The 56912-nt window shown below is 74.7% G+C and carries 50 protein-coding genes; 27 read left to right on the top strand and 23 right to left on the bottom strand.

The genetic code is table 11. The features are described from left to right. Positions 1–155: 155 nt before the first annotated feature. Positions 156–725 (bottom strand): TetR/AcrR family transcriptional regulator, encoded by a 570-nt coding sequence (locus AC1WTP_RS22660; protein WP_481651279.1) that lies wholly within the window; start codon positions 723–725, stop codon positions 156–158. A gap of 60 nt (positions 726–785) precedes the next feature. Here AC1WTP_RS22660 and AC1WTP_RS22655 point away from each other — a divergent pair, with 60 nt between their 5' ends. The 6 genes from AC1WTP_RS22655 (at position 786) to AC1WTP_RS22630 (ending at position 4640) form a co-directional block, all read left to right on the top strand. After that, on the top strand, positions 786–1271 hold the full coding sequence (locus tag AC1WTP_RS22655) for an FBP domain-containing protein (RefSeq protein WP_481651278.1): 486 nt from the start codon (positions 786–788) through the stop codon (positions 1269–1271). Between the two features lie 191 nt (positions 1272–1462). Continuing rightward, a complete protein-coding gene (locus AC1WTP_RS22650; protein ID WP_481651277.1) occupies positions 1463–1837 on the top strand; it encodes a VOC family protein in 375 nt (124 codons plus the stop codon). Between the two features lie 221 nt (positions 1838–2058). Continuing rightward, the gene (locus AC1WTP_RS22645; RefSeq protein WP_481651276.1) at positions 2059–2271 is read left to right on the top strand and encodes a hypothetical protein; all 213 of its coding nucleotides are present in this window, start codon (positions 2059–2061) and stop codon (positions 2269–2271) included. Between the two features lie 117 nt (positions 2272–2388). Then, positions 2389–3255 (top strand): GyrI-like domain-containing protein, encoded by an 867-nt coding sequence (locus AC1WTP_RS22640; protein WP_481651275.1) that lies wholly within the window; start codon positions 2389–2391, stop codon positions 3253–3255. Between the two features lie 78 nt (positions 3256–3333). Beyond that, positions 3334–3663 carry a PadR family transcriptional regulator gene (locus AC1WTP_RS22635; protein ID WP_481651274.1) on the top strand — a complete coding sequence of 110 codons (330 nt, stop codon included), beginning with the start codon at positions 3334–3336 and terminating at the stop codon, positions 3661–3663. Then, on the top strand, positions 3657–4640 hold the full coding sequence (locus AC1WTP_RS22630) for a cation diffusion facilitator family transporter (RefSeq protein ID WP_481651273.1): 984 nt from the start codon (positions 3657–3659) through the stop codon (positions 4638–4640). Before AC1WTP_RS22635 ends, AC1WTP_RS22630 begins: the two co-directional genes overlap by 7 nt. Positions 4641–4653: 13 nt before the next feature. On the opposite strand, the gene AC1WTP_RS22625 is transcribed toward AC1WTP_RS22630, so the two are convergent. The 3 genes from AC1WTP_RS22625 to AC1WTP_RS22615 all read right to left on the bottom strand — a co-directional run bounded on the left by AC1WTP_RS22625 (position 4654) and on the right by AC1WTP_RS22615 (position 7356). Further along, entirely contained in the window at positions 4654–5445 is a 792-nt protein-coding gene (locus AC1WTP_RS22625) for a nucleotidyltransferase domain-containing protein (RefSeq protein ID WP_481651272.1), read from the bottom strand. Between the two features lie 47 nt (positions 5446–5492). Next, positions 5493–5987, bottom strand: coding sequence for an NUDIX hydrolase (locus AC1WTP_RS22620; protein WP_481651271.1), 495 nt, complete (start codon positions 5985–5987; stop codon positions 5493–5495). Positions 5988–6357: 370 nt separating this feature from the next. Then, positions 6358–7356, bottom strand: coding sequence for a hypothetical protein (locus AC1WTP_RS22615; protein WP_481651270.1), 999 nt, complete (start codon positions 7354–7356; stop codon positions 6358–6360). A 96-nt stretch (positions 7357–7452) separates the two neighbouring features. Here AC1WTP_RS22615 and AC1WTP_RS22610 point away from each other — a divergent pair, with 96 nt between their 5' ends. Both AC1WTP_RS22610 and npdG read left to right on the top strand, forming a co-directional pair. Beyond that, positions 7453–8886 (top strand): RNB domain-containing ribonuclease, encoded by a 1434-nt coding sequence (locus AC1WTP_RS22610; protein WP_481651269.1) that lies wholly within the window; start codon positions 7453–7455, stop codon positions 8884–8886. 76 nt (positions 8887–8962) lie between these two features. Continuing rightward, a complete protein-coding gene (npdG, locus tag AC1WTP_RS22605) occupies positions 8963–9661 on the top strand; it encodes an NADPH-dependent F420 reductase (RefSeq protein WP_481651268.1) in 699 nt (232 codons plus the stop codon). A 130-nt stretch (positions 9662–9791) separates the two neighbouring features. On the opposite strand, the gene panB is transcribed toward npdG, so the two are convergent. Next, complete coding sequence (panB, locus tag AC1WTP_RS22600) at positions 9792–10637, bottom strand: 3-methyl-2-oxobutanoate hydroxymethyltransferase (protein WP_481651267.1); 846 nt, start codon at positions 10635–10637, stop codon at positions 9792–9794. A gap of 160 nt (positions 10638–10797) precedes the next feature. Continuing rightward, entirely contained in the window at positions 10798–12558 is a 1761-nt protein-coding gene (locus AC1WTP_RS22595; protein WP_481651266.1) for an NAD+ synthase, read from the bottom strand. Positions 12559–12832: 274 nt separating this feature from the next. On the opposite strand from AC1WTP_RS22595, the gene glnA (AC1WTP_RS22590) reads away from it, so the two are divergent. The 4 genes from glnA (AC1WTP_RS22590) (at position 12833) to AC1WTP_RS22575 (ending at position 15956) form a co-directional block, all read left to right on the top strand. After that, positions 12833–14182 (top strand): type I glutamate--ammonia ligase, encoded by a 1350-nt coding sequence (gene glnA / locus AC1WTP_RS22590; RefSeq protein WP_250792317.1) that lies wholly within the window; start codon positions 12833–12835, stop codon positions 14180–14182. A 102-nt stretch (positions 14183–14284) separates the two neighbouring features. Continuing rightward, the gene (locus AC1WTP_RS22585) at positions 14285–14710 is read left to right on the top strand and encodes a DUF350 domain-containing protein (protein WP_481651265.1); all 426 of its coding nucleotides are present in this window, start codon (positions 14285–14287) and stop codon (positions 14708–14710) included. A 35-nt stretch (positions 14711–14745) separates the two neighbouring features. Further along, positions 14746–15441, top strand: a complete 696-nt coding sequence (locus tag AC1WTP_RS22580; RefSeq protein ID WP_481651264.1) for a helix-turn-helix transcriptional regulator — start codon at positions 14746–14748, stop codon at positions 15439–15441. A gap of 140 nt (positions 15442–15581) precedes the next feature. Continuing rightward, positions 15582–15956, top strand: coding sequence for a VOC family protein (locus tag AC1WTP_RS22575; RefSeq protein WP_481651263.1), 375 nt, complete (start codon positions 15582–15584; stop codon positions 15954–15956). Between the two features lie 221 nt (positions 15957–16177). On the opposite strand, the gene AC1WTP_RS22570 is transcribed toward AC1WTP_RS22575, so the two are convergent. Then, the gene (locus tag AC1WTP_RS22570; protein ID WP_481651262.1) at positions 16178–16657 is read right to left on the bottom strand and encodes a hypothetical protein; all 480 of its coding nucleotides are present in this window, start codon (positions 16655–16657) and stop codon (positions 16178–16180) included. Between the two features lie 217 nt (positions 16658–16874). Here AC1WTP_RS22570 and AC1WTP_RS22565 point away from each other — a divergent pair, with 217 nt between their 5' ends. Then, positions 16875–17255 (top strand): Vgb family protein, encoded by a 381-nt coding sequence (locus tag AC1WTP_RS22565; protein WP_481651261.1) that lies wholly within the window; start codon positions 16875–16877, stop codon positions 17253–17255. Between the two features lie 90 nt (positions 17256–17345). On the opposite strand, the gene AC1WTP_RS22560 is transcribed toward AC1WTP_RS22565, so the two are convergent. Continuing rightward, complete coding sequence (locus tag AC1WTP_RS22560) at positions 17346–18221, bottom strand: S66 peptidase family protein (protein WP_481651333.1); 876 nt, start codon at positions 18219–18221, stop codon at positions 17346–17348. 147 nt (positions 18222–18368) lie between these two features. Between AC1WTP_RS22560 and AC1WTP_RS22555 the strand changes: the two genes are divergently transcribed. The 6 genes from AC1WTP_RS22555 (at position 18369) to mptB (AC1WTP_RS22530) (ending at position 28598) form a co-directional block, all read left to right on the top strand. After that, a complete protein-coding gene (locus tag AC1WTP_RS22555) occupies positions 18369–19133 on the top strand; it encodes a type 1 glutamine amidotransferase (RefSeq protein WP_481651260.1) in 765 nt (254 codons plus the stop codon). Continuing rightward, on the top strand, positions 19133–22297 hold the full coding sequence (locus AC1WTP_RS22550; RefSeq protein ID WP_481651259.1) for a bifunctional [glutamine synthetase] adenylyltransferase/[glutamine synthetase]-adenylyl-L-tyrosine phosphorylase: 3165 nt from the start codon (positions 19133–19135) through the stop codon (positions 22295–22297). The genes AC1WTP_RS22555 and AC1WTP_RS22550 overlap by 1 nt, the downstream gene beginning before the upstream one ends. Then, positions 22290–23939 carry a hypothetical protein gene (locus AC1WTP_RS22545; protein WP_481651258.1) on the top strand — a complete coding sequence of 550 codons (1650 nt, stop codon included), beginning with the start codon at positions 22290–22292 and terminating at the stop codon, positions 23937–23939. Before AC1WTP_RS22550 ends, AC1WTP_RS22545 begins: the two co-directional genes overlap by 8 nt. 203 nt (positions 23940–24142) lie before the next feature. Then, positions 24143–25546: a hypothetical protein gene (locus AC1WTP_RS22540; RefSeq protein ID WP_481651257.1), complete on the top strand. Its 1404-nt coding sequence runs from the start codon at positions 24143–24145 to the stop codon at positions 25544–25546. Between the two features lie 118 nt (positions 25547–25664). Continuing rightward, positions 25665–27068: a polyprenol phosphomannose-dependent alpha 1,6 mannosyltransferase MptB gene (mptB, locus tag AC1WTP_RS22535; RefSeq protein WP_481651256.1), complete on the top strand. Its 1404-nt coding sequence runs from the start codon at positions 25665–25667 to the stop codon at positions 27066–27068. Positions 27069–27083: 15 nt separating this feature from the next. Further along, complete coding sequence (mptB, locus tag AC1WTP_RS22530) at positions 27084–28598, top strand: polyprenol phosphomannose-dependent alpha 1,6 mannosyltransferase MptB (protein WP_481651255.1); 1515 nt, start codon at positions 27084–27086, stop codon at positions 28596–28598. A 261-nt stretch (positions 28599–28859) separates the two neighbouring features. Here the strand turns inward: mptB (AC1WTP_RS22530) and glnA (AC1WTP_RS22525) are convergent, their stop codons facing one another. Beyond that, positions 28860–30284 carry a type I glutamate--ammonia ligase gene (gene glnA / locus AC1WTP_RS22525; RefSeq protein WP_481651254.1) on the bottom strand — a complete coding sequence of 475 codons (1425 nt, stop codon included), beginning with the start codon at positions 30282–30284 and terminating at the stop codon, positions 28860–28862. A gap of 264 nt (positions 30285–30548) precedes the next feature. Between glnA (AC1WTP_RS22525) and AC1WTP_RS22520 the strand changes: the two genes are divergently transcribed. Beyond that, positions 30549–30950 carry an RDD family protein gene (locus AC1WTP_RS22520; RefSeq protein WP_481651253.1) on the top strand — a complete coding sequence of 134 codons (402 nt, stop codon included), beginning with the start codon at positions 30549–30551 and terminating at the stop codon, positions 30948–30950. A gap of 167 nt (positions 30951–31117) precedes the next feature. Here the strand turns inward: AC1WTP_RS22520 and AC1WTP_RS22515 are convergent, their stop codons facing one another. Continuing rightward, a complete protein-coding gene (locus AC1WTP_RS22515; RefSeq protein ID WP_447139207.1) occupies positions 31118–31807 on the bottom strand; it encodes a DUF4191 domain-containing protein in 690 nt (229 codons plus the stop codon). Between the two features lie 208 nt (positions 31808–32015). Here AC1WTP_RS22515 and AC1WTP_RS22510 point away from each other — a divergent pair, with 208 nt between their 5' ends. Together AC1WTP_RS22510 and AC1WTP_RS22505 are read left to right on the top strand one after the other, a co-directional pair. Then, positions 32016–32186 (top strand): hypothetical protein, encoded by a 171-nt coding sequence (locus AC1WTP_RS22510; protein ID WP_481651252.1) that lies wholly within the window; start codon positions 32016–32018, stop codon positions 32184–32186. 110 nt (positions 32187–32296) lie between these two features. Next, a complete protein-coding gene (locus tag AC1WTP_RS22505; protein WP_481651251.1) occupies positions 32297–35191 on the top strand; it encodes a helix-turn-helix transcriptional regulator in 2895 nt (964 codons plus the stop codon). 42 nt (positions 35192–35233) lie between these two features. On the opposite strand, the gene AC1WTP_RS22500 is transcribed toward AC1WTP_RS22505, so the two are convergent. Further along, complete coding sequence (locus tag AC1WTP_RS22500) at positions 35234–36874, bottom strand: hypothetical protein (protein ID WP_481651250.1); 1641 nt, start codon at positions 36872–36874, stop codon at positions 35234–35236. 52 nt (positions 36875–36926) lie between these two features. Then, positions 36927–37979, bottom strand: a complete 1053-nt coding sequence (lipA, locus tag AC1WTP_RS22495; protein WP_447139211.1) for a lipoyl synthase — start codon at positions 37977–37979, stop codon at positions 36927–36929. A gap of 355 nt (positions 37980–38334) precedes the next feature. Between lipA and aspS the strand changes: the two genes are divergently transcribed. Further along, a complete protein-coding gene (gene aspS, locus AC1WTP_RS22490) occupies positions 38335–39621 on the top strand; it encodes an aspartate--tRNA(Asn) ligase (protein ID WP_481651249.1) in 1287 nt (428 codons plus the stop codon). A gap of 34 nt (positions 39622–39655) precedes the next feature. Here the strand turns inward: aspS and nadE are convergent, their stop codons facing one another. The 4 genes from nadE to AC1WTP_RS22470 form a co-directional block, all read right to left on the bottom strand. After that, positions 39656–40480: an ammonia-dependent NAD(+) synthetase gene (nadE, locus tag AC1WTP_RS22485; RefSeq protein WP_481651248.1), complete on the bottom strand. Its 825-nt coding sequence runs from the start codon at positions 40478–40480 to the stop codon at positions 39656–39658. Positions 40481–40499: 19 nt separating this feature from the next. Continuing rightward, positions 40500–40892, bottom strand: coding sequence for a VOC family protein (locus tag AC1WTP_RS22480; RefSeq protein WP_481651247.1), 393 nt, complete (start codon positions 40890–40892; stop codon positions 40500–40502). A 9-nt stretch (positions 40893–40901) separates the two neighbouring features. Beyond that, entirely contained in the window at positions 40902–41540 is a 639-nt protein-coding gene (gene lipB, locus AC1WTP_RS22475; protein WP_481651246.1) for a lipoyl(octanoyl) transferase LipB, read from the bottom strand. A 62-nt stretch (positions 41541–41602) separates the two neighbouring features. Continuing rightward, the gene (locus AC1WTP_RS22470; RefSeq protein ID WP_481651245.1) at positions 41603–43423 is read right to left on the bottom strand and encodes a DUF6311 domain-containing protein; all 1821 of its coding nucleotides are present in this window, start codon (positions 43421–43423) and stop codon (positions 41603–41605) included. A 243-nt stretch (positions 43424–43666) separates the two neighbouring features. Between AC1WTP_RS22470 and AC1WTP_RS22465 the strand changes: the two genes are divergently transcribed. Further along, positions 43667–44860 (top strand): extracellular catalytic domain type 1 short-chain-length polyhydroxyalkanoate depolymerase, encoded by a 1194-nt coding sequence (locus AC1WTP_RS22465; protein ID WP_481651244.1) that lies wholly within the window; start codon positions 43667–43669, stop codon positions 44858–44860. Between the two features lie 49 nt (positions 44861–44909). On the opposite strand, the gene AC1WTP_RS22460 is transcribed toward AC1WTP_RS22465, so the two are convergent. Together AC1WTP_RS22460 and AC1WTP_RS22455 are read right to left on the bottom strand one after the other, a co-directional pair. Further along, positions 44910–45809, bottom strand: a complete 900-nt coding sequence (locus AC1WTP_RS22460) for a TIGR01777 family oxidoreductase (protein ID WP_481651243.1) — start codon at positions 45807–45809, stop codon at positions 44910–44912. A 58-nt stretch (positions 45810–45867) separates the two neighbouring features. Beyond that, positions 45868–46866 (bottom strand): aldo/keto reductase, encoded by a 999-nt coding sequence (locus AC1WTP_RS22455; RefSeq protein WP_481651242.1) that lies wholly within the window; start codon positions 46864–46866, stop codon positions 45868–45870. A 53-nt stretch (positions 46867–46919) separates the two neighbouring features. Here AC1WTP_RS22455 and AC1WTP_RS22450 point away from each other — a divergent pair, with 53 nt between their 5' ends. Beyond that, positions 46920–47372 carry a MerR family transcriptional regulator gene (locus AC1WTP_RS22450; RefSeq protein WP_481651241.1) on the top strand — a complete coding sequence of 151 codons (453 nt, stop codon included), beginning with the start codon at positions 46920–46922 and terminating at the stop codon, positions 47370–47372. Between the two features lie 48 nt (positions 47373–47420). Here the strand turns inward: AC1WTP_RS22450 and AC1WTP_RS22445 are convergent, their stop codons facing one another. From AC1WTP_RS22445 to lpdA, 4 genes are all read right to left on the bottom strand, one after another. Next, positions 47421–48341 carry a TIGR03621 family F420-dependent LLM class oxidoreductase gene (locus tag AC1WTP_RS22445; protein WP_481651240.1) on the bottom strand — a complete coding sequence of 307 codons (921 nt, stop codon included), beginning with the start codon at positions 48339–48341 and terminating at the stop codon, positions 47421–47423. A 74-nt stretch (positions 48342–48415) separates the two neighbouring features. Further along, positions 48416–49747 carry a low temperature requirement protein A gene (locus AC1WTP_RS22440; RefSeq protein WP_481651239.1) on the bottom strand — a complete coding sequence of 444 codons (1332 nt, stop codon included), beginning with the start codon at positions 49745–49747 and terminating at the stop codon, positions 48416–48418. A gap of 192 nt (positions 49748–49939) precedes the next feature. Continuing rightward, positions 49940–51784, bottom strand: a complete 1845-nt coding sequence (sucB, locus tag AC1WTP_RS22435; RefSeq protein WP_481651238.1) for a 2-oxoglutarate dehydrogenase, E2 component, dihydrolipoamide succinyltransferase — start codon at positions 51782–51784, stop codon at positions 49940–49942. A 73-nt stretch (positions 51785–51857) separates the two neighbouring features. Next, positions 51858–53249, bottom strand: coding sequence for a dihydrolipoyl dehydrogenase (lpdA, locus tag AC1WTP_RS22430; protein WP_481651237.1), 1392 nt, complete (start codon positions 53247–53249; stop codon positions 51858–51860). 180 nt (positions 53250–53429) lie between these two features. Between lpdA and AC1WTP_RS22425 the strand changes: the two genes are divergently transcribed. Next, a complete protein-coding gene (locus AC1WTP_RS22425) occupies positions 53430–53759 on the top strand; it encodes a hypothetical protein (protein ID WP_481651236.1) in 330 nt (109 codons plus the stop codon). Positions 53760–53910: 151 nt separating this feature from the next. On the opposite strand, the gene AC1WTP_RS22420 is transcribed toward AC1WTP_RS22425, so the two are convergent. Further along, on the bottom strand, positions 53911–55482 hold the full coding sequence (locus tag AC1WTP_RS22420; protein ID WP_481651235.1) for a leucyl aminopeptidase: 1572 nt from the start codon (positions 55480–55482) through the stop codon (positions 53911–53913). Positions 55483–55643: 161 nt separating this feature from the next. Here AC1WTP_RS22420 and gcvT point away from each other — a divergent pair, with 161 nt between their 5' ends. Further along, positions 55644–56774, top strand: a complete 1131-nt coding sequence (gene gcvT / locus AC1WTP_RS22415) for a glycine cleavage system aminomethyltransferase GcvT (RefSeq protein WP_481651234.1) — start codon at positions 55644–55646, stop codon at positions 56772–56774. The last annotated feature ends 138 nt before the right edge of the window (positions 56775–56912 follow it).

Raw genomic sequence — 56912 nt, 5'->3', positions numbered from 1 at the left:
ATGTCCCCATCCCCCGGACAGGTGCCCAGGACTGCGGCGCCCCGGGCGGGGTCAAGGGTGGCCGTAGGCCATCGACGTGCCGCCCTTGACGCCGGGCGGGTGGTGTAGCGGACCGGGCGCCGGGGGATGGGTCACGTGTCGTTCTTCGCCAGGCTTCACTGTGGCGGCCAGTTCCTGAGCAGGGCGTCGAGGGCGTCCAGGGACCGGGACCACGAGGCGTCCGCCGTCCGCGGATGGTGCCGGAAGCCCCCCGTCCGCTCCAGGGTCACGAATCCGTGGAACGTGCTGTGCATCATCCGTACCGCGTCCGTCTGATCGGGCTCGGACAGCCGGTAGCCGCGCAGGATCGCCCGCGTCATCTCCGCGTGCCGGGGGCCCGCGCTGGCGGCCGCCGTCTCCGGGTCGAACTCCTGCTGCATCGCGGCGTACCTGCCCGGATGCCGCTTCGCGTAGTCCCGGTAGGCGTTGGCGAAGGCCACCAGCGCGTCCTTGCCGGCGCGGCCGGCGAGCGCGGCGGCGACCCGGTCGGCGAGTTCCGCCAGGGCCAGCAGCGCCACCCTGATCCGCAGGTCCTGCGCGTTCTTGATGTGGGAGTACAGGCTCGCGTCCTTGACGCCGAAGCGGCGCGCGAGCGCCGAGACCGTGACGTTCTCGAAGCCGACCTCGTCGGCCAACTCCGCCGCCGCGAGGGTCAGGCGCTCGGCGGAGAGCCCCGCACGCGTCATGTGCCGCACCCCACACCTAGTCGTTTTAAGTGCTTGCCTAATGAGGTTAGGCTGGATCCTATGCTACCAAGGACCGAGTCCGCGATCCGCGCCTCCTTCGTCAACTGCACCAAGGGCGAGGCGAAGCGCCTGGCCGTGCCAAAGGACCTGGCGGAGCGCCCCTGGGACGACCTCGACTTCCTCGGGTGGCGCGACCCGTCCGCGGGAGAGCGTGCCTACCTGGTCGCCGAGTCCGGCGCGGGGCTGGTCGGGGTGGCCTTGCGGGTGGCACCCCAGACCGGCCGGGTCCGGCGGAGCATGTGCTCGTTCTGCCTGACCACGCACACCGGAGACGGCGTCTCGCTGATGACCGCGCGCAAGGCCGGGAAGGACGGTCGGCAGGGGAACTCCGTCGGCGTTTACATCTGCACCGACCTGGCCTGCTCGCTCTACCTGCGCGGCAAGAAGGACGCCGGACGGCGCATCGACGAGTCGATCACGCTGGCGGAGAAGATCGAGCGAACCACGGCCAGTGTCACCGCCTTCCTGCACAGGGTTGTCGGGTGACCGGGCGCCGGTGACCGGCGGATCAGGGCGGCCTCGGAGCTGGCCGTACGCTGCCGCAGCCCGACCTGCGCCGCTGGCGGGACTGGCGCGGGCAGCCGCTGCCCTGGTGGCACCGCCGGCTCTATGAGGACGACTAGGCCCGTTCGGAGCGGGACGGACAGGTTCCGGCCGCGCCACTACCCTTGCCTCGCATGCATCGAAGCCGCGTCTACGCCCTCCTCATCGACACCCCCGAAGCCGACCGCGCGACCGCCTTCTGGTCGGCTGCGCTCGGCGTGCCCACCGAGGTGGACCCGCAGTATCCGCAGTTCATCGGCCTGCACGGCGCCCTGCCCGGGATCGTCACCGCGGTGCAGGCGGTCGACGACGCACCTCGGTTCCACCTCGACTTCGAGACCGACGACGTCGACGCCGAGACCGCGCGCCTGGTCGCCCTCGGCGCGACCGAGGTGACCCGGTGGCAGGAGTGCCGGGTGCTGCGGGTGCCGGGCGGGCACCTGGTCTGCGTCCTGCCGGTGGAGAGCCCGCCGGAGGTCTTCGACGCGCAGGCCAGGACGTGGCCCTGACGCCGCACGCATCACCGTCCGCAGGCGATCGGCGCCGGGCGGCCGGCTCTACACTGCGGTCGTGTCCGACCCGGTACCCAGTCGTACGCACCGGCTGCTGCGGGCCGCGGTGCTGGATGTCGCCGTGCTGCTCCCCGCCGTCGCGCTGGCGACGGCCGTGCAGGACGCGACCGGCAGCGACCTGCTGCGGGTGCTGGCCGGGGGGCGTCCTGCCGGCGCTCGTGACGGCATGGCTGGCGCCGCTGGCCTCGTACCGTCGCCGGGACGCCCTGTTCTGCCTGACCGGCATCGGGGCGTACGTCTTCCTGGTCGTCGCCTGGCGGGTGGCGTACCTGCCCTACCGCGACTGGCCGCCGCGGCCGGAGGAGGTCCGCCGGGCGCGCTACCTGAGCGACCCGCGGCACGCCGGAATCTGGCGGCTGCCCGCCTCCTGACCGCGCCCCGCACCCCCAGGCGGCCCGCCACCGCCCCGACCGATCCGGGCACCAGATGTCGGGTCGGCACCGCCGCGCCCCGCCTAGCGTTGCTGCTCGAAAGGGAAGGAGACCGGGGTGCTGGAGCGGTTGAACCAGGCCATGGAGCACATCGAGCGCCACCTCGACCAGCGGATCGAGGTGGCCGAACTGGCACGGATCGCGGTGACGTCGGAGTACCACTTCCGGCGGCTCTTCTCCGCGCTCGCCGGCATGCCGCTGTCGGAGTACCTCCGCCGCCGGCGGCTGACGGTCGCGGGCGCCGAGGTGCTCGCGGGGGAGCGGACGCTGCTGGAGATCGCGGTCCGTTACGGCTACGGCTCCACCGAGGCGTTCGCCCGGGCGTTCCAGGCCGTGCACGGCGTGGGCCCCGGCGAGGCCCGGCGTACGGGGGCGGCGCTGCGCTCCCAGCCCCGGATGTCCTTCCGTCTCGTCGTGGAAGGGAGCAGCAGTATGCGATACCGGATCGTGCGCAAGGACGAGTTCCGACTGGTGGGCCGCAAGGCCCGGGTACCGCTGGTGCACGAGGGGATGAATCCCGCGATCGTCGCCTTCGTCAAGGGCATCGACCCGGAGACGGTACGCCGGATCGAGTCGCTGTCCGACCAGGAGCCGCAGGGCATCGTCAACGTCAGCGACAACCTGGCCGGCAGCCGGGCGGAGGGCACCGAGCTGGACTACTGGCACGGCGTGGTGACCGGCGCCGACGCGCCCGCCGACCTGGACGCGCTGACCGTGCCGGCGGGCGACTGGGCGGTCTTCGGGACCTCCGGGGAATTCCCGCAGGCGTTGCAGTACCTGTGGCGGGACGTGTTCACCCAGTGGTTCCCGTCCAACCCGTACCGGGCCCGGCCCGGGCCGGAGATCTCCCGCACCCGGCTCTCCGCCGACGGCAAGCAGGCGGACGCGGAGCTGTGGATCCCGGTGGAGCGGGTGACCGCCTGACCGGCTGACCGGTGGGGGCCCGACGGGCGGAAACCGCAGGGCCCCCACCCCTATATAGAGTTCCGATATAGTGCCGGCGTGCGGATCACGATTCCGGTGGCGCGGGTGCTCGCCGCGTTGCTGGCCGAGCCCGACGCCGAGCGCTACGGCCTGGACCTGATGGCCATGACGGAGCTGCCCAGCGGCACCCTCTACCCGGTGCTGCACCGCCTCCGGTCGGCGGGCTGGCTCACCGCCGAGTGGGAGTCGGTCGATCCGTCCACGGTGGGCCGACCGGCGCGACGCTACTACCGGCTCACCGCCGAGGGGGTGGTCGCCGCCCGGCGTACCCTCGCCGAGCTGCGGGCGCTGGCACCGGGCCGCCCGGTCCGCGGTGGCGCCGAGCCGACCGGGGCGCCGGCGTGGTGACCCGCCGCGTCGTCGAGCTGCTGCTCGCGGTCGCGCAGCGCCGCTGGCCGGTCGAGTTCCGGGCCGACCTGCGCCGGGAGTGGGACGCCGAACTGCACGTCCTCGCCGAACGGCGGCAGCGGTTGCCGATGCTGCGCTTCGCCGCCAGCCTCGCCGCCCGCCCCTCCGGCGTCGACGCCGCCGACCACGTCCCGATCGGCCGCCGGCTGCTCCGTACCGTCCTGCCGCTGCTGCTCGCCCCGGCGGCCGGCGCCGGCGTCGTGTTCGCCGGACTGGTGGTGATGGGGACGGTGGTCCAGGTGCTGAGCTGGCGAGGCGGCCTCTGGGCGTACGAGCTGCAACTGCCGATCGCCTCCGCGGTCACCGCCGCCGGGGCGGTGGGGCTCGCGCTGCTCGCGGACCGGCTCGCCCGGGCCGGTTCGCCCCGCGCCGGATGGCGGACGACGTTCGGCATCGTCGCACCGGTCGCGCTGACCGTCGCGGTGCTCGGCTCCGTCGTCTTCGACTACGCCGACGCGCCGGCCCGGGTCGCGCCCGGCCTGGTGCTCTGGCTCGCCGGCCTGGCCCTGGTCCTGCGCGGGGCGGCCCGGCTGGCCGGGCGGGGCCGCGTCCGCGCCGCCTGGTGGCTCGGGGTCCTGGGTGCGATCGCCGTCGCCGACGCGGCGACGATCCTCGCCGTGCTGGGTCAGGTGCCGACCGACGCGGAGAGCGTCGTGGACGGGGTGCCGCAGGGCGACAGCCTCGACCCGGTCTCCGCCCCGCTGTGGCTCCTCGTCTGCTACACCGACTCGGCACTGGGGCTGCCCCGGCCGACCGGCCAGGAGATCTTCCTGATCACCGACGCGGTCCTGCTGGAGCCGTTGCTCTACCTCGCCTTAACCCCTTACGCCCTGGCCTGGGCGATCCGGGCCGCGCGCGGGCGGGCAGCGCCGGAGCCTGGCCTCGCCGCGCCCGAACCAGTCACCCGGCCGTCCTGATCCGACTCCCGGGTCACTCCGCGCCGGCGCTGATCTCGGCCAGCACCCGGCGCTGGAAGGCACGGGCCTCGGGACCGCTCGGCGGCGGGCCACCGGCGCGGGCCGCGATCGACCGTTCGATCAGGTCGGCCGGCTCAGCGTCCGCCGCCCAGCCGTCGGCCATCAGCCGGCGACCGGCCGCGGCCTTCGACAACCACCGACCGTGCCGGACCTTCGCCAGGGACCGGCAGGCGCCGAGCACCGCGTCCTCCGCCCCGGGGGCGGGGCCGTCGCCGGGCGGGGTGGGCAGCGCGAGCCACCAGCGCAGCGCGTCGACCAGCAGCCGGCGCAGGTCCGCCGGGGACAGGTCGGCGAAGGCATCGGCGGCCGGCGGCCCGAGCAGCGCGTGCCCGCACTCGTGCAGGATGCTGCGGTCCAGGCCGTACCAGAACCGCCCGTCCGCGGCGGGCCGGTCGGCCGGGTCCCAGGTGACCCGGAAGTCCATCCGGGCCCCGGTGTTCAGCTCGACCTCGAACCCGGGCTCCGGGGTGCCGGAGCGGGCGACCTTCGCGGTGTAGACGACCAGTTCGAGCCCGCGCGCCGGGCAGGGCAGCGCCTCGTGCCGGAGCCCGGCCACCAGCCGGCGCTCGCGGTCCGCGTCGAGCGGCTCGGCGCAGACCAGCGCCACGTCGACGTCGCTGCGGCCGCGTTGGTAGGCCCCCAGGCCGACCGAGCCGGCGGCGTACGCGCCGACCAGATCGTCGCCGAGCACGTCACGGGCCACCCCGACCAGGTCCGTCAGGTAGCGGCGCACCTCGCTGTCCACGCCACATTGTGGCCCGCGGCCCGACGGGCCGCGGCGAGGGGGCCGGCTCAGACGTCGTCGGTCCAGGCCGTGCCCGGCGGCAAATACCAGGCCGCCGGCTCCTCGGCCAGGGCGCGCCGGACGACGGTGCGGGCGTGCGCGTCCAGCGCCGGCAGCGCGTCCATCGGGAACCACCGCACGGCCACCGACTCGTCGTCGTTGACCCGGGCCGTGCCACCGAGCAGGCGGCAGTGGAAGCCCAGGTTGAGGTACTCGCAGCGGTCGCCGTTCGGGTACGTGTGCGGGTGCGAGACGACGCTGCTGAGCCGCACCGGCTCGACGTCCAGGCCGGTCTCCTCGTACACCTCGCGGACCACCGCGGTGGCCGGCTGCTCGCCCGGCTCGACGAAGCCGCTGACCACCGACCAGCGCCCGTCGTCGGCGCGCTGGCCGAGCAGCAGTTCGCCGGCGGCGTTGCGGACCACCGCGCTGACGCTCGGCAGCCACAGCAGGTCGTGGCCGACGTGCTTGCGCATCCGCAGGATGTAGTCCGGTACGCCCATCCGCAGACCCTAACCCGGGCCGGCGGCGCCACCCGGTTCCCGCCCGGCCGGGCAGGGTCGGGCACCGCATCGATCATGAGGTCGGGCGGTGGCGCCGGGGCGTACCGGAGCCGGTCGTCCAGCCGATCCCGCCGCCGTCCCTGCCGGGCACCCGTTTTCGCAGTTCCGGCCCGTCGGGCCGGCCGGCACGTCTACTGTGGAGAAGACGGAGATTTGCGGTGTTCCGGTGGCGGCCGGGCGATTCGCGGTGCACAGTGATCCCATGAGCGACAGCGGGAGTGGTGGGCACTACTACTGGTGCACCCGACACCACCGGGTCGAGACCGATGCCGACGTGTGCCCTGCCAAGCACGTTCTCGGACCGTACGCCTCAGCCGCCGACGCGGAGAACGCGCTGCAGCAGGTGCGGGAGCGCAACGAAGCGTGGGACGCCGAGGACGCCCGCTGGGCCGGGGAGGACAGATAGGCGGCGCGGGACGGCCCGCGTCGAGGTACTCCGTGCTCCGCGAGGAGGCACGCGAGAGCACGTCCCCAAGGAGGGAACCGAGATGGCCCAAGCACAGCAGGCCACCCGCCCGGCCACGAAACGGACCACCGCGAAGAAGACCGCCGCGGCGGAGCGGAACACCGGCGCCAGCCGTACCACGCCCGCGCGCCGGGCCGCCGCGACCACGGCGGCCAAGAAGGCGTCCGCCGGCGCCGGCCGGGCGCCGGCCAAGAAGACCGCGAAGTCGACCCCCGCCCGGCAGGCCGCGGCCAAGGCCACCACCGCGGCGACGAAGGCGGCGGCGAGGAAGACCGCCGCGAAGGCGCCGGCCAAGAAGGCGGCGGCCCGGACCACCGGCACCGCGAAGAAGACCACGGCGGCGGCGAAGGCGCCCGCGAAGAAGGTCAGCTCCACGGCGAAGAAGACCACCGCGGCGGCGAAGAAGACCACCACCGCCGCGAAGAAGACCACGGCGGCGAAGGCTCCGGCGAAGAAGGCGCCGGCGAAGAAGGTCACGGCGAAGAAGGCGCCGGCGAAGAAGGTCACGGCGAAGAAAGCGCCGGCGAAGAAGGCCCCGGCGAAGAAGGTCACGGCGGCGAAGAAGGCCCCGGCGAAGGCGCCGGCGGCGAAGGCTCCGGCGAAGAAGGTCACCGCCAAGAAGACCGCCGCCAAGAAGACCGCGCCGACCCGTCCGGCCGGCACCGCCCGCACGGCCGCGGCGAAGAAGGCCCCGGCCAGGAAGGCGCCCGCGAAGAAGGCGACGGCCACCTCCGCGACCGCCCGCAAGGCGGGCCCGGCCAAGAAGGCGCCGGCGAAGAAGACCACCGCGGTGAAGACACCGGCGACGAAGATGGCCGGGCGTACGACGTCGGCCCGCGGCACCCGGACCACCGCCCGGAGGGCCGCCGGCTGACCGGCCCCCGCTGACCCGCCCGCGCCGGGGAAGCGGATCAACCGCCGCGCTGTCAGGATTGACCCGTGGTCATCCGACGCGTACTCGCGCCCCGCATCGACTTCGGCGCGCTGCGCCGCGAGCTGGGACTCCCCGAGGAGTTCCCGGCCGCGGCGCAGCGCGAGGCGGACGCCGCCGCGGCCGCCCCGCCGCGCCCGCCCGTCGATCGCACCGACGTCCCGTTCGTGACCCTCGACCCGGCCACCTCCCGCGACCTGGACCAGGCGATGTGCCTCACCCGCCGGCCCGGCGGCGGCTACCGGGTGCGGTACGCGATCGCCGACGTGGCCGCGCACGTACGCCCCGGCGGCGCGCTCGAGGAGGAGACCTGGCGGCGGGGGCAGACCGTCTACCTGCCCGACGGCAACGTGCCGCTGCATCCGGAGACGCTCAGCGAGGGCGCGGCCAGCCTGCTGCCGGACGTCGACCGGGCCGCCGTGGTGTGGACGATCGACCTGGACACCGACGGCGCCACCGTCGCCGTCGAGCTGGAACGGGCGCTGGTCCGCAGCCGGGCCAAGCTCGACTACACCGGCGTCCAGGCCGACGCCGACGCCGGACGGCTGCCCGACCCGATCGCCCTGCTGCCGGAACTCGGCGCGCTGCTCACCGCCCGCGGGCTGCGCCGGGGGGCGATCAACCTGCCGCTGCCGGAGCAGGACGTGGAGGCCGACGGCGACGGCTGGCGGCTGGTGCTGCGCGGGCCGGTGCCGATGGAGGAGCACAACGCCCAGATCTCCCTGCTGACCGGGATGGCCGCCGCCGACATCATGCTGGCCGGCCGGGTCGGCCTGCTGCGGACGATGCCGGCGCCGAAGCCCGAGGCGGTGCAGCGGCTGCGGGCCGCCGCCGCCCCGCTGGGCGTGCACTGGCCGGACGGCGCCGGCCCCGGCGAGGTGATCGCCGGGCTGGACCCGTCGCAACCCCGGTCGGCGGCCTTCGTGGACCAGGCCGCCGAGCTGATGCGCGGGGCCGCGTACACCGCCTTCGACGGCGAGGTTCCCGAGCAGCCGGAACACGGCGGGGTGGCGGCCGCGTACGCCCACGTCACGGCGCCGTTGCGCCGGTTGGCCGACCGGTACGCCACGGAGGTCTGCCTGGCGCTGCACGAGGGCCGGCCGGTGCCGGAGTGGGCCCGCGCGGCGCTGCCCCGGCTGCCGGAGGTGATGGCCACGACCGACCGGACCGCCTCGGCGGCCACCCGGGGCGCGATCGAGCTGGCCGAGGCGGTGCTGCTGGCGCACCGGGTGGGGGAGACCTTCGACGCCGCGGTGCTGGACGTCGACGCGTCGCCGAACGGCCGGAGCCGGCCCGGCCGGCCGCCGGGCGGCACGGTGGCGCTGGACGACCCGCCGGTGCGCGCCCGCTGCACCGGCGAGCTGCCGCTCGGTGAGCGGGTCCGGGTCCGGCTGGTCACCGCCGACCCGGTCGCCCGCTCGGTGGTCTTCGAACGCGCCTGAGCGTGCCCGGGGGCAGCGGGGATTGTCACAGCGCCGGACGCTCCTGCCGGGCCGGCGGGTTTGCGAGGATGACCGCATGGCATACGACGCGAGCGCACTGCCCGACGTGTCCGGGCTGACCGTCGGCATCATCGGCGGGACCGGCGACCAGGGGCGGGGGCTCGCCTACCGGTTCGCCCGGGCCGGCCACACCGTGCTGATCGGCTCCCGGTCGGCCGAGCGGGCCGCGCGGTCCGCCGAGGAGATCGCCGCCCTGCCCGGCGTGCCGGCCGGGACGAGCGTCACCGGCGCCGACAACGACGAGGTGGCCCGGCGCAGCGACGTGGTCGTCATCGCGGTGCCGTGGGACGGGCACGCGGCCACCGTCGCCGCCCTCGCCGAGCCGCTCGCCGGCAAGATCGTGGTGGACTGCGTCAACCCGCTCGGCTTCGACAAGCAGGGCCCGTACGCGCTGCCGGTCCCCGAGGGCAGCGCGGTCCAGCAGGCCGCCGGGCTGCTGCCCTCCTCCCGGGTCTGCGCGGCGTTCAACCACGTCAGCGCCCCGCTGCTGGCCGATCCGGAGATCGACCGGATCGACCTGGACGTGCTGATCTGCACCGAGGACCGGGAGGTCGCCGGGGTGGTCGCCGCGCTCGCCGCCCGGATCCCCGGCATGCGGGGCATCTACGCCGGCCGGCTGCGCAACGCCCACCAGATCGAGGCGTTCACCGCCAACCTGATCGCCATCAACAAGCGCTACAAGGCGCATGCCGGCATCCGCGTCACCGACGTCTGAGCCCAGGTCGCCCGTGATCGGATGACGCCGGGCCGGGCCGGTCACCCGGTCGTCACCTGCTGAGCAGCAGACGATCACGACGTGCCCCGGGGCACCGGTGGGGCGGTGGCGCCCCACCGGTGCGGACGGATCAGAAGGTGTGCTCGGCAGCCGGGAAGTCGCCGCCACGCACCTCGTCGGCGAACCGGCGGGTGGCGTCGGCGAGGGTGCCGGCCAGGTCGGCGTAGCGCTTCACGAAGCGCGGCGCCTTGCCGGTGCGCAGCCCGGCCATGTCCTGCCAGACCAGCACCTGGGCGTCGGTGTCCGGGCCGGCGCCGATGCCCACGGTCGGGATCCGCAGCTCGTGCGTGATCCGCTTGGCCACCTCGCCGGGCACCATCTCCAGCACCACCGCGAACGCGCCCGCCTCGGCCACCGCCCGGGCGTCGGCGATCACCTCGTCGGCGGCGTCGCCGCGGCCCTGCACCCGGTAGCCGCCGAGGGCGTGCTCGCTCTGCGGGGTGAAGCCGATGTGCGCCATCACCGGGATGCCGGCGCCGGTGATCGCCGCGATCTGCGCCGCGCAGCGCCGGCCGCCCTCCAGCTTCACCGCGTGGCAGCCGCCCTCCTTCATGAACCGCACCGCGGTGCGCAGCGCCTGTGTCGGGCCCTCCTCGTACGAGCCGAAGGGCAGGTCACCGACGACCAGTGTCTGCCGGGTGGCGCGGACCACCGCGCGGACCAGTGGCAGCAGCTCCTCGGCGGTCACCGGGATGGTCGTCTCGTAGCCGAACACGTTGTTCGCCGCCGAGTCGCCGACCAGCAGCACCGGGATGCCGGCCTGGTCGAAGATCGACGCGGTGTACTGGTCGTACGAGGTGAGCATCGCCCACCGCTCGCCGCGTTCCTTGGCGGCGATCAGGTCGCGGGTGCGGACCCGCCGGGTGGCCGGGCCGCCGTAGAGGGCGGTCACCTCGGTCGGGGTGGACTCCACCATGACTCTCTCCTTCCTCGAGGCCGCGTGCGCGGTCCCCGGGTTCCGCCGCGATCGTCGCACCGGACGACCGGGCGGCGGCAGAGCGCAGTGGAGGATTTCACTCCCGGCCGGCGGGGCGGGCCGCTCGCGGCCGCCCCGCGCCGCGGGCCGACGAGCCGCCTCAGCCCTTCTCCCTCCACCGGTTGGTGATCGGCAGCCGCCGGTCCCGGCCGAAGGCCTTCATCGAGATCTTCGTGCCGGGCGCGGACTGGCGGCGCTTGTACTCGGCGGTATCCACCATCCGCAGCACCTTGTCGACCACCGCCGGGTCGTGGCCGGACTCGACCAGCCCGTCCCGGCCCAGGTCGCCGTCGACGTAGCCGATCAGGATCGGGTCGAGCACGTCGTAGTCGGGCAGGGTGTCGCTGTCCAGCTGGCCCGGGCTCAGCTCGGCGCTCGGCGGCTTGCCGATCGAGTGCTCGGGGATGGGCGGGGTCTCGCCGCGGCGGGTCGCGTCGGCGTTGCGCCACTTCGCCAGCCGCCAGATCAGCGTCTTCCACACGTCCTTGACCGGATTGAAGCCGCCGACCGAGTCGCCGTAGAGGGTGGAGTAGCCGACCGCCAGCTCGCTCTTGTTGCCGGTGGTCAGCACCAGGTGGCCCTCCTGGTTCGACAGCGCCATCAGGATCACCCCGCGCACCCGGGCCTGGAGGTTCTCCACCGTCACCCCGGACAGCGACATGTTGGCCAGGAACGTGTCGACCATCGGTTGGATCGGCTCGGTCCGGTAGTCCAGCCCGGTGCGCTTGGCCAGCTCGGCCGCGTCCTCCCTGCTGTGCTCGGAGGAGTGCTGGCTGGGCAGCGACACCCCGACCACCCGGTCGGGCCCGAGCGCGTCCACGGCCAGCGCGGCCACCACCGCCGAGTCGATGCCGCCGGAGAGGCCGAGCACCACCGACGGGAACCGGTTCTTGTTGACGTAGTCGCGCAGGCCGAGCACCAGCGCCTGCCACACCTCGGCCTCGTCGGCGACCGGGGCGATCAGCCCGCCGGTCGCCGCCGGCCCGGCGGGCAGCGGCGGCAGGTCGCCGATCGCGGCCCGCACCACCCGCAACCCGTCGGCCAGCTCGCCGTCGGAGCCGGCCGGCTCGGCCGCCGCGGGCAGCGCCAGGTCGTGCAGCAGCAGGTGCTCGACGAACTGCGGGGCCCGGGCGAGCAGCTCGCCGTCGGCGCCGACCACCATCGAGTCGCCCTCGAAGACCAGCTCGTCCTGGCCGCCGATCATGTTCACGTACGCGATGGCCGCGCCGGCCTCGACGGCCCGGCGGCGGACCAGCGGCAGCCGGATGTCGTCCTTGTTCAGCTCGTACGGCGAGCCGTTGATGTTGACGACCAGGCCGACGCCGGCCTGCCGGGCGGCGGCGAACGGGCCGCCGGCCTGCCACAGGTCCTCGCAGATGGTCAACGCCACGTCCACCCCGCCGGCCCGCACCACGGTCAGCATCTCGCCCGGGACGAAGTAGCGGTCCTCGTCGAACACCCCGTAGTTGGGCAGGTGGTGCTTGAAGTAGGTGGCCGCCACCTCGCCCCGGTGCAGCAGGGCGGCGGCGTTGCGGGCGCCCCGGCCCGGTTCGGCGTCCCCGGCGACCTGCGGCGGGCCGTCGGCGTCCAGGTAGCCGACGACGACCGCCAGCTCGCCCAGCCCGTCCGCGGCGAGGTCGGCGGCGAGCCGGTGCAGGGCGGCCTGCGACGCCGCCACGAAGGACCGCCGGAAGACCAGGTCCTCGACCGGGTAGCCGGTCAGCATCATCTCCGGGAACGCGACGAGCTGGGCGCCGGCGTCGGCGGCCTGACGGGTCCAGCTGCGGACCAGGCCGGCGTTGCCGGCGAGGTCGCCGACGGTCGGGTTGACCTGGCACAGGGCGAGACGCAGGGTCGGCATGCCCTCATCTTGCCCCAGCGGCACGGGCCCGACACGGCGGGCGGCGCGAGACCGCGCCACCCTCCGGCGGCCCGTCCGCACGGCGACGGCCCCGCACCGAGGGCCGCGCGCGGCGGGGCGGCCCACCACCGGCGACCCGCCCGGGCGGCGGGACGCGGCCGGACGATCGGCGGGAGATTCGCGTAACGTCGGCGTAACGAGGCCGGTGGAGACTGGTCGGTCAGGTCGGGCCGGGGCCCGTCCGGTGGCCGACGACGTGTCGCGAGGAGTGGAAGTGGACCGTCAGCAGGAGTTCGTCCTCCGTACGCTGGAAGAGCGGGACATCCGGTTCGTCCGGCTCTGGTTCACCGACGTGCTCGGCACGCTGAAGAGCGTGTCGGTGGCGCCCGCCGAGCTGGAGGCGGCGTTCGAGGAGGGCATCGGGTTCGACGGCTCGGCGATCGAGGGCTTCGCCCGGGTCTTCGAGTCCGACATGGTGGCCATGCCCGACCCGACCACCTTCCAGGTCTTCCCGTTCGAGGGCGGGGTCAGCGGCGAGAGCGCCCGGATGTTCTGCGACATCCTGCTCCCCGACGGCGGGCCGTCCTGGGCCGACCCGCGGCACGTGCTGCGGCGGGCGCTGTCCCGGGCCGCCGAGAAGGGCTTCACCTTCTACACCCACCCGGAGATCGAGTTCTTCCTGCTGGAGAACGGCCCGATGGACGGGTCGGTGCCGGTGCCGGTGGACACCGGCGGCTACTTCGAGCACACCACCCACGCGGTGGCCCGGGACTTCCGCCGCCAGGCGGTGCTGGCCCTGGAACGGATCGGCATCTCGGTGGAGTTCAGCCACCACGAGGTGGCCCCCGGCCAGCAGGAGATCGACCTGCGCTACGCCGACGCGCTCACCACGGCCGACAACATCATGACCTTCCGGCACGTGGTGAAGGAGGTGGCGCTCTCCACCGGGGTGCAGGCCACCTTCATGCCGAAGCCGTTCACCGACCAGCCGGGCAGCGGCATGCACACCCACCTGTCGCTGTTCGAGGGGGAGCGCAACGCGTTCCACGACGCCGGCGACCCGATGAAGCTGTCCAAGGTGGCCCGGGCGTTCATCGCCGGGCTGCTGGTGCACGCCCGGGAGTACACCGCGGTCACCAACCAGTGGGTGAACTCCTACAAGCGGCTCTTCCCGCAGGCCTTGCCGGACCGGGTCACCGAGAGCCCGGCGTACGTCTGCTGGGGTCACCTGAACCGGTCCGCGCTGGTCCGGGTCCCCGCCTACGGCAAGCCGAACTCGGCCCGGGTGGAGGTCCGCTCGCCGGACTCGGCGGCCAACCCCTACCTGGCCTTCGCGGTGCTGCTCGGCGCCGGGATGAAGGGCATCGAGGAGGGCTACGAGCTGCCGCCGGGCGCCGAGGACGACGTCTGGTCGCTGACCAGCGCCGAGCGGCGGGCGATGGGCTACGAGCCGCTGCCGGAGAACCTCTCCGAGGCGATCGACGTGATGGCCGGCTCGGAACTGGTCGCCGAGGTGCTCGGCGAGCACGTCTTCGACTTCTTCCTGCGCAACAAGCGGGCCGAGTGGGAGCAGTACCGCCGCGAGGTCACCCCGTACGAGCGGCAGCGCTATCTCTCGCTCTGACCGGGGCCGCCCCGCACGGGGCTGCCGGCGGTGGCGCGCTGCCGCTATCGTCTCGATCACCGCGCCGGCACCGCGCCGGGCGTACCGGTCGGGAGGCAGTCGGTGCTGGAGGATCTGCTCAGCGGAGCCTGGCAGAGCGTGGTGTTCGGGATCGTCGGGGTGGCCCTGATGGCGGCCGGCTTCCTGCTGGTCGACCTGCTGACCCCGGGTCGGCTGCGGGAGCTGATCTGGGTGCGCCGCAACGGCAACGCCGCGCTGCTGCTCGCCGCCAACCAGCTCGGCATCGCCGGGATCGTGTTCACCGCGATCCTGACCAGCTACAGCGACTTCGGCAAGGGGCTGGCCTCCACGGTGATCTTCGGGCTGGTCGGGCTGGCCATCATGGCGCTGGCCTTCTTCGTGCTGGACCTGCTCACCCCGGGTCGGCTCGGGGAGATCATCTGCTCGGACGAGCCGCACCCCGCGGCCCGGGTCAGCGCCGCCAGCCACTTCGGCGCCGCCCTGATCGTCTGCGCCTGCATCGCCTGAGCCGGACTGTCGTACCCGCGACCTAGCTTCACGGGGTGAACCGCACGGACCGCCTCTACGCCCTGGTCGAGGAGTTGCGCGCGGTGTCGCCGCGGCCGCGCAGCGCCCGCTGGCTGGCCGAGCGCTTCGAGGTCAGCACCCGCACCATCGAGCGCGACATCGACGCCCTGCAGCAGTCCGGGGTGCCGATCTGGGCCGAGCCGGGCCGCACCGGCGGCTACGCGGTGGACCGTGCCCGCACCCTGCCCCCGGTGAACCTGACCGCCGCCGAGGCGGTGGCGATGGCGGTGGCCCTGCACCGGCTGCGCGGCACGCCGTTCGCCGCGGCCGCCGGCACCGCGCTGCGCAAGCTGCTCGCGGTGATGCCCGCCGCCGACGCCGCCGAGGCGCACCGGCTGGCCGCGCGGGTGCACCTGATCGGCGACGGGCCGGTGACGCCCGTCCCGGCCACCGTCGCCGACGCGGTGCCCGCCGGCTGGGTGCTGCGCATCCGGTACGCCGACCGCTCCGGCGCCGGGACGCTGCGCGACGTGGAGCCGCTCGGCTACCTCGGCAATCCCCGGCACTGGTACCTGCTGGCCTGGTGCCGGCTGCGCGACGGCATCCGGGCCTTCCGCACCGACCGGATCACCTCGGTGACCACCCTGGCCGAGCGGGTGCCCGAGCGGGAACTGGCCGCCGACGACCTCGACATCCCGCACGAGCGGGTCCGCCGGCTCAGCCTGGTCTGATCCTCGGCAGGCGGCGGTCGTTGCCGAGAGTCGCGGACAAACGTCGGAAACACCGACAGGACGCTGTCGCGGCCGGCCACGAGGCTGCTTCCTGAACGGCGCCGGCCGACCCGGCCGGCGCACGGCACGGGAGGCCAGACATGACCATCAGCAACGCCGTCACCTGGTTCGAGATCGGCACCGAGCGGCCGGACGAGGCCCAGCGGTTCTACGGCGACCTGTTCGGCTGGAGCTTCACCGAGGAGGGCTCGGCGGAGGCGTCGTACCGGACGACCGAGGGCGGCGCCGGTGCGGGGATCGGCGGGGCGGTGCGGGGCACCGGCGGGGCGAGCCCGAACTACGCGATCTTCTATGTGCAGGTGGCCGACGTGGCGGAGACCTGCCGGCGGGCGGAGGCGGCCGGCGGCAAGGTGCTGGTGCCGCGCAGGGAGAACGACAACGGGCTGACCTTCGCCCACCTGCTCGACCCGGCCGGCAACCACTTCGGCGTCTTCGCCCCGCCGCCCGCCGGCTGAACAGGCGGACCGGCACTACCACCCGCCGCGACCGGGCCGAGGGCGGCAGCGGCCGGGCGGGGCGCACCAGCCGCGGACCGTGATGCCTGGGAGTCATCATGATGACTCCCAGGCATCACGCCGGACCGGTTGCCCGACTCGGGCGACCGGTGCGGTCGCCCGAGGCGGTCCAGGCTCGGGCCTCACCGGGCGAGCACCTGGGCGCTCCGGTCAGCCAGACCTCACTTGCCGGTCGGGCCGCCGCGGCCGCCGTGTCCGCCATGTCCGCCATGTCCGCCGTGTCCGCCGTGTCCGCCCGGGCCGGCGGGGAAGACGCCGGCCTCGACCGCCGCGGTGATCGCGTCGGCCTGCTCCTGGGTGAGCTTGCCGTCCTCGACCGCCTGCGCCAGCCGCTCCTTCAGCGCGGCCTGCCGATCCTCGGCGGACGGGCGGTCCGGCCGGTCGGCCGGCCTGTGCTCCGCGCGGATCTTCTCCAGCGCGGCGGTTACCTCGTCGGCCGGGACGCCCAGCTCCTCGGCGAGCGCCTCGGCGAACTCCGCCTGCCGCTCGGTGCGCTGCTGCTGCCGGTCGTCGGCGGCGCTGGCGCTCGGTGTCGGGTCGGCGTTGTCGGCGGCGAACGCGACCGTCGGCGCCGCGACCCCCAGGCCGAGCACGCCGGCCGTGGCCAGGGCCGCCAGCAGGTGCTTCCTCGTCATGGCCATGATGTCCTCCAAGTCGTCGGTGGTGCGCTGACCTGACCGACGGTGACCAGCCGGGCTGGGGGGAACCCGTGGCGAAGCTGTCAGCGAGCTGGCAATCCGGCGCGGTGGGTCGGACAAACCGGTTGCTCCGGTGCCCCGGCGGTGACAAGGGTGGACGGTCGCCAGACCTGACCCGCGCCCCTGGGCGTTGGGAGCGCCGACCGGAAGGTGACCGCCAGTGACAGTCCCGCAGATCCGCGAGATCCCGCTGCCCGACGCGGCCACCGGCCCGTACGGCATCACCGCCGGGCCGGACGGCGCGCTCTGGGTGACGCTGGTCCAGGCCGGCGCGATCGCCCGGGTGCAGCCGGACGGCACGACCCGGCTGCACCCGGTGGCGCCCGGCAGCCGTCCGCTGATCATCACGACGGGCCCGGACGGGGCGTTGTGGTTCACCCGCTCCGGCGACGACCGGATCGGGCGGATCACCACCGACGGGCGGCAGAGCGCGTTCGCGCTGCCGGCCGGCACCGGCCCGTGCGGCATCGTCACCGGTCCCGACGGCGCCCTCTGGTACGCGGGGATGACCTCCGGCGCCCTGGCCCACCTGACCCCGTGACCCGCGTTGATCATGAGGTTAGCGGTGCCGATTCCGGCATTCCGCCCCGCTAACCTCATGATCAACCAGGGGGCCGGGATGGGGAGGGGGTTAGTGGACGGCGGGGGTGACGGTGAGGGTTCCGGTGTCCGCGTCGAGGGTGGCTTCGGTGCCGACGGGCACGGTGAGTTGGCCGACGCCGTGGCCGACGGGGAGACCGCCGAGGACCGGGACGCCGAGGTCGCCGAGGCGCTCGGCGAGCACGTCGGCGACGGTGACCGACCAGCCGTCCGCGCAGTCGGTGAACTGCCCCACCGCCACCCCGGCCAACCCGTCCAGCGCGCCGGCGCGGCGCAGCTGGGTGAGCATCCGGTCCACCTTGTACGGCGGCTCGCCCACGTCCTCGACGAGCAGCACCGCACCGGTCAGGTCCGGCATGTCCCGGGTGCCGAGCGTCGCCACGGTCAGGCAGAGGTTCCCGCCGAGCAGCCGGCCGGTGGCCCGGCCGGGCACCCGCACCGGGTAGGTCTCCTCCTCGGCGACCGCGGTCACGGTGACCGGCTCGGTGGTCATCAGCGCGGCGTGCAGCGACTCGGCGGACCGGGGCGGGGTGCGGTCGTCCGTCCAGGCGGCGCCGGGACCGTGCACGCCGGCCAGCCGGGCGCCGCGCCAGAGCGCGAACTGCAAGGCGGTGATGTCGGAGAAGCCGGCCACCACCTTCGGGTCCCGGCGTACGGCGGCCATGTCGATCGCGTCCACCACCCGCTGCGCGCCGTAGCCGCCGCGGGTGCAGATCACCCCGCGCACCTCGGGATCGGCGAACGCGGCGTTCAGGTCGGCGGCCCGCACCTCGTCCGCGCCGGCCAGGTAGCCCTGCCGGGCGTAGACGTTCGGCGCCAGCTTCGGGCGCAGCCCCCAGCCGGTGAGCAGCTCGATGCCCCGGGCCACCCGTTCCGGCCGGGTCGGCCCGGACGGCGACACCAGCATCACCGTGTCGCCGGGGCGCAGGGCGGGTGGTCGTACGGCGTCGTCGGTCGGCACAACGGCAGAGCCTAGTCCCGACCGGAGGTCACCCGGCGACCCACCGCTCGGCCCGCTCCGGGATTGGGCGGCACACCGGCTAGCCTCGACGGCGTGGCAACCGCGCTGGTGATCGAGAACGACCCGACCGACGACGCGCGCCGGCTGGGCGAGTGGCTGACCGAGGCCGGCCTGGACCTGTGGGTGGTGCGCCCGCACGCCGGCGACGAGCTCCCCGCCGACCTGGAGGGGTACGCGGCGCTGGTGGTGCTCGGCGGCGAGCAGCAGGCGTACCCGCTGCCGGACGGGTCGCCCGGCGCGCCCTGGTTCCCGGCGGTGGAGGGGCTGCTGCGCAAGGCCGTCCGGCACCGGGTGCCCACCCTGGCCATCTGCCTGGGCGCGCAGCTGCTGGCCACCGCGCACGCCGGCGAGGTGGAGCGCAGCACGGCCGGGCCGGAGGTCGGCCCGGCCGTCGTCGGCCGGCGGGACGCCGCCGAGGCCGACCCGCTCTTCCGGTACGTGCCACTGATCCCGGACGTGCTCCAGTGGCACGCCGACGAGATCACCGAGCTGCCGCGGGGCGCCACCCTGCTGGCCGCCTCCACCCGCTACCCGCACCAGGCGTTCCGCCTCGGCGACCGGGCCTGGGGGCTGCAGTTCCACATCGAGTGCGACACCGCGATGATCGCCGACTGGGCCACCGACTCGGCGTTGCTGGCCGAACTGGGCTACGACCCGGAGCTGGTGGTGGCCGCCTGCCACGGGGTGATGACCGACGTCGAGGAGGTCTGGCAGCCGTTCGCCGCCCGGTTCGCCGCGCTCGCCCTCGGCGAGCTGGACGACGCGCCGCGGCGCAGCCTGCCGCTGCTCGGGCAGTGATGAGCCGGCCGACCCGGGCCGCCGGCCGGTTGGCCCGTTACGGCTTCGGCGTCGGCACCGACGACGGCGGGGCGCGGGCGGCCGACCTGCTCGGCCCGGCCGGGCTGGGCCTGTGGCGGCCGGAGACCCAGGAGCCGGCGGACGAGCCGGCGGCGGAGCTGCTCGCGGCGCTGTCCCGGGCGGCCGACCCCGATCTGGCGTTGCGCCAACTGCACCGGCTGGTGGAGGCGGAGCGCCGGGCGACGACCGGCGGCCCCGCGGCGGGCGGCCGCGGGCAGCGGACCGGGAACGGCGGCGGCACAGCCGTGGCCGGCGCGCCGGGCCGGCGCGCCGAGAACGGCGGACCGGCCGGAAGCGCCGGCGAAGGTGACCCCCCGGCCGGGGACGGCGGGATCGGCGCCGGGTCGGCGCTGCTGGCCGCGCTGGCCGACGACCCGGGGCTGCGGCGGCGGCTGGTCGCCGTGCTCGGCGCCTCCTCGGCGCTCGGCGACCACCTGGTCGCCAACCCGGACCAGTGGACGGCGCTGGGCACCGCCCCGGACGGGCTCGCGCCGACCGCCGAGGGGCGGCTGGACCTGACCGGTGACGGCAACCCCATCGCGGTGCTGCGCAGGGCGTACCGGCTGGCCCTGCTGCGGATCGCGGCGGCCGACCTGACCGGCGGCCGGGGCCTGGAGCAGACCATGGCCGCGCTCTCCGCCCTGGCCGACGCCACCCTCGCGGCGGCGTACGAGATCGCGGCCGGCGAGCTGCCGGCGGGCACGCCGCGTCCCCGGCTGGCCGTGGTGGCGATGGGCAAGTGCGGCGGCGACGAGCTGAACTACGTCTCCGACGTCGACGTGATCTTCGTGGCCGCCGAGGACGGCGACCTGGCCGCGGCCACCACGGTCGCCACCCGGCTGATCCACATCTGCGGGCTGGTCGCCTGGCCGGTCGACGCGGCGCTGCGCCCGGAGGGCAACCGGGGCCCGCTGGTGCGCACCCTCGCCAGCCACCTGGCCTACTACCGGCGCTGGGCCCGCACCTGGGAATTCCAGGCGCTGCTCAAGGCCCGCCCGGCCGCCGGCGACCTGGCGCTGGCCCGGGAGTGGATCGACCAGCTCGCCCCGCTGGTCTGGCGCGCCGCCGAGCGGCCGGAGGCGGTCGAGGACGTCCGCGCGATGCGGCGCAAGATCATCGACAACGTCCCGCCGAAGGAGCTGGAGCGCGAGATCAAGCGCGGCCCGGGCGGGCTGCGCGACATCGAGTTCGCGGTGCAGCTGCTGCAACTGGTGCACGGCCGCGGCGACGAGTCGCTGCGGGCGGCCGGCACCATCCCGGCGCTGCGCGCGCTGGTGGCCGGCGGCTACGTGGGGCGGGCCGACGGGGAGGCGCTGCTGCGCGGCTACCGGTTCCTGCGTACGGTCGAGCACCGCCTGCAGCTGCAGGGCCTGCGGCGCACGCACACCGTGCCGACCGAGCCGGCCGCGCTGCGCTGGCTGGCCGCCGCGCTGGGCTACCTGGCCACGCCCGGCCGCAGCGCCGTCGAGGAGTTCCGCGCCGAGTGGGTCACCCACGCCACCGAGGTACGCCGGCTGCACGCCAAGCTGCTCTACCGGCCGCTGCTGGAGTCGGTGGCCCGGGTGCCGGCCGACGGGCTGCGGCTGACCCCGGAGGCGGCCCGGCACCGGCTGGAGATCCTCGGCTTCGCCGACCCGGCCGGGGCGCTGCGGCACCTCCAGGCCCTGACCGGCGGGGTGAGCCGCACCGCCGCCATCCAGCGCACCCTGCTGCCGGTGCTGCTCAGCGAGTTCGCCGACGCCCCCGAGCCGGACCGCGGCCTGCTGAACTACCGGCAGGTCTCCGACAAGCTCGGCAGCACCCCCTGGTACCTGCGGCTGCTGCGGGATGAGGGACCGGTGGCCCGCCGGCTGGCCCGGGTGCTCTCCTCCTCCCGGTACGCCGCCGACCTGCTGGCCCGGGAGCCGGAGGCGCTGCGGCTGCTGGCCGAGGAGAGCGAGCTGACCCCGCGCCCGCGGGAGGTGCTCGGCGAGGGGTTCGCCGCCGCGGCCGCCCGGCACGCCGACCCGGTCGAGGCGACCCGGGCGGTGCGTGCGCTGCGCCGCCGGGAACTGGTCCGGCTGGCCTGCGCCGACGTGCTGAGCCGGGCCGGTTCGCTGGCGCCGTCCCCGCCCCGGCCGGACGGGGAGGGACGCGTCGCGTCGGCGCTGGCCGACGTCACCGCGGTCGGCACCGCGCTGGCCGACGTCACCGACGCCACGCTGGCCGCGGCGCTGCGTACCGCCCGGGCGAGCCGGCCGGAGCTGCCCGGGCTGCGGTTCGCGGTGATCGGCATGGGCCGGCTCGGCGGGTACGAGTCGAACTACCTCTCCGACGCCGACGTGCTCTTCGTCTACGACCCGCCGGCCGGCGCCGCCGAGAGCGCGGCCAGCGCCGCCGCGCACGCGATCGCCGAGGAGCTGCGCCGACTGCTCGGCATGCCCGCCCCCGACCCGCCGCTCGGCGTGGACGCGGACCTGCGCCCGGAGGGCCGGCAGGGCCCGCTGGTGCGCAGTCTCGCCGCGTACGCCCAGTACTACGCCCGCTGGTCCCGGGTGTGGGAGGCGCAGGCGCTGCTGCGCGCCCGGTTCGTCTGCGGCGACGCCGACCTGGGCGCGGAGTTCGAGGCGCTGGTCGACCCGGTCCGCTACCCGGCCGACGGGCTGACCCGGGAGCAGGTCGTGGAGATCCGCCGGATCAAGGCGCGGGTGGAGCACGAGCGGCTGCCCCGCGGCGCCGATCCGGCCACCCACACCAAGCTGGGCCGGGGCGGGCTCGCCGACGTCGAGTGGGCGGTGCAGCTGCTCCAGTTGCGCCACGGCGGGGCCAACCGGGCGCTGCGCGGCACGCGTACCCTCGACGCGCTCGCCGCGGCCCGGGACGCCGGCCTGGTCGACCCGGCGGACGCCGCCGCGATGGCCGCCGGCTGGACCCTCGCCGCGCAGGTCCGCAACGCGCTGATGCTGGTCCGCGGCCGGGCCGGCGACCAGCTGCCCCGACACGGGGTCGAGCTGGCCAGGGTGGTCCGGCTGCTCGGGCGGGACGATCCCGGCGAGTTCCTCGACGAGTACCTGCGCACCGGCCGGCGGTCCCGGGCGGCGATGGAACGGGTGCTCGATGGCTGAGGCACAAGGAAGTGGCCCTGCCCGTCGGTTCCCGGGGAGCATCCCCACTCTGCTCACAGGGCGCGCCTGGCTGCCCGCGGCCGGCACGGCGCTGCTGCTGGCTGCGGCGTTCCTGCTCGCCCCGCCGATGGGCACCGACCTGGCCGCCCAGGTGGCCCGGGCGGAGTTCGCCGACCGGTACGGCACCCCCGTCGACCTCGGCTGGTACGGCGGCGTCGACCAGTACGGTTACAGTCTGTTCGTTGCCCGCCTGGCCGCCTGGACCGGGCCCCGGCCGCTCGGGGCGGTCGCCGCGGTGCTCGCCGCCGGGGCACTGGGCTGGCTGTTCGCCCGGCACCGGGCCCGCCGCCCGGTGCTGGCCGGGGCACTTGGCGCGGTGGTTCTGGTCGGCAACCTGGTCAGCGGCCGGATCACCTTCGCCGTCGGGCTGGCGCTCGGCCTGCTCGCCCTCTGCGCGGTCTCCGCCGATCGACCGGCCAGGCCCGCGCGGCTGGTCCTGGCCGGGCTGCTTGCCGCGCTCACCACCTGGGCCAGCCCGGTCGCCGGGCTGTTCACCGGCCTGGCTGGCGTGGCCCTGCTGCTGGCCAGCCTGCGCCGGGTGCCGGGCCCGGGACGACCGCTGCCCGGCGGCTGGCGGGCGGACCGCCCGCTCGGTGAGGCACTGACGCTCTGTCTTGCCCCGGCGCTCGCCCTTGCCCCGATGGCGCTGCTGTTCGGCAATGGCGGCACCCAACCGTTCAGTGCCGAGTCGATGCGGATCAACGTGGCGCTGGCTGTGGCGGTGTTCTTCCTGGTGCCGCGCCGTCGCCGCGCGCTGCGGGCCGGCGCCGCGCTGACCGTGCTGCTGCTGGTCGCCGCCCAGGCGCTGCCCAGCCCGATCGGCTCCAACGCGCTGCGGCTGCCGATGCTCTTCGCCCTTCCGCTGCTCGCCGGGTACGCGCCGCTGCCCGGCCCGTGGCTGGCCGGGCTCCTTGCCGCCTGCGTCTGGTGGCAGAACCCGGTGATGACCAGCGACCTGGCCCGGGCCGGCTCGCCGGAGAGCGCCGCCGCGTTCTACCGGCCGCTCGTCGACGAGCTGGCCCGCCGGCAGCCGGTGGGCCGGGTCGAGGTGGTGCCGCTGCGCGACCACTGGGAGTCAGCGTATCTGCCGGCGACCGTGCCGCTGGCCCGCGGCTGGGAGCGGCAGGTCGACACCGACCGCAACGCACTCTTCTACGCCGACGACCTGACGCCCGAGGAATACGCCGAGTGGCTGCGCCGGGAGGCGGTCGGGTACGTCGCGCTGGCCCCGGACAGTCCGCCCGACCGGTACGCCCGGCAGGAGGCCGCCCTGGTCGCCGCCGGTCAGCCATATCTGCGCGAGGTGTGGCGGGACAGGACGTGGCGGCTCTACGCGGTGGTCGACCCGACCCCGCTGGTCGGCGCGCCGGGCCGGCTGGTCAGCTCCGGTCGGGCCGCCGTGCGGTTCGTCACCGACGCCCCCGGCGACGTGCCGGTGCGGGTGCGCTGGTCGCGGTGGCTGTCGCTCCAGGGGGCGGGCGGGTGCCTGCGGCCCGGCGCAGACGGATGGACCGATGTGCGGGTCCGGGTGCCGGGCCAATTCTCGATCTCCAGCAGCCTCACACCGGCGAAGCACTGCTAGCTCCACTACACACGCCGACTCAAGCTCGACCTTCAGGCATGCCCTCGACCTCGGATGGCGGCTGCCGTACGAGGCGTAACCGGAAGCAGAGCGGGTAAGCCCGGGCCCCGCTGACCGCCCCTGACGAGGCGGAGCCGTGAAGGAGAGGATGACGCGGCATCGGCCCTGACCGTCGCAGCCCCGCTACCCGTAGGGCGGCAGGAATGATCCTGGCGTGCGGGCTGGCCGCCGCTCTGCTTCGACTGCCCTTCCTCTGGACCGGGCTCGGCATGGACGAGGGGGGCTACGCGCACGTCGTACAACAGTGGTCCCGGGGTGCCCGGTTGTACGGGGAGGCGTGGCTCGACCGCCCGCAGGGGCTGCTGCTGACGTATCGGCTCCTGCTCTGGCTCAACGACGACGGCTGGACCATCCGGCTCGGTGCGGTGCTCGCGGGCCTGGGCATCACGGTGCTGGTCGGAATGATCGGTTGGCTCCTCGTGGATTCTCGGACGGGGGTAGCCGCAGCAGGGCTGTACGCCATGGCAGGAGTCGCCCCGAACATCGAGGGATTCACTCTCAACGGAGAACTGCTCGCCAGCTTCCCGGCGACCCTGGCCGTGGCCGCGGCCCTGCTCTGGCTCCGGTACCAGTCAGCGGGTTGGCTCGTCACGGCCGGCCTTGCGGCGGGCGTCGCCATGACGATGAAGCTGTCCGGCCTGGACGGGATAGCGGTCGGTCTGGTCGTGGCCCTTCTCCGTCCGCGGCCCGGCCGGGTCACCGGGTCGCCTCAGGCGCTCTTCCTCGGTGCGTCCGCCGCACCAGTCGGGCTGTCCGCCCTGCACGGCTGGCACCTGGGCTGGCGCGAGTACTGGACGGCGCTCGTCGGTTACCAGTTCGCCGCGATGGGTGAACCCGCCGCCGGACCCGCTGCCCGCTGGGCCGACTTCACCAGCAGCCTCGGTCCCGTCGCCCGGGACCTGGCGGTGGTGGCGGGGGCGGCCGCCGTCGGACTCTGGCTGCTGCGCGGCGCACGGCCGGCGAGGTGCGTCCTGCTTGCCTGGCTCGGCGGCGCAGCCCTGGGTGTGAATGTCGGTGGCTCGTACTGGCCGCACTACTACGTACAGCTGCTTCCGCCGCTCACGGTGGCGGCCGCAGCAGCGGTCGCCGCTGTCCGCCGGCCCCGCCTGCGGGTGGTGGCAGCCGTGACGGTTCTTCTGCCCCAGCTCATCTGGCTCGCCGCGCTGGTGCCGGCCACCGCCGAGGAACGGCAGCAGCGGATCCCCTACTACGGCCTCGCGCGCCGGGACGAACGGATCGCCGCGGTCATCCGGGCCGAGACTCTCCCGGACGACCGCATCTTCGTACTCATCTCGAGGAGCAACATCTACTTCCTCGCTCAGCGAACGACCGACTACCCGTACCTCTGGGGCAAGCCCATCGAGAAGATCCCCGACGCGCTGCCCCGCCTGCGGGCCATGCTCGACGGTCCGGAGCGCCCGGCATTGATCGTGCTGGACAGCGACCCGAGAAGGGTGGACAGATCCGGTGAGTTGAGCCGGGTCCTCGCCGAGCACTACCGCGTCCGGCGGGTGGTGGAGGGTGTGCCGCTGCTGACCACTGCCTAGTGCGGTGTCGCGTCGGCCGCCTGCGCGCAGGAGACGCGGGGCGCCTGGGGGCTGTCCGCCGGGGACAACTCCTGGTCCGGTGCTCACCGTCGGCGACAGCACTGGCAGCATGTCGGGCGTGTCTCACCACCTCGCGCGCTGGACCGGTCTCGCGGGTTCGGCGCTGCTCGCCGTCGCCGCGTTCCTCGGCGGAGCGCTGCCCGACGCGGACCTGCGCCCCACCCCGGTCAGCATCTGGCAGGGCCCGAACGGGCCGCTGATCATCGCCAGCTGGCTGGTCGGCACCGCGCTGATGGCGTACGCCTGGTGGGCGCTGCGCGACCGGGTGCCCTCGGCCCGCTGGGCCCTGGTCACCGCCGGGCTCTGGCTGCTGCCGCTGCTGTTCGCACCGCCGCTGGGCAGCCGCGACGTCTACGCGTACGCCTGCCAGGGGGCCAGTTACGCCGCCGGGATAAACCCGTACGAACAGGGCGTGTCGGCGCTGCCCTGCCCGTGGCTGGACACCATCTCCTACATCTGGCGGGACACCCCGGCGCCGTACGGGCCGCTGTTCGTGGTGCTCGCCGGCGCGGTGGTCAAGGCGACCGGGTCGCTGACCGGCAGCATCGTGCTGTTCCGGCTGATGGCGGTGGCCGGGGTGGCGCTGACTGCGGCCTGCCTGCCGGTGCTGGCCCGCCGGTGCGGGGTGCCGGCCGGCCGGGCGGTCTGGCTGGCGCTGGCCTGCCCGCTGGTCGCCGTGCACCTGGTCTCCGGTGCGCACAACGACGCGCTGATGGTGGGGCTGCTGGTGGCCGGGCTGGCGGTGCTGGTGTCCCGGCCGGGTCGCCCCGGCCCGCTGCTCGCCGCCGGCGTGCTGCTCGGGCTGGCCGGCGGGGTCAAGGTGACCGCGCTGGTCGTGTTGCCGTTCGCCGCGCTGGCCGCGATCGTCGGTGGGTTCTCGATCAGGGCGCTGGTGCGCGACGGTGGCTGGGTGGTCGGCGGGGCGGTCGCGACGGTGGTGGGCGTGACCCTCGCCGCGGGCCTGGATTTCGGTTGGATCGCCGGGCTGGAGCAGGGCGGCCTGGTGATCGCCTGGACGTCGCCGCCGACCGCGGTGGGGCAGACCGTGGCCTACCTCGCCGCGCCGTTCGGTTGGCACGGCGACCCGCTGCCGGTCACCCGGGGGATCGGGATGGCGGCGCTCGCGCTGGTGCTCATCTGGTTGTGGTGGCGGGCGCGCACCCGGGACCCGATCTGGCACGCCGGGCTGGCGCTGGCCGCCACGGTGGCGCTGGCCCCGCTGTTCCACCCCTGGTACTGGATCTGGCCGCTGACGGTGCTCGCGGCCACGGCGCGGCAGCGGACCGGCTGGTTCACGGTGGTGGCGCTGGTCTCGTCGTTCCTGGTGCTGGCCAACGGCACCGGCCTGCCGAGGTACACCAAGACCGTCGGTGCGCCGCTGATGACGCTGTTGGTGATCGTGGTGCTGGTCCGCTTGGTACGGTCGGCTCGGGCGGCCCGCCGGCCGGTCGCCGTCGACTGAGCGAAAGGTGCGCCGGTGAGCGATCCCGGCGCCCCGCCCGACGCCCCACCGCCGCCCGGCACCGCCCGGCTCGCCCGGTACGCCGGCCTGGCCGGGGCGGTGCTGCTGGCGGTCGCCGGCTGGCTCGGCGGCGCGCTGCCGGGCACCGCCACCGTGCCGACCTGGCGTGGGGACCGCGGCCCGCTGGTCGTCGGCGCCTGGCTGCTGGGCACCGCGCTGCTGGTCGGCGCGTGGTGGGCGCTGCGCCGGGGCGCCCCGTCGACGCGCTGGGCGTACCTGACCGCCGGGCTGTGGGCGCTGCCGGTGCTGGCCACCCCGCCGCTGGGCAGCCGGGACGTCTACTCCTACGCCTGCCAGGGCTGGGCGTACGCGCACGGCGTCGACCCGTACGCGACGGGGGTGGCCGGGGCCGGCTGCCCGTGGGTGGAGTCGGTCGCGCCGATCTGGCGGGACACCCCGGCCCCGTACGGGCCGTTCTTCGTGCTGCTCGCCGCGCTCGCGGTGACCCTCGGCGGCGACCTGGTCGGCACGGTGGTGGCGCTGCGCCTCGTCGCGGTGGTCGGGGTGCTGCTGACCGCGCTCTGCCTGCCCGGCCTGGCCCGGGCCGCCCGGGTGCCCACCCGCCGCGCCTCCTGGCTGGTGCTGGCCTGCCCGCTGGTCGGGGTGCACCTGGTGGCCGGCGCGCACAACGACGCGGTGCTGCTCGGCCTGCTGACGCTCGCCCTGCTGGTGCTGGTCCGGCTGCCCGGCCGGCCACCGGCGCTGCTGGTCGCCGGGGCGTTGCTCGGGCTGGCGGTGACGGTGAAGGCGACCGGGCTGGTGGTGCTGCCGTTCGCGGTGCTGGCCGCCGTGCTGGGCCGCTACACGGTCGGCGCGCTGGTGCGCGCCGCCGGCTGGCTGGCCGGCGGGGTGCTGGCCGGGCTGGCGGCCACCGCGCTGGCCGCCGGGCTCGGGTTCGGCTGGGTCGGCGGGCTGGCCCGCAGCGGCGACTCTCAGCAGTGGACCTCGCCGCCGACCGCCGTGGGTTTCGTCGTCGACTACGCCGGCGCGCTGGTCGGCCGGGACCCGGGCGCCGTGCCGGTGGCCCGGGCGGTGGCGCTGCTGCTGCTCGCCGTGCTGCTGGTCGTGCTCTGGTGGCGGGCCTGGCGGGCGCTGCGCCGGTTGAACGACGTCCGGCAGCGGGTGGCCCGGATCGAGGCGGCCCGTCCCCGGGTGGCGTTGCGGTCCGCCGGGCTGGCCCTGGCCGCCACCGTGGCGCTGGCCCCGGTGGTCCATCCCTGGTACCTCACCTGGCCGCTGGCCGTGCTCGCGGTCGCCGCGGCCCGGACCACCTGGTTCGTGCTGCCCTGCGCGCTCGCCACGTTCCTCACCCTGCCCGACGGCACCACCCTGGCCCGGTTCACCAAGGCCCCGGGCGCACTGGCGATGACCGCGCTGGTCGTCGGGCTGGCGGTGTGGGGCCTGCTCCGGCTGCGCCGAGCCCATGCCGCGCGCGCCGTCAGCCGGGCCCGCACCGCGCGCCCCGGCTGACGGGTCCGTGCCGCCGGCGTCCCACCACGGTCGGATCCGTTCTGCGAGATCTTGGTGCGAAAGGGCCCCTGGAAGGGCCGATTCCCTCCAAGATCTCTACGGAGGGAGGGCGGATCTCTGCGGGGCGGGGGCAGGCAGATGGGGGCCGGTCCGCCGTGCGGGTGGACTGGCGGAGCGGTGCCGACCGGCTGCCCGGTGCCGGGTTCGCGCAGGAAGGCCCCGGGCGAACCCGGGGCCTTCGCTGGAATCCTGCCTGGAAGGTCAGCAGTCGAAGTACATCGCGAACTCGTGCGGGGTCGGGCGCAGGCGTACCGGGTCGACCTCGTTGGTCCGCTTCCACTCGATCCAGGTCGAGATCAGGTCCGGCGTGAAGACGCCGCCGTCGAGCAGGTAGTCGTGGTCGGCCTCCAGCGAGTCGAGCACGGCCGACAGCGAGCCCGGCACCTGCTTGACGTCGCCCCACTCCTCCGGCGGGAGGTCGTACAGGTCCTTGTCGATCGGGGCCGGCGGCTCGATCTTGCTCTTGATGCCGTCCAGGCCGGCCATCATCATCGCCGAGAAGGCGAGGTAGACGTTCGCCGACGGGTCCGGCACCCGGAACTCGACCCGCTTGGCCTTCGGGTTGCTGCCGGTCACCGGGATGCGGGTGCAGGCGGAGCGGTTGCGCTGCGAGTAGACCAAGTTGACCGGCGCCTCGAAGCCCGGCACCAGCCGGCGGTACGAGTTGACCGTCGGGTTGGTGAAGGCGAGCAGCGACGGGGCGTGGTGCAGCAGGCCGCCGATGTACCAGCGGGCCGTGTCCGACAGGCCGGCGTACCCGGTCTCGTCGTAGAACAGCGGCTCGCCGTTCAGCCAGAGGCTCTGGTGGGTGTGCATGCCGGAGCCGTTGTCGCCGAAGAGCGGCTTCGGCATGAAGGTCGCGGTCTTGCCGTTGGCCCACGCCTCGTTCTTCACGATGTACTTGAAGAGCTGGAGCTGGTCGGCCGCGTGGAGCAGGGTGGAGAACCGGTAGTTGATCTCGGACTGGCCGGCGGTGCCCACCTCGTGGTGCGAGCGCTCCACGGTGAACCCGGTGTCGACCAGCCGGCGCACGATGCTGTCCCGCAGGTCGGCGTAGTGGTCCACCGGCGGCACCGGGAAGTAGCCGCCCTTGTACGCGGTCTTGTAGCCGCGGTTGCCGCCCGGCTCGTCGCGGCCGGTGTTCCAGGCGCCCTCGATCGAGTCGATGTAGTAGTACGACTGGTGCGCCGAGGTCTCGTGGCGGATGGAGTCGAAGATGTAGAACTCCGCCTCCGCGCCGAAGTAGGCGGTGTCGGCGATGCCGCTGGCCGCCAGGTAGGCCTCGGCCTTCTTGGCCACGTTGCGCGGGTCCCGGCTGTAGGCCTCGCGGGTGAACGGGTCGTGGATGAAGAAGTTGAGCGCGAGGGTCTTCTGCGCCCGGAAGGGGTCGATGAAGGCGGTGGCGACGTCCGGGAGCAGGAGCATGTCCGACTCGTGGATCGCCTGGAAACCGCGGATCGACGACCCGTCGAAGGCCAGGCCCTCGGTGAAGAATTCGTCGTCGACGGACTCGACCGGCAGGTTGAAGTGCTGCATCACGCCGGGCAGGTCACAGAAACGTACGTCGACGAACTTCACGTCCTCGTTCTTGAGGTATCGCAGGAGTTCCTCGGGATTGGCGAACACACGTCCTCCTGGCACGTCCACGGGTGGCTAGGCTCTTGGCGACGCTATGGCCGCGCGGTTGCCCGGCCATGTCTTGAGTGTTTCTGCCGTGTTACGTCCCTCGCGCAGCGTCATCCGCGCCGCTCGACCGGGGCTGGGCGGCCGACCGGGAGCAACCGGCTGTGCCAGTGTATGGACACTTGACGCGGTTGGTCCCTTTTTGCGCGGTGGGTGCGGCTGATCCCACCCGGTCGCCCGCCATACCGCCTACTACCCTTGATCGCTGTGACCACGCCGCCTGACCGTCCCGTGCCGCCCGCCGCGGATCCCGCCTTCACCCCGCCGAGCCTGGGCCGCCGGTTCGGGGCACTGGTCATCGACTGGGTGCTCTGCCTGCTGGTGTCGAACTTTTTCGCCGACCCGGTGCGCGACGGCTGGGCGCCGGTCCTGGTGCTGGTGCTCGAGTACGGCTTCTTCCTGGGCCTGTTCGCGCAGACCCCGGGCATGTACGTCACGAAGGTCCGCTGCGTCGCCTGGGCCGACGGCGGCCGGATCGGCCTGCTCCGCGGCCTGCTGCGCGGCGTGCTGCTGGCGCTGGTGGTGCCGCCGCTGCTGATGGACGAGCACCGTCGCGGCCTGCACGACCGGCTCACCGGCTCGGTCGTCACCGACGCCCCCCGCCCCTGACCGGTTCCGCCGCGCCGGCTCCGGGGTCGCCATGATCGTCTTTCCCCGGGCAGGTCGCTGACCGAGGCTCCGCCCTGCTCACCCTCAGACGATCGAGGACGACCGGAGGTCGCGCGGACGGCAGGAGCCGGGGTCGACCGGCCCCGGCTCCTCGCGTACGTCTTCGGTCAGCGACCGCGCGTCTGGCGGAAGGCGCCGCGCGGCGGCCGCATGTTCTTCGGGACGGCGCCCTTGGGCATCTGCGGCCGGGCGGTGAGCGCCTTGAGGCGCTTGTCCAGCGAGTTGACGTCCTTGCCGCTGAGGTTGCGCGGCAGCCGCATCAGCGTCATCCGCAGCTTGCGGATCGGCAGCTCGCCCTCCTCCTGGCCGATCACGTAGTCGTAGAGCGGCGCGGAGCCGATCACCTTGGCCAGCCGGCGCTTCTCCTGGCCGAGCAGGCCCCGGACCCGCTGCGGGTTCCCCTCGGCCAGCAGGATCACCCCGGGCCGCCCGATGACCAGGTGCACCATGTCCATCTGGGTGGTGGAGCTGACGGCCGGGGTCACCCGCCAGTCGCCGCGCATGCTCTCCATGATCTGGGCCGCCGCGCCGGGCTGGCCCTCGGCCGCGTTCATCATCGCCCGGTTGGACCGCAGGTTGAGCACGATCAGCAGCGCCAGCAGGGCGAACAGGATGCCCACCGGCAGCCAGACCCAGCCCCAGAGGACGACCGCGACCACGGTGAGCGCGAGCGGGATCAGCACCGCGGCGGCGGCCAGCGGCGCGAACCACCTGTCCTGCTTGGCGGTGAACTTGAACACCATCCCGATCTGCTTCAGCCGCTGGCCGAACGAGACCTTCTCCTGGGGCTTTGCCATGCCCCAGAGTCTAGTGGTCGGCGCCCGCCGGGTTGATCCGCGGCCGGTGGTCGGTGGGCTGAGTACCTTACGTCGCCGACCGGCCCGGTGAGGCCCGGCGTAAGGAGGGGGAGCGGCCGAAGATCAGGCAGCGTGCCCATGCCCCGGCGGCACCTTCGCGCGGAGAGTCAAGGTCAGCAGATGACACGACGCACGGCAGGAGCCCGACATGTTCGGCAACGACGCGGAATTCCTTCTCTCCCTGCACCGCACGCACGCCGCGGAGCTGCGCGCCGAGGCGGCGGCGGACCGGCTCGCCCGGTCGCTGGCCCGGCGCGGAACCCGAGGCTGGCTCGGCCGCCGCCACCAGGCGGGCCGTACCGACGACGCCCGCCGGTGACCGCCCCCGCCCCGCCGGCGGCCGGCCCCGGTGTCGAGCCGCCGGCCGGGCCCGCCGACGGGCCGACCGGCGGCGCCGGCGGCGGCGCCGGCCGTGGCATGCTCGGAGCCGTGACCGCACGCGCCGCCAGCAGCATCCTCGTCGGCCGTCAGAGCGAACTGACGGCCCTGCGCGACGCCCTCGCCCGGGCCCGTACCGGGGAGCCGACCACGGTGCTGGTCGGCGGCGAGGCCGGGGTGGGCAAGACCCGGCTGCTGGAGGAGTTCGGCGGGCTGGCGGGCGCCGCCGGCGCGCGGCTGCTGATCGGTCAGTGTCTGGAACTGGGCGAGGCCGGCCTGCCGTTCGCGCCGTTCGCCGCCGCGCTGCGCGAGGTGCTGAAGCACGACGGCCCCGGCGTCCTCGACGGGTACGAGGCGGAGTTCGCCCGGCTGCTGCCGGAGCTGGCCCGGTTCCCGGCCGGAGTCACCGCGCCCGCCGCCCTGCCGATCTCCGACGCCCCGCGCGGCTACCTGTTCGACCTGGTCGCCGGGCTGTTCCACCGGCTCGCCGCGGCCCAGCCGCTGGTGCTGGTGATCGAGGACCTGCACTGGGCCGACCGGTCCACCCGCGACCTGATCGGCTTCCTGGTCCGGGCCGCCCGCACCGCCCGGCTGCTGCTGGTCTGCACCTACCGCACGGACGAACTGCACCGCGGGCACCCGCTGCGCCCCTTCCTCGCCGAGCTGGACCGGGCCCGCGGCGTCGAGCGGGTCGAGCTGGGCCGGCTGGACCGGGACGGCACCGCCGCGATCCTGGCCGACCTGCTCGGCGCCGAACCGGCCGCCCGGGCCGTCGACGACATCCACGACCGCACCCAGGGCAACCCGTTCTTCATCGAGGAGCTGGCCGCCGCCGGCGACCCGATCGGCTGCGCCGCGCTGCCGGACACGCTGCGTGACCTGCTGCTGGCCCGGGTGGACCGGCTGCCCGACGCGGCCCAGCGGGTGCTGCGCATCGCCGCGGCCGGCGGCACCCGCTTCGCCCACCAGCTGATCGCCGAGGTGGCCGCTCTGCCCGAGCCGGAGCTGGAGGACGCCCTGCGCGCCGCCGTCGCCGCCCAGCTGGTGGTGGCCGACCCGGACGGCGACTACGAGTTCCGGCACGCCCTGGTCCGCGAGGCCGTGCACGACGAGCTGCTCCCGGGGGAGCACGCCCGGCTGCACGCCCGGTTCGCCGCCGCCGTCGAGGCCCAACCCCACCTGGTCCCCGCCGGTCGCGCGCCGGCCGAGATCGCCCACCACTGGTACGCCGCGCACGACCACCCCCGGGCCCTGGTGACCGCCCGCGCGGCCGCGTGCGCCGCCGCCGAGCGGTACGCGTACGCGGAGCAGAGCCGGCTGCTGGAACGGGTGCTGGAGCTGTGGGAGCTGGTGCCCGACGCGGCCGACCGGCTCGGCATGGACCACCTCGCGGTGCTGGAGGAGACGCTGACCGCCGCCAGCACCGCCGGCGACTACAAGCGGGCGCTCACGCTGACCCGGGCCGCGCTGGCCGAGGTCGACGCCGACGCCGAGCCGCTGCGCGCCGCCCGGCTGCTCGACCGGCACGCCCGGATGCTGGCCATGCTGGGCAAGGCCGACGGCGCCGCCGAACTGCGGGAGGCGTACCGGCTGGCCGGCCTGGTGCCGGACGGGCCGGAGCGGCTGCGCCTGCTCGCCGGGATCACCGCACAGCTGGCCCGGATCGACCCGGTCGACGGCACCCGGCTCGCCGGCGAGGTGCTGGCGACGGCGGAGGCGGCCGGGATCGACGCCACGCTGCTGCCGCTGCAACTGGCGGTGCTCTGCCGCCGCGACGACTCGGCCGAGCTGGGGCTGGCCGACCTGCGCCGCGCCGAGGAGCTGGCCCGGGCCGCGGACAACCCGGAGGCCCTGGTCAGCGCGCTGGTCTACAGCTCCGACGCGCTCTTCGAGCTGGGCCGCTACGCCGAGTCGGCGCAGGCCGCCGCGGACGGGGTCAGCGAGGCCCGCCGGGTCGGGATCAGCCGCTCCACCGGCGCCTACCTGCTCTCCAACCAGGCCGAGGCGCTGCTCGCCCTGGGCCGGTGGACGGAGGCCGAGGAGGTCTGCGCCGAGGCGGCCCGGATCGACCCGCCCGGCGTCTCCGGCCTGCACTGGCTGCAACTGCGCGCCGGGCAGCGACTGGCCCAGGGCCACCCGGGCGCGGACGAGGCGGTCGGCCGGGCGTTGAGCTTCCTGACCCGCCCCTACCTGCACCCGCACCAGCGGTTGCCGCTGCTGGAGCTGCGGCTGGAGGCGGCGCTGGCCGCCGACGACGGCACCGAGGCGCGGCGCGCGGCCGAGGCGGCGCTGACCGACCCCGCCCTGTCCGGCTGCCCCCGGTACGGCTGGCCGTTGCTGACCGCCCTGGCCCGGACCGCCCGGCGGCTCGACGACGCGCCGCTGGCCGCCCGGGTCGCCGCGCTCGCCGCCACGGTGCCGGTCCGCTTCCCGGCCGAGCGGGCGCACGCGGCCGAGGTCGCCGCCACCGTCGCCGGCGGGGACGACCCGCTGGTCGCCTGGCGGACGGCGGTCAGCGCGTGGCGGGCCGACGGCCAGCCCTGGCCGCTGGGCCGGGCGTTGCTGTCGCTGGCCGAGGCGGCCGCCGCCGCCGGCGAGCGGGACGAGGTGTCGGCGGCGGTGGCCGAGGTCGCCGCGATCGCCGACCGGCTCGGCGCGCCGCCGCTGGCCGAGCAGGCCGCGACCCTGGCCCGCCGGGTCGGGCTGCGCGGCGCGACCCGGGGCCGTCCCGGCGCCGACCTGCTCACCCTGCGCGAACGCGAGGTGCTGCGGCTGGTGGCCGAGGGGCACAGCAACAGCCGGATCGCCGAGCGGCTGTTCATCTCGCCGAAGACGGCGAGCGTGCACGTCTCGCGGATCATCGCGAAGCTCGACGTGAGCAACCGGGTCGAGGCCGCCGCGCTGGCCCACCGCCTCGGCCTGCTCGGCGAGCCCGCCGCCCGCTGATCCTTCCCAGGGCCCGGCCCACGGGCTCCGGTTGGGCAGCGGTCAGTGGCGGGGCAGGTAGATCCGCCAGCCGTCGACGGTGACCAGGTCGAGGCGGGCCGGTTCGGCGCGCATCCGCTCGTCCAGGCGGGCGGCCAGCGGCGAGCCGGCCGGCGCGACCCAGGCCGGCGCCGCCGCCCGCCGCACCGCCCGCCGGTACGGCAGGTAGCGGTCGTGGCCGGGGCGCAGGTCGTCGCCGACCACCGCGCAGACCACGTCCTCGGCGCTGGCGAAGGTGAGCCGGTTGCAGGTCCAGTAGCCGCCGTACACGTGCCGGACGCCGCGTTCGCGCAGGGCGGACACGAGTCCGGCGTGCCGGGCCTCGGCGGCCTGCGCGGCCGGGGCCGTGCGGACCGCGCCGGCCGTGGCCACCGCGGCGGTGCCGACGCCCGCCGCGAGCACGCCGACGGCCGCGACCCGGAGCGCGACCGCACGCCACCGCGCCGCGTCCGAGGTGGCCGTCCGGAGAGCGGCCCCCCGGGCGGCCGTCCAGAGGGGCCAGAGCAGGGCGGGCAGCGAGATCAGCAGGCAGGACAGGTAGCGGGAACTCTCCACCGGGGTCCGCCCGGCCGCGCTGCTGCCGGCGTACGTCGCGAGCGTGGCGACCCCGGCCACGACGAGCGCCAGCCGCACCGCCGCCCCCACCCGCACGTCCACCGTCCCCGGGCGGGCGGCGGTGCGACCGCCGCGGAGGGTGCGCCAGGCGGTGGCGGCGGCGATGACGACCAGCACCGGGAGGGCCGCCGCCCACCACAGCTGCCAGCCGGCGCAGTGGCTCGGCGAGCAGAAGCCCATGCCCAACGGCGGCCCGAGCACCAGCGCGCCGTGCAGCCGGTCGGCCCAACCGGCGGGCTGGTCGGCGCCGCCGGCGGTCAGCACGGCGGTGAGCGGGTCACGGCCGGCCAGCAGGCTGTGCCCGAGCAACGGGGCGGCGCCGAGCAGGGCGGCCAGCCCGAGCAGCGCCCCGGCCCGGCCGCGCAGTTCCCGCCACCGGAACCCGACCAGCACCGCGCCGGTGGCCGCCACGTACGGCAGCACCAGCGGGTCCACCCAGACCATCAGCCCGGCGAGGAACCCCCAGGCCGCCCAGCGGGGCAGCCGCCGGCCCGGCCCACCGGCCGCCAGGTCGTGAGCCAGCAGGGCGAGCGCCGCCCCGGCCGGGTTCATCTCGGGATAGCCGCCGCCGGCGATGAGCTGGTTCTTGACGATCCGGTCCGAGCCGAACGCGAGCAGCGCGACCACCAGCAGGGCGAACCAGCGGTCCCCGGTGAGCCGCCGCGTCAGCCGCCAGGCGAGCAGCACGAACGCCGCGTACAGCGCCAGGGTCGGCAGGCGCAGCCCGAGCAGGGACGGCCCGGCCACCGCGAACACCGGCGCGGCCAGGTACGCCTCCAGGGTGCCCATGTACGCCTGGCCGTAGAACCAGACCGGGAACTGGCGGCCCTCGGCGATGTGCAGCGCGGCCAGGCCCATGGTGGCCTCGTCGCTGTTCGTCGGCGGGGCGTCGTGCAGCAGCAGCCAGAGGCGGTAGCCGACCCCGGCCACGATCGCGACCACGGTGAGCAGGGTGGGCAGCCGCGGCCACGGGGTGCCCGGCAGCGCGCCCGGCGCGGCGCGGTGCTGCTGGCGTACCCCCGTGGTCATGGGTCGATCATGGCACCCGGCCGGCCACCGGCCGGGCAGCGGTGCCGGCGGGTCAGCCGGCGGTGGCGACCGCGGCGCCCTTGCGGGCCTCGAGGGCCTGCTGATAGAGCCGGCCGGCGCGGTACGACGAGCGCACCAGCGGCCCGCTCATCACCCCGGCGAAGCCGATCTCCTCGGCCTCCTCGCGCAGCTCGACGAACTCCTCCGGCTTGACCCAGCGGGTGACCGGGTGGTGCCGGGTGGAGGGGCGCAGATATTGCGTGATGGTGATCAGCTCGCAGCCGGCCTCGTGCAGGTCGCGCAGCGCCTGGGAGACCTCGGCCCGCTCCTCGCCCATGCCCAGGATCAGGTTGCTCTTGGTGACCAGGCCGGCGGCACGGGCCTGCCGGATCACGTCCAGCGAGCGCTCGTAGCGGAACGCCGGGCGGATCCGCTTGAAGATCCGCGGCACGGTCTCCACGTTGTGCGCGAGCACCTCGGGGCGGGACCCGAACACCTCGGCGAGCTGCTCCGGGACGGCGTTGAAGTCGGGGATCAGCAGCTCCACGCCGCAGCCGGCCTGGAGCGCGTGGATCTGGCGCACCGTCTCGGCGTAGAGCCAGGCGCCGCCGTCGGGCAGGTCGTCCCGGGCCACGCCGGTGACGGTGGCGTAGCGCAGGCCCATGGCGGCCACCGACTCGGCGACCCGGCGCGGTTCGTCGGCGTCGAACTCGGCCGGCTTGCCGGTGTCGATCTGGCAGAAGTCGCAGCGGCGGGTGCACTGGTCGCCGCCGATGAGGAAGGTGGCCTCCCGGTCCTCCCAGCATTCGTAGATGTTGGGGCAGCCGGCCTCCTGGCACACGGTGTGCAGCCCCTCGCGCGAGACGAGCCCGCGCAACTGGGTGTACTCCGGGCCCATCTTGGCCTTGACCTTGATCCACGGCGGCTTGCGCTCGATCGGCGTCTCGGCGTTGCGCGCTTCGATCCGCAGCATGCGCCGCCCCTCGGGGGCGGGCGTCGCGGTGCGCGCGGCCGGGCCGGTCGTCGGCGCGGAGTGCTCGATCGTCACGAATCCGAGCCTACGCCGGACGGCCGCCGTCGATGTACGTCGGGCGACCGGCGTCACGCCGCCGGGCTTGTGACGGTCGACACCCGCCCACTCCGAAAAGGCGTCACATCCGGGCCGGCCGGCCTGCTACCGTCCCCGGCAAAGCTGTGACGGAGCCGAGTAGCGGGCCGATCCGCCAGCCCAGAGAGCCGCCGGTTGCTGCGAGGCGGTCTGGCGCCGGCCCGCGAAGACCCTCCCGAGCTGCGGGAAGAACGGCGCGCGCGCCCAGTAGACCCCGCCCGGCTGGCCCCGGTCACCAGGCGACGAACGAGGCCCCCGTGCGCGGGGGCGAAGGTGTGGTGGCACCGCGAGGTTCCCGCTCGCCCACACCTCCCGGGGATGGCGTTGCGACCAGACCGAGGAGGTAACCGCCGTGCAACGCGTCCTGTCCCACCAGCTTCCCGCCCAGGTCGGCGCGCCCGTCCGGATCGCCGGCTGGGTGCACCGCCGCCGACTGCTCAAGTCGGTGGCCTTCCTGATCGTCCGGGACGCCGCCGGGCTCGCCCAGGTGGTGGTCACCGACCCGGCCGTCCGCGCCCAGGTGGCGGCGCTGACCGAGGAGACCGTCGTCGAGGTCACCGGCACGGCGGTCGCGAACGACACCGCGCCCGCCGGGGTCGAGGTCACCGCGCCGGTGGTACGACCGCTCGGCCCGCCCGCCGAGCCGCCCCCGTTCGACCTCTACCGGCCGGCGCTGACCGCGACCCTGCCCACCCAGCTCGACCACGCGCCGGTCGCGCTACGCCACCCGACCCGCTCGGCGGCGCTGCGCGTCTCGGCGGCGGCGGTGGCCGGCTTCCGTGCCGCGCTCGACGGCCGCGACTTCGTGGAGATCCACACCCCGAAGGTGGTCGGCTCGTCCACCGAGAGCGGGGCGGACGTGTTCGGGCTGGACTGGTTCGGCCGGCCCGCGTACCTGGCCCAGTCGCCGCAGTTCTACAAGCAGCTGATGGTGGGGGTGTTCGAGCGGGTCTACGAGGTCGGGCCGGTGTTCCGGGCCGAGCCGCACGACACCGTCCGGCACCTGGCGCAGTACACCTCGCTCGACGCCGAGCTGGGCTTCGTCGCCGACCACCGGGACGTGATGGCCGTGCTGCGCGACGCGCTCGCCGGAATGCTGGGCAGCGTCACCGGGCGGGCCGGTGCCGCGCTGGCCACGTTGGGCGTCACCGCCCCCGCGGTGCCGGCGGAGATCCCGGCCGTGCACTTCACCGAGGCGCTGAAGATCGCCGGGGCGCCGGCCGACGAACCGGACCTGGCCCCGGCGCACGAACGCGCGCTGGGGGAGTGGGCGCGGCGCGAGCACGGGTCGGAGTTCCTCTTCGTCACCGGCTACCCGATGGCCAAGCGACCGTTCTACACCCATCCGGACCCGGCCCGGCCGGCCTACTCCAACGGCTTCGACCTGCTCTTCCGGGGCCTGGAGCTGGTCACCGGCGGGCAGCGGCTGCACCGGCACGCCGACTACCTGGCCGCGCTCGCGGCGCGCGGCGAGCCGGTCGAGCCGTACGCCGGCTACGTCGACGCGTTCCGGCACGGCATGCCGCCGCACGGCGGCTTCGCCATCGGCCTGGAGCGCTTCGTCGCCCGGCTGACCGGCGCGGCCAACGTCCGCGAGGTCACCGCCTTCCCGCGCGACCTGCACCGGCTCACGCCGTGACCGGTGGGCGGATCAGGTCCCGCCCGCCGGCACGCTAGGGCGCGATCGGGAGGCGGCGCTTGTGGTCCGTGGCCCGGTAGCGGGCCACCAGCGCCGCCTCCACCTCCGCCGGGACCGGCCGGCCCTCCAGGTAGTCGTCGATGTGCTCGTACGCCAGGCCGAGCGCGTCCTCGTCGAGCTTGCCGGGAGCCAGGGTCTCCAGGTCGGCGGTGGGCGCCTTGCCGACCAGTTCGGCGGGGGCGCCGAGCGCCGCGGCGAGCGCGCGGACCCGGCGCTTGGTCAGCCCGGTCAGCGGGACGACGTCCGCCGCGCCGTCGCCGTGCTTGGTGAAGAAGCCGGTGACCGCCTCGGCGGCGTGGTCGGTGCCGACCACCAGCCCGTCCGCCGCCCCGGCCACCGCGTACTGGGCGATCATGCGCTGCCGGGCCTTGATGTTGCCGTGCACGAAGTCCTGGTGGGCGGCGTCCCGGAAGGTCAGCCCGCCGGCGACCAGCGCGTCCAGGGCGGCGTCGGCGGCCGGTTTGACGTCGACCGTGAGCACCCGGTCCGGCCGGACGAACTCCAGCGCGGCCTGCGCGTGGTGCTCGTCGGCCTGCACCCCGTACGGCAGGCGCATCGCGACGAAGACGGCCGGGTGCCCGGCGTCGCGGGCCCGTTCCACGGCGAGCTGACAGAGCCGGCCGGCGGTGGTGGAGTCCACGCCGCCGCTGATGCCGAGGACCAGCGCCGCCAGCCCGGTGTCGACCAGACGGTCGGCGAGGAAGACGATCCGGCGCTCGATCTCCTCGGCGGCGTCGAAGGTCGCCGACACCTGGAGCTCCTCGGCGATCCGCCGCCGGGTCGACAGCACGTCGGTCATCGGGGCACCGTTCTCCGTCTCAGGCGGGACCGAGCAGGTCCCAGGGGTTGCCGGCGAGGTCGCGGAAGACGGCGACCCGGCCGTACGACTCGGTGTGCGGGGGTTTCACGAACTCCACCTTCGCCTCGACCATCCGCCGGTAGGTGGCGTCGAAGTCGTCGACCTGGAGGAAGAAGCCGACCCGGCCGGCGGTCTGCGCGCCGACCGCCGCCTCCTGCCGCTCGCCGTCGGCGCGCGCCAGGAGCAGCCCGGTCCCGCCGCCCGGCGGGCGGACCACCACCCAGCGCTTCGGTCGGCCGTCGAAGGTCTGCGAGGGCTTGTCCTCCGCCAGCTCGAAGCCGAGCACCTCGGTGAAGAAGGCGATCGCCGGGTCGTACTCGGCGACGACGAGGGTGACGAGATCGATCCGCATGGCCACCGGTCAGGCCAGCAGCGCCGGCAGCCGGCGCTCGACCACGGGCAGCACGTCGGCGACCGTGACCGGGCGGCCCAGCTCGGCGGTGAGCGAGGTGACCCCGGCGTCGCGGATGCCGCACGGCACGATCCGGTCGAAGTGGCCCAGGTCGCAGTCGCAGTTGATGGCGAAGCCGTGCAGGGTCACCCCGCGGGCGACCCGGATGCCGATGGCGGCGACCTTGCGGGCCGGGCCCCGGTCGTCCTCCGGCACCCAGACCCCGCTGCGCCCCTCGACCCGGCCGGCGGTCAGCCCGAACTCGGCGCACACGTCGATCAGCAGCTGCTCGGTGCGGCGGACGTAGGCGACCACGTCCACCGGGTCGGGCAGGCGCAGGATCGGGTAGCCGACCAGCTGCCCCGGGCCGTGCCAGGTGATCTTGCCACCGCGGTCCACGTCGACGACCGGGGTGCCGTCCACCGGACGGTCCCACGGCTCGGTGCGCTTGCCCGCGGTGTAGACGCTCGGGTGCTCCAGCAGCAGCACGGTGTCACCGCGCTCGCCGGCCACCACCGACTCGTGCAGCCGGCGCTGCTCGTCCCAGGCGGCCTGGTAGTCGAGGAGACCGGCGCGGACGGCCGTGAGGCCGGGGGTCGTCGTGGTCACGGCGTCCAGCCTAGTCCCGTACTCGCCGGTCACCTGGGGTGAGCCGGCTCACCACGGGCGGCTCAGGCCGGCGGGACCCGCCACAGCCAGACGTCGTCCACCCGCTGCGGCTCGCCGAGCAGCGCGGTCACGGTGCGGCGCACGGTCTCCTCGTGCACGTCGTACTTCGCGCCGTGCACCCGGTCCGGCAGCACCACCACCTCGACCCGCCAGTGCCGCAGGTCGGCGCGGACCGCGGTGACCGAGCCGGCGGTGATGATCGGCACCAGGCCGTCCCGGCCGGCCTGGTGCACCAGGGTGTCGAACAGGCGCGGGACCGGGCCGATCCGGCCCCGGCCGTCCGGCCCGCCGGGGCCGAGGAAGAACCCGGACGGGATGGCGAACTCGCCCTGCCGGTGCGAGAGGGCGTACGCCTGCCAGCGCTGGCCGTCGGGGTAGACGTCCAGGGTCAGCGGCACCGGGGTGAGCACCCCGCCGGGGGAGACGTACTCCCGCCAGGTGCCGGCGGTGATGAACCGCGGGATCGGCTCGCGCTCGGTGGTCAGCAGGGGCGTCGGCACCAGCGGCACCAGCGCCACGGCGAACCCGACCGCCCAGGCCAGCCTCGCCGACCGGTGCCGGGGCGGGTCGGCGCGCAACCGGTCGACGGCGTACGCCAGCAGCAGCCCGATCATCGGGGCCACCACCAGCGCCAGCCGCGCGGGCAGGGCGGCGTTCACCACCGGCAGCTGCCCGACCAGGTCGAAGGGCATCGGCAGGTCGGTGCGGCGACCGTCGACCTTGGCCTGCGGCCCGAAGGAGAGCAGGGTGAAGACCACCGCGGTGACCCCGATCGCCCAGAGCGTGGCCCGGCGGCCCGGGTCCGCGCGCCGCCACAGCGCCACGAAGCAGGCCACCGCGAGCACCAGCAGCGGTACGCCGAAGAACGAGTTCTCCTCGGTCGGGTTCGGCGCCAGCCGGGTGCCCAGCCCCACCTCACCGGCGAGCGACCGGCGCGGGTACGCCCCGTACGAGGCCACGTCCTCGGAGTGGATCACCGCGTCGAAGCCGGTGCCGTGGAAGCGCTGCGGGCCGGCGAAGTGCAGCCAGAGCGGGTAGGCCAGCAGCACCCCGGCGACCACGGCGGTCACCGCCAGCCCGCGCAGGAAGGTCGGCAGCGCGGCCCGGGCCTCGGCGCGGCGGGCCGGGTGCAGGGCCCAGACGGCGAGGAAGACGCCGAGCGCGAGGGCGGTGAAGAAGAGCCCCTCGGCCGCGATGGAGAAGGCGACCGCCACCAGGACGCCGAGCACCACCCCGTCGCGCAGCCAGTGCTCGGGGCGGCGCAGCGCGAACACCCGCCAGACCAGCAGCGGCACCAGCCAGCCGGCGGTCCAGTTCAGGTGGGCGTTGGCGTGCGAGACCATGCCGGGGGAGAAGGCGATGAACAGCGCGCCGACCGCGGCGGCCAGCGGGCTGCGCACCAGCTGCCGGGAGAGCAGCCAGTACCAGGCCAGCGCGGTGGCGACCAGGTTGAGGGTGAGGATCACCAGGAACGTCGCCGGCGGCCCGACCAGGTAGGTCAGCGGGGCGAAGACCGCGGCGTACACGGTGATCGAGGTGTTGACCGCGAGGTTCACCCCGTCCGGCACGTTGACCAGGTACGTGAAGAGCGGGTTCTCCCCGTGGGTCAGCGCGTGCCCGCCGAAGGCCAGCAGCCACTCGAAGAGCGCCTGGTCGCTGGAGTTGACCGTGATCGTGCGGACGTTCGGGTCCCGCCACAGCCCGCTGGTCACCCAGCCGGCGAGGGCGAGCGCGGCCAGCGCCACGAGCAGGTCGGCCCGCCGGTCGCGGGCGACGCGCGGGGGCGAGGCGGGCGAGGGCGCCAGGGACGGGGAGATCGGCACGCAGCGGACGTTACCAACCGGACCTGGACACGCCGGTCAGACCCGAAGGCTCGGCCGCTGTGTCGGGGCCACCCGGGCGCCCCGCCGTGCCGACCGGCCGGAACGCCCGCCGGCGAAGCCGCCGCACACCTCGATCACGATGAATATGTGAGCGTGGCCCATGTCACACCATCGACACATCGACGTAACGTCGCGGCAATTCGCGGGTGACCCAGTTCACAATCCCCCGTCAGGAGGCCCCCCGTGCGCCGCTCCCCATCCCTGCTCGCCCGGCTCACCGGCGCCGTCGCCGGTGCCGTGCTCGTCGCCGCGGCGGCGTTGACCGTCGCCGCGCCCGCCCAGGCCGCCAGCCTCACCCAGGTCACCGGTTTCGGCTCCAACCCCGGCAACCTCGCCATGTACGCCTACCGGCCGGACAACCTGCCGGCCAACGCGCCGGCCGTGGTGCTGCTGCACGGCTGCACCCAGAACGCCGCCGGCTACTTCGCCAACTCCGGCTGGCAGAAGTACGCCGACCAGTGGAAGTTCGCCCTGATCGTGCCCCAGCAGTCGAGCGCCAACCAGCCGCTGAGCTGCTTCAACTGGTTCGTCGAGGGGGACATCACCCGGGGCCAGGGCGAGGCGCTGTCGATCAGGCAGATGGTCGACTACGCGAAGAACACCTACGGCACCGACGCCAGGCGGGTCTTCGTCAGCGGGCTCTCCGCCGGCGGGGCGATGAGCGCCGTCATGCTCGCCACCTACCCGGACGTCTTCGCCGCCGGCTCGGTCATTGCCGGCCTGCCGTACCGGTGCTCGCCGCCGGCGTCGACCAGCACCTGCCAGTACAGCGGGGTGGACAAGACCCCGACCGCCTGGGGTGACCTGGTCCGCGCGGCCTACCCCGGCTACTCCGGCCCGCGGCCCCGGGTGTCCATCTGGCACGGCACCTCCGACTCGACAGTGGTCCCGGCCAACGCCGTCGAACTGCGCGACCAGTGGACCAACGTCCGGGGCGTCCCGCAGACCCCGACCAGCACCGCGTCGCTGGCCGGCAACACCAGCCTCGAGGTGTACGGCAACAACGACGTCCGCCTCTACCGGGTCGCCGGCATGGGCCACGGCACCCCGGTGGACCCCGGGTCCGGCGCCGAGCAGTGCGGCAGCACCGCCGCGTACTTCCTGGACACCATCTGCTCGACCTACCGCGACGCGGTCTTCTTCGGCCTGAACGGCGGCGGGACCGACCCGACCCCCACCAGCCCGACGCCGACCCCGACCAACCCGCCCACCTGTGTCACCGCCAGCAACTACGCCCACGTCACCGCCGGCCGCGCCTACCACTCCGGCGGCTACGCCTACGCCAACGGCTCCAACCAGCGGATGGGCCTCTACAACACCTTCAACACCAGCACCCTCAAGCAGACCGGCCCCGACTACTGGGTGATCGGCTGCTGACCCCTGAGAAGGAGGGCCCTTCCCGACCCGACGGGAAGGGCCCTGCGCGTCACTCGGTGAGCGCGGCGTGGAGGGCGCCGGGGAGGTCGGGATGCTGGTAACCGAAGCCGGCGGCGGTGAGGACGCCGGGGAGGACCCGGGAGCTGGAGAGGGCCTCGGTGGAGAAGCCGCCGAGCACCACCTTCAGCGCCAGCGCCGGGATCGGCATGAACGCCGGGCGGTGCAACTGCCGGGCCAGCTCCCGGGTGAACTCGGCGTTGGTCGACGGCGCCGGACCGACCATGTTGACCGGTCCGGCCACCGTGTCGGAGGCGAGCAGGAACACCGTGGCCGCCAGCCAGTCCGCCATCGAGATCCACGGCCACCACTGCCGGCCGCTGCCCAGCTTGCCGGAGACGCCCAGCCGCATCGGCAGCAGTTGCGGTTTGAGCATCCCGCCGTCGCGGTGCAGCGGCAGCCCGATCCGCAGCCGCACCACCCGTACGCCCGCGTCCTCGGCCGGCCGGGTCGCGGCCTCCCAGACCCGGCAGACGTCGGCCAGGAAACCCTCGCCGGCCGGCGCGTCCTCCTCCACCGCCCGGTCGCCGGTGTCGCCGTACCAGCCGACGGCCGACGAGTTGAGCAGCGCCTTCGGCCGGTCCTCGGCGGGCAGGCCGGCGATGGTGATCGCCAGCGTGGTGGTGGTGTCCACCCGGCTGGAACGGATCACCTGCCGGTACTCGGCGTTCCAGCGCCGGTCGCCGACCCCGGCGCCGGCCAGGTTGACCACCGCGTCGGACTCGGCGACCAGCGCCGGGTCGAGCTGCGCCGCCGACGGGTTCCACTGCCGCTCGCCCGCGCCGCGTGCCGGCCGCCGGACCAGCCGGGTGACCTGGTGCCCGTCGGCGACCAGCCGGTCCGCCAGCCGGGTGCCGAGGAAGCCGGACGCGCCGGCCATCAGGATCCGCATACCCATATCTTCGGATACGGGCCGCGGCGCGGATGCGTTGAGGCGGGTGGACCTTCTCTCACCCCACCGGTGCCGGCCGCAGGTCGGCGAGCAACCGCTCGACCTCCGCGTACGCGTCGGCGGGCAGCGGGCCCAGCCCGAGCGTGGCGAAGTTCTCCTCGGCCTGGGCGACCGTGCGGCAGCCGGGGATCGGCACCGTCCGGGGGCTGCGGGCCAGCAGCCAGCCGAGCGCGCCCTGGGCGAGGGTACGGCCGTCCGCGGTGAGCGCCGCCCGGACCTGCTCGACCCGGGCCTGCCACGCCGGCGTCGGCCGCCCGTCGGTGAACCAGACCAGCCACTCCGGCGCCATCCCGCGCACGTCGTCCCGGCCGACCGCCCGCTGCGAGCCGGTGAGCAGCCCCATCGCCAGCGGCCCGCGGTTCAGGCTGGCCAGGTCGTACGCGTCGCAGACCGCCAGCGTGGCGGCGTTGTCCAGCAGCACCGACTGGTCGTGCTGCACGGCGGCGCAGTGCGGGCCGGCCTTCGCGAACGCCTCGGCCGAGGCGGGGTTGTCGGTGCTCCACCCGTACGCCCGGATCTTGCCCTGGCCGACCAGGTCCTCCAGCGTGTCGACCAGGTCGAGCGCGGCGGTGGCCGGCAGGTCGTTGATGTGCAGCTGGTAGAGGTCGACGTGGTCGGTGCCGAGCCGGCGCAGCGACTCCTCCAGGCTCTGCACGCAGTAGGCGGGACCGGCGTCGGTGCCCGTCCACCGCCGGGTCGCCTCGTCGGCGCGGTTGCCGAACTTGGTGGCGATCACCGCCCGGTCGCGGCGGCCGGCCAGCGCCCGACCGAGGACCCGCTCGCTGTGCCCGGCGCCGTAGTTGCTGGCCGTGTCGAAGAGGGTCACGCCCGCGTCGAGCGCGGCGTGGATGGTGCGGACGGACTCGTCGTCGTCGACCTCACCCCAGCCGAACGGCTGGCCGCCGTCGCCCCACAGCGGTCCGCCGATCGCCCAGCACCCCATGCCGACCGCGCTGACCTCGATCCCGCTGCGACCCAGTGTCCGTATCATAGTCATGCGCCCAGCCTTCAACCTGGAGCGCGCTCCAGGTCAAGCGTTACGCTGCCGCCATGCCCGGCTACGCCCCCTCCGAAGCCGCCCGCCGCAGCGGGTTCAGCCTCGACACCCTCCGGTACTACGAGAAGATCGGCCTGCTCAGCGGCGTCGGCCGCACCTCCGCCGGCCGGCGGGTCTTCACCGACGAGGACCTCAGCTGGCTGGTGCTGTTCCGCTGCCTGCGCGACACCGGCATGCCGATCGCCGAGATGTGCCGCTACGCCGAACTCGCCCGCGAGGGCGACCACACCGCCGGTGAGCGGAAGGCGCTGCTCCAGCGGCACGCCGAGCGGGTCGAGGAGCAGATGCGCCTGCTCCAGCGCCAGTATGACCACCTCCGCGAGAAGATCCGCTTCTACGAGCGCCAACCTGGAGCATCGGTCCTCACGGGGGTACGTGCCCACGACGACCAGACGCAGCACCGGACTACCGGGGTTGGGGGCGATACCTGTCAGTCATCAAAATGACTCACAGGTATCACGCTCGACCGCAACAGGCGCCGTCCGGCCGGTCCCTCAGCCGGCGTGGGCCAGCCGGGCGAGCACCGGGGTGAGCGGGTCGAGCGCGTCCCTGCGGACGACGAAACGGGTGACGCCCCAGCGGCGCCGGTGCTCGGCCACCGCCGCGACGATCTCGTCCTCGGTGCCGATCAGCACGAACGGGGTGGCCAGCAGTTCGGCGACGGTCAGCCCGGTCTCCTCGGCGGTCTGCGCGGCGGCCCCCTCGGCGTCGTCGGTCACCACGACCCGCTGCACCAGGGCCTCCAGCACCGGCGGCTCGGCGCGCCCGGCCGCCCCGGCGGCCACGCACTCGAGCTGGTGCTCGATCTCCGCCGCCCGCCAGCGCACCTCGTGCTGGTGCCCGTCCGGCAGGGTACGGCCCAGCCCGGCCAGCCCGACCACGTCGGCGTGCTCACCCGCCCAGCGCAGCAGCGCGGAGTTCGCCCCGCCGAAGGTCAGCGGGATCCGCCGCACCGGGCGCGGGGTCTCCAGCCGGGCCGCCCGCATCGCCAGCTCCGGGGTGTCGACGGTGACCTCGTCGCCGTCGAGCAGAGCCCGTACCGCCTCGGCGACGGCCACGCAGCGCCGGACCCGGCCGGCGACGTCGGGGCGCTCCCGGCCGATCGCGCGCCACTCGGCCGGGGTGTGGCCGGCACCGAGGCCGAGTCGGGCCCGGCCGCCGGAGAGCAGGTCGAGGGTGGCCACGTCCGAGGCGAGCAGCATCGGCTCGCGGACACCGGCGTTCGACACGTACGACCCGAGCCCGATGGTGGAGGTCACCGCCGCCGCCGCGGCCAGCGCGACGAACGGCGACGCGACCGCGCCGGGGTGGTCGGCGGCGAGCAGCGCGTCGTAGCCGGCCGCCTCGGCCCGCCGGGCCAGGTCGAGCCAGCCCGGGCCGTCGGTGGGCTGCGCCTGGAGGGAGAAGATCGCCATCCGCCCACCCTGCCGCCCGCGCGGCCCGCCCGGCCACCCGATCCGCCCCCGTTCTGCTAGAGGCAGACCGCCCCTCAGGTCGACGGCTCGTTCTCGACGTGTTCGTGCCAGCGGGCGCGGACCTCGGCCTCGTGCGCCTCGTGCTCGGCCTTCTCCTGGAAGACCACGTCGCGCAGGGCGCGCCGGGAGTCGGCCATCACCACCACCTCGACGGCGACCAGTCCCACGCAGATGGCGGTCAGCAGGCCGAGGGCGGCCAGCCCGGGCAGTCGGCCGGCGACGGGGATGGCGGCGACGAGCAGCACGACCGTGCCGAGCCGGGACCAGGAGACGGTGCGCAGGGTGCGCAACTGGAAGAGCATGTTCGCGGACAGGTAGCAGGCCACGCCGCCGAAGAGCAGCGGCACCCCGGGGCCGTGCGGCGGCTCGCTGACCGGCACCTTCGGGTCGGCGATCTCGTGCACGATCTCCTCGGCGCCCAGCGCGAACAGGATGATGCCGGCGATCATCACCAGGTAGAAGTAGGCGTAGGCGTCCCGGGCCATGGCGACCCGGGAGCGGCCCTTGGCCACGTGCAGCGCGATCCGGGCGGCCGGCCCGATCACGTCGTAGTGCGCCCACCACAGCGCGGCGGTGAAGAAGATGCCGAGCACGGCCGCCGCAACCGCCGGCCAGGTCGGCGGCTGGCCGAGCAGGTTGCTGCCCACGCCGACCGAGATCACCGACTCGCCCAGGGCGATGATCAGGATGAGGTCGTACCGCTCGGTCCAGTGCTCGGCGGAGGTGACCGTCCAGCCCCAGGCGCCGGCGACCAGGCCCATGCCGTACTGGAGCACGACCACGGTGATCCAGAGACCGTCCCGCACCATCCCGCCCAGGTCCGGGTCTTCGATCATCGGCGGGATCAGCGCGGCGGCGACCAGCAGCACGGTGCTGGCCACCAACTCGGGCGAGTACTTCAGCAGCAGCCGGCGCTCGCCCGGCCGCTCCTTGGCGACGTGCCAGTAGAGCAGCAGGTGCACGGCGCGGATCGCCACGTAGCTGAGCGCGACCACCAACGGCCCGGCGGCCATCTCCTGCGTCGGGCCGAACGCCTGGGGGAGGGAGAGCGCGAAGCAGAACAGGGCCGCCATGGCGACGACCATCAGCGCCGGGACGAAGCCCTCGCCGAGCCGCACCCGGGTGGCCACCACGCAGTGCACCACCCAGATCCACCAGAGCACGGCGAGCACCAGCATGGCGTGCAGCAGGCTGCGGCCGGAGACGTCCATCGCGGTGGCCCGGGTGATGATGAAGAACGAGAAGACGAAGACCAGGTCGAAGAAGACCTCGAACCGGTCCACCCGGGCGCCGGGGGCGATCGCGATGGCCGGACCCAACCGTCCGCGCCACCGGTCTCCGCCCATCAACCCACTGTCGCAGCGCCCCCACCGCCGGGGGGCCGAAATCCGGCTCAGCCCGGCCAGCACCTCCTCCGGACCCGGAGGCCGCGGAGCGGCTCTGGCAGGTCTCCGAGGAGACCCGCGGGGCCGCCTGACCGCCCGCCGGGACGACGAAGGGCGCCCCGGTCCCCGGGGCGCCCTTCGCGTGCTACCGAACTACAGGCCCAGCTCGGCCTCGAAGTTGCCGGCCTCCAGCCGCTCCTTGACCGCGACCAGGAAGCGCGCCGCGTCCGCGCCGTCGATCAGCCGGTGGTCGTAGGAGAGGGCCAGGTAGACCATCGACCGGACCGCGACGATCTCGCCCAGCTCCGGGTCGTTGACCACGACCGGCCGCTTGACCACGGCACCCGTGCCGAGCATCGCCGACTGCGGCGACGGCACGATCGGGGTGTCGAAGAGCGCACCCCGGCTGCCGGTGTTGGTCAGCGTGAAGGTCGCCCCGGCGATCTCGTCCGGGCTGATCTTGTTGGTCCGGGTCCGCTCGGCCAGGTCGGCGACCCGCTTGGCGATGCCGCCCAGGTTCAGGTCACCGGCGTTGTGGATGACCGGCACCAGCAGGCCCCGCTCGGTGTCCACGGCGATGCCGAGGTGCTCCGCGTCCGGGTAGGTGATCGTCCCGCCCTCGAGGTCCATCCGGGCGTTGACGATCGGGTACGCCTGCAGCGCCTCGACGGCGGCGAGGGCGAAGAACGGCAGGAAGGAGAGCTTCACGCCGTGCCGCTGGAGGAACGAGTCCTTGGCCCGGGCCCGCAGCTTGGCGATCCTGGTGACGTCCACCTCGATCACCGTGGTGAGCTGCGCCATCTCGTGCAGCGACTCGTGCATCCGCTTGGCGATGGCCATGCGGATCCGCGGCAGCTTCTCGGTGGTGCCCCGCTTCGTGCTCGGCTGCGGCTTCGCGGCCGGCTTGGCCGGGGCCGCCGCCGGGGCGGGCTGCGCCGGGGCCGGCGCGGCCTTGGCCGCCTTGGCCCGCTCGGCCGCCTCCAGCACGTCCTGCTTGCGGATCCGGCCACCGACGCCGGTGCCGTTGACCGAGGACAGGTCGACGCCGTGCTCGCTGGCCAGCTTGCGCACCAGCGGGGTCACGTAGCCGGCCGCCTCCTCGCCGCCGCCGGCCGGGGCGGGCGCGGCCTGGCGCTGCGGGGTCGGGGCGGCCGGGACCGCCCGCTGCTCGGCCTGGGCCGGCTGCGCCGCGACCTCGGCCTCGGCCGCCGGCTCGTTGTAGGACAGGCCCGGGGTCGGCTCCTGCACCTGGGGCTCGGGCGCCGGCGCCGGCTTCGCCTCGGGCTTGGGCTCCGGCTTCGGCTCCGGCTTCGGCTCGGGTTTCGGCTCCGGCTTCGGCTTCGGCTTCGGCTCGGGCTTCGCCTCGGCCGGGGCGGCGCCGGCGGCACCGATCACGGCCAGTTCGGCGCCGACCGGCGCCGTCTCGTCCTCGGCGACCTTGATCTCCAGCACCGTGCCGGCGACCGGGGACGGGATCTCGGTGTCCACCTTGTCGGTGGAGACCTCCAGCAGCGGCTCGTCCACCTCGACGGTCTCGCCGACCTGCTTGAGCCAGCGGGTGACCGTACCCTCGGTGACGCTCTCGCCGAGGGCCGGCAGGGTGACCGGGGTGCCCCCGCCCGACGGCGCCGGGGCGGCCGGGGCCGGCTGCTCGACGGCCGGCTGCTCCGCCTCGGGCTGCGGCTGCGCGGCCGCCTCGGCGGCCTGCTCGGCCGGCTGCTCCTGCGGCGGGGCGGCCTCGCCGCCACCGGCGGCCTCGCCCTCACCGGAGATCACCGCGAGTTCGCTGCCGACCTCGGCGGTCTCGTCCTCGCCGACCACGATCCGGCTCAGCACGCCCGCCGCGGGGGACGGGATCTCGGTGTCGACCTTGTCCGTCGACACCTCGAGCAGCGGCTCGTCGACCTCGACGGTGTCGCCCTCCTGCTTGAGCCAGCGTGTGACGGTGCCCTCGGTGACGCTCTCGCCGAGCCGGGGCATGGTGACCGATACCGGCATCTCTTACGACTCCTTCATTCCCCTGGTGCGATCTCGCCCGTCTGCCGCCGGACGCCGCGGAATCAGTTTTCGATCAGGCGTGCGCGTGCAGCGGCTTGCCGGCGAGGGCCAGGTGCGCCTCGCCCAGGGCCTCGTTCTGCGTCGGGTGGGCGTGCACGAGCTGCGCCACCTCGGCCGGGTACGCCTCCCAGTTGTAGATGAGCTGCGCCTCGCCGATCAGCTCACCGACCCGGGCGCCGACCATGTGGACGCCGACCACCGGCCCGTCCTCGACCCGGACCAGCTTCACGAAGCCGGCCGTCTTGAGGATCTGGCTCTTGCCGTTGCCACCCAGGTTGTAGTTGTAGGACTTGACCTTGTCCGCGCCGTACTGCTCCTTGGCCTTCGCCTCGGTCAGGCCGACCGACGCCAGCTCCGGGTCGGAGTAGGTGACCCGCGGGATGCCGGCCTCGTCGATCACGGCCGGGTTCTGGCCGGCGATCTCCTCGGCGACGAAGATGCCCTGCTGGAAGCCCCGGTGCGCGAGCTGCAGGCCGGGCACGATGTCGCCGACCGCGTAGACGTTCGGCACGCCGGTGCGCAGCCGCTCGTCGGTCAGCACGTAGCCGCGGTCCATCTTCACGCCCTGCTCCTCGTAGCCGAGGTTGGCCGTGTTCGGGCCGCGGCCGACGGCCACCAGCAGCAGCTCGGCCTCGACGGTCTCGCCGCCGGCGATGGTCACCTTGACGCCGTTGTCGGTCTTCTCGACCTTCTCGAACGGCTTGCCGACCTTGAAGTTGATCTTCCGCTTGCGGAAGGCCCGCTCCAGCGCCTTCGACGACTCCTCGTCCTCGGCGGCGACCAACCGGGGCAGCGCCTCGACGATGGTGACGTCCACCCCGAAGGACTTCCAGACGCTGGCGAACTCGACGCCGATCACGCCACCGCCGAGCACGATCGCGGAGGTGGGGACGCGGTCCAGGGTCAGCGCGTGGTCGCTGGTGATGATCCGCTCACCGTCGATCTCCAGGCCGGGCAGGCTCTTGGCGTACGAGCCGCTGGCCAGGATCACGTTGCGGCCGGTGTAGCGCTTGCCGTCGACCTCGACGGCGTTCGGCGCGACCAGCTTGCCGGCGCCGGCGACGAAGGTGATGTTCTTCGCGCCGCCGACCAGGCCCTGCAGGCCCTTGTACAGCCGGGAGACGACCCCGTCCTTGTAGGAGTTGACCGCCGCCATGTCGATGCCGACCAGCTCGGCCTTCACCCCGAACTGCTCCGACTCGCGGGTCTGGTCGGCGATCTCGGCGGCGTGCAGCAGCGCCTTGGTCGGGATGCAGCCGTTGTGCAGGCAGGTGCCGCCCAGCTTGCCCTTCTCGACCAGCGCGACGGAGAGGTTCAGCTGGGCGGCCCGCAGCGCCGCCGCGTAGCCGCCGCTGCCACCTCCGAGGATGACGATGTCGAAGGTTGCGTCGTTCGGCTCGCTCACGTCCAACTCCCAGGTCGCGTCGCTGCATCGGGGGTCACGGCGGGGTCGTGCGGACACACCCCACCTCGGTCATCTTGTCACCACCGGGGACAGGGCGCGTAGTGAGGTGCCCAACGACACGTCCGCGACACGTACGCTTGGCGCGACCTTCGATGGACGCAGCATGGGGGAGACGGTTCGGTGGGACTGTTCCGACGACGCAAGAAGGCTCGCACGGCAAGCCTCGACCGCGCCGCCGATCGCGCCGATCTGGACCATCTCGAGAACTTTGTCCGGAGCAGGCGCGGGGTCGAGGCGTACATCGAGCCCCGGACCACCGTCACCGAGACCACCGTGATGCTGATCGCCGACGACGGGGAGTGGACCCGCCGCCGGATCGACGGCCCGGACGGCGCCCGGCGGTTCGCCTTCCGGATGGGCATCCCGGTCTACGACGTCCGCCTGATGGGCTACCCCCAGCGCATGCGTGACTTCAACGAACGCCGCAAGCGCCGCCCGGAACTGTACTGACGGGTGGCGGCGACAACGTCAGGGAAGTTGCTGCCTCCCGGCGCGTCGAGGCAGCAACTTCCCTGAAGTTGTGGTGCGGGGCGCGGGGCGCGGGATGTGGCGAGGCCCCCTGCCGCGCGGTGCGTGGCAGGGGGCCTCGTTCGTGGTCGGGTCAGCCGTTGGCGGCGATGTCGTCGACCAGGTGGACCAGGGTGCGGACCGGGACGCCGGTGCCGCCCTTGGTCCAGTAGCCGGTCGGCTCGCCGGAGTGGTAGCCCGGCCCGGCGATGTCGATGTGCGCCCAGGCGACGTCGTCGGTGACGAACTCGCGCAGGAACACCCCGCCCTGGAGCATGTGACCCGCCCGGTCCATGCCGGCGTTGACCTGCGAGATGTCGGCCACGTCGGAGTCCATGCCCTTGCGCACGTCGTCCGGCAGCGGCATCGGCCAGGCCGGCTCGCCGACCGCGTCGCCGGCGACCTTCACCCGCTCGCACAGCTCCGGGCTGCCCATCACGCCGGCGATCCTCTTGCCCAGCGCGATCACCTGCCCGCCGGTGAGGGTGGAGGTCTCGAAGAGGTAGTCGCAGCCGTCCGCGCAGGCCCGGGCGATCGCGTCGGCCAGGATCATCCGGCCCTCGGCGTCGGTGTTCAGCACCTCCACCTTCTTGCCGTTGAACATGCTGATCACGTCACCCGGCCGGTACGACGTGCCGGACGGCATGTTCTCCGCCATCGGCAGGTACCCGGTCACCGCCACGGACGGCTTGAGCGCGGCGATCGCCAGCATGGCCGCGCCCACCGCGGCGGCACCGGCCATGTCGGACTTCATCTCCCACATGCCCTGCGCCGGCTTGATCGAGATGCCGCCGGTGTCGAAGGTGATGCCCTTGCCGACCAGCGCGACCCGCTTGCCGGTGCCGCCACCGGCCGGGGTGTAGCTGAGCTTCACCAGCCGCGGCGGGGCCTCCGAGCCCTGCCCGACGGCGATGATGCCGCCGTAGCCGCCGGCGCGCAGCGCCTCGGAGTCCAGCACCTCGACCTCGAGCCCGGCCTCCCGGGCGGCGGTGGCCACCGCGTCGGCGAAGGCCGGCGGGCGCAGCTCGTTCGGGGCGGTGTTGACCCAGTCCCGGCTGCGCCGGACCGCGCCGGCGACCGCCTGGGCGCGGGTCACCTCGGCCTGGGCGGCGGCGTCACCCGCGTCCGGCACGGCCACCAGCACCTCGGCCACCGGCTCGCGGCGGGCCGGCTGCGGCCGGGTCTTGTAGCCGGCGAAGCGGTAGCCGCCGAGCAGCGCGCCCTCGGCCACCGCGCGGAGCGCGGCCGTGGCGTCGGTGTCGTCCGGCACGGGCAGGGCGAGCGCCACCCGGGGCGCGCCGGCCAGGGCCCGGACGGCCGCGCCGGCCGCCCGGCGCAGGGTCTCCGGCGCCGGGGCGGCGCCTGACGGCTCCGGGCCGAGCCCGACGGCGGCGATCACCGGGGCGGTCACGGTGCCCAGGGTGGCCAGCTTGACCACCTCGCCGGGGCCGCCGGTCGCGCCGAGCAGCGCCAGCGTCTCGGTCAGCTTGCCGTCGAAGGCGGCGGCGATGCTCTCCGCGCCACTGGCGAGCAGCAGGGTGCCGGCGAGGCCGCTGGTGGCGTCCTGCTCTCCGGTCTGGCTGTGCACGCCGATCACGATCGCGTCGACGGCGAGCTCGGCGGGGTCGGTGTCGACCAGGCTCAGGGTGGTGCTGGGCGATGTCACTGAAGCTACTCCGGGCGGGCCGGGCCGGCCGCGTCGTCGCGTACCGGCGATGAAGGTCTCCGGCGGACCGTACCCGCCGGACGTCGGGGCTGTCCCGCCGACAGCTCCGGCGGGTCCCGCCGATGCTAACCAGCCGGTCCGGTGACGGTAAGTTGCCACCCATGACCGACGTGACTTCCGACGCCGCCGCGACCCGGCTGCGCCGTTCCCCGCTGCACGAGCGGCACACCGCTCTCGGCGCCAAGTTCGCCCCGTTCGGTGGCTGGGAGATGCCCCTGGAGTACGCCGGCGGCGGGGTGCTCAAGGAGCACGCCGCGGTGCGTACCGCGGTGGGCGTCTTCGACGTCTCGCACCTGGGCAAGGCGCGGGTGAGCGGGCCCGGCGCGGCGGAGTTCGTCAACGCCTGCCTCAGCAACGACCTGGGCCGGATCGGGCCGGGCCGGGCGCAGTACACGCTCTGCTGCGATGACGCCACCGGCGGCGTGGTGGACGACATCATCGCCTACCTGCACGGCGACGACCACGTCTTCCTCATCCCGAACGCCGCGAACACCGCGGAGGTGGTGCGCCGGCTGCGCGCCGCCGCGCCGCCGTCGGTCACGGTCACCGACGAGCACGAGGCGTACGCCGTCCTCGCCGTGCAGGGCCCCCGCTCGGCCGAGCTGCTCGGCGCGCTCGGGCTGCCCACCGGGCACGAGTACATGAGCTTCTCCACCGCCACCCTCGACGGGGTGCCGCTGACCGTCTGCCGCACCGGCTACACCGGCGAGCTGGGCTACGAGCTGGTGGTGCCGGCCGAGCACGCGGTCGCCGTCTGGGACGCGCTCTTCGCCGCCGGGGCGGCGTTCGAGCTGCGCGCCTGCGGGCTGGCCGCCCGGGACACCCTGCGCACCGAGATGGGGTACCCGCTGCACGGGCAGGACCTGTCGCTGGAGATCAGCCCGGTGCAGGCCCGCTCCGGCTGGGCCGTCGGCTGGGACAAGCCGGCCTTCTGGGGCCGCGACGTGCTGCGCGCCGAGAAGGCGGCCGGCCCCCGGCGTACGCTGCGCGGCCTGGAGGCCGTCGACCGGGCGATCCCGCGCGCCGGGATGACCGTGCACGTCGGCGACACCCGGGTCGGCACGATCACCAGCGGCACCTTCTCGCCGACCCGGAAGCAGGGCATCGCCCTCGCCCTGCTCGACACCGCCGCCAACCTCGCCGACGGCGACCTGGTCGAGGTCGACATCCGCGGCCGCCGCGCCCAGATGCGCGTCACCCGCCCCCCCTTCGTCCACCCCTCCGTCAAATAACCCCGACCCCTCCCGGGGGTCACCGCGTTGATCATGAGGTTAGCGGCGGTTTCCGAGATCGACATCGCCGCTAACCTCATGATCAACAGTGCGGGGCAGGTCCGGGTGGGAGGGGCGGGCGGGGTGGGAGGGGGGTGG

This window comes from Micromonospora sp. R311 (genome assembly GCF_056780015.1).
Note: the sequence above shows the minus strand (reverse complement) of the source record. Positions and strands in the feature narration are given on the sequence as shown.

Coding starts and splice junctions, on each gene's coding strand:
- AC1WTP_RS22660 (WP_481651279.1), bottom strand. CDS start 725: ATGACGCGTGCGGGGCTCTCCGCCGAGCGCCTGACCCTCGCGGCGGCG.
- AC1WTP_RS22655 (WP_481651278.1), top strand. CDS start 786: ATGCTACCAAGGACCGAGTCCGCGATCCGCGCCTCCTTCGTCAACTGC.
- AC1WTP_RS22650 (WP_481651277.1), top strand. CDS start 1,463: ATGCATCGAAGCCGCGTCTACGCCCTCCTCATCGACACCCCCGAAGCC.
- AC1WTP_RS22620 (WP_481651271.1), bottom strand. CDS start 5,987: ATGGGCGTACCGGACTACATCCTGCGGATGCGCAAGCACGTCGGCCAC.
- npdG (WP_481651268.1), top strand. CDS start 8,963: ATGGCATACGACGCGAGCGCACTGCCCGACGTGTCCGGGCTGACCGTC.
- panB (WP_481651267.1), bottom strand. CDS start 10,637: ATGGTGGAGTCCACCCCGACCGAGGTGACCGCCCTCTACGGCGGCCCG.
- AC1WTP_RS22595 (WP_481651266.1), bottom strand. CDS start 12,558: ATGCCGACCCTGCGTCTCGCCCTGTGCCAGGTCAACCCGACCGTCGGC.
- AC1WTP_RS22575 (WP_481651263.1), top strand. CDS start 15,582: ATGACCATCAGCAACGCCGTCACCTGGTTCGAGATCGGCACCGAGCGG.
- AC1WTP_RS22570 (WP_481651262.1), bottom strand. CDS start 16,657: ATGGCCATGACGAGGAAGCACCTGCTGGCGGCCCTGGCCACGGCCGGC.
- AC1WTP_RS22560 (WP_481651333.1), bottom strand. CDS start 18,221: ATGCTGGTGTCGCCGTCCGGGCCGACCCGGCCGGAACGGGTGGCCCGG.
- AC1WTP_RS22550 (WP_481651259.1), top strand. CDS start 19,133: ATGAGCCGGCCGACCCGGGCCGCCGGCCGGTTGGCCCGTTACGGCTTC.
- AC1WTP_RS22545 (WP_481651258.1), top strand. CDS start 22,290: ATGGCTGAGGCACAAGGAAGTGGCCCTGCCCGTCGGTTCCCGGGGAGC.
- AC1WTP_RS22540 (WP_481651257.1), top strand. CDS start 24,143: ATGATCCTGGCGTGCGGGCTGGCCGCCGCTCTGCTTCGACTGCCCTTC.
- AC1WTP_RS22515 (WP_447139207.1), bottom strand. CDS start 31,807: ATGGCAAAGCCCCAGGAGAAGGTCTCGTTCGGCCAGCGGCTGAAGCAG.
- AC1WTP_RS22510 (WP_481651252.1), top strand. CDS start 32,016: ATGTTCGGCAACGACGCGGAATTCCTTCTCTCCCTGCACCGCACGCAC.
- AC1WTP_RS22500 (WP_481651250.1), bottom strand. CDS start 36,874: ATGACCACGGGGGTACGCCAGCAGCACCGCGCCGCGCCGGGCGCGCTG.
- nadE (WP_481651248.1), bottom strand. CDS start 40,480: ATGACCGACGTGCTGTCGACCCGGCGGCGGATCGCCGAGGAGCTCCAG.
- AC1WTP_RS22480 (WP_481651247.1), bottom strand. CDS start 40,892: ATGCGGATCGATCTCGTCACCCTCGTCGTCGCCGAGTACGACCCGGCG.
- AC1WTP_RS22460 (WP_481651243.1), bottom strand. CDS start 45,809: ATGCGGATCCTGATGGCCGGCGCGTCCGGCTTCCTCGGCACCCGGCTG.
- AC1WTP_RS22455 (WP_481651242.1), bottom strand. CDS start 46,866: ATGACTATGATACGGACACTGGGTCGCAGCGGGATCGAGGTCAGCGCG.
- AC1WTP_RS22450 (WP_481651241.1), top strand. CDS start 46,920: ATGCCCGGCTACGCCCCCTCCGAAGCCGCCCGCCGCAGCGGGTTCAGC.
- AC1WTP_RS22445 (WP_481651240.1), bottom strand. CDS start 48,341: ATGGCGATCTTCTCCCTCCAGGCGCAGCCCACCGACGGCCCGGGCTGG.
- AC1WTP_RS22440 (WP_481651239.1), bottom strand. CDS start 49,747: ATGGGCGGAGACCGGTGGCGCGGACGGTTGGGTCCGGCCATCGCGATC.
- sucB (WP_481651238.1), bottom strand. CDS start 51,784: ATGCCGGTATCGGTCACCATGCCCCGGCTCGGCGAGAGCGTCACCGAG.
- gcvT (WP_481651234.1), top strand. CDS start 55,644: ATGACCGACGTGACTTCCGACGCCGCCGCGACCCGGCTGCGCCGTTCC.